General features: G+C 62.6%; 55 protein-coding genes (2 of these 55 running past the window's edge). 29 read left to right on the top strand and 26 right to left on the bottom strand.

Annotated features, from left to right (window positions below):
- The 11 genes from tssB to PSELUDRAFT_RS19195 all read left to right on the top strand — a co-directional run.
- A protein-coding gene (gene tssB, locus PSELUDRAFT_RS02625; protein WP_088965376.1) for a type VI secretion system contractile sheath small subunit crosses the window boundary here: on the top strand, positions 1-62 show its 3' portion. Its footprint begins 451 nt before the window's first position; only the last 62 of its 513 coding nucleotides appear in the window; its start codon lies beyond the left edge, outside the window; it ends in the stop codon at positions 60-62.
- 3 nt (positions 63-65) lie between these two features.
- Entirely contained in the window at positions 66-1,550 is a 1,485-nt protein-coding gene (tssC, locus tag PSELUDRAFT_RS02630) for a type VI secretion system contractile sheath large subunit (RefSeq protein WP_088965377.1), read from the top strand.
- A 95-nt stretch (positions 1,551-1,645) separates the two neighbouring features.
- Positions 1,646-2,143, top strand: a complete 498-nt coding sequence (locus PSELUDRAFT_RS02635; protein WP_088965378.1) for a type VI secretion system tube protein Hcp — start codon at positions 1,646-1,648, stop codon at positions 2,141-2,143.
- 61 nt (positions 2,144-2,204) lie between these two features.
- Positions 2,205-2,690, top strand: coding sequence for an OmpA family protein (locus PSELUDRAFT_RS02640; RefSeq protein ID WP_088965379.1), 486 nt, complete (start codon positions 2,205-2,207; stop codon positions 2,688-2,690).
- 12 nt (positions 2,691-2,702) lie between these two features.
- Entirely contained in the window at positions 2,703-5,510 is a 2,808-nt protein-coding gene (locus PSELUDRAFT_RS02645; RefSeq protein ID WP_088965380.1) for a type VI secretion system Vgr family protein, read from the top strand.
- A 2-nt stretch (positions 5,511-5,512) separates the two neighbouring features.
- On the top strand, positions 5,513-6,550 hold the full coding sequence (locus PSELUDRAFT_RS02650; RefSeq protein ID WP_197693927.1) for a hypothetical protein: 1,038 nt from the start codon (positions 5,513-5,515) through the stop codon (positions 6,548-6,550).
- A 4-nt stretch (positions 6,551-6,554) separates the two neighbouring features.
- Positions 6,555-7,460: a hypothetical protein gene (locus PSELUDRAFT_RS02655; RefSeq protein ID WP_088965381.1), complete on the top strand. Its 906-nt coding sequence runs from the start codon at positions 6,555-6,557 to the stop codon at positions 7,458-7,460.
- Between the two features lie 303 nt (positions 7,461-7,763).
- Entirely contained in the window at positions 7,764-8,681 is a 918-nt protein-coding gene (locus PSELUDRAFT_RS19185) for a hypothetical protein (protein WP_157724996.1), read from the top strand.
- A gap of 102 nt (positions 8,682-8,783) precedes the next feature.
- Entirely contained in the window at positions 8,784-9,797 is a 1,014-nt protein-coding gene (locus PSELUDRAFT_RS02665) for a hypothetical protein (RefSeq protein ID WP_088965383.1), read from the top strand.
- A gap of 594 nt (positions 9,798-10,391) precedes the next feature.
- On the top strand, positions 10,392-10,817 hold the full coding sequence (locus PSELUDRAFT_RS19190; protein ID WP_157724997.1) for a hypothetical protein: 426 nt from the start codon (positions 10,392-10,394) through the stop codon (positions 10,815-10,817).
- Between the two features lie 353 nt (positions 10,818-11,170).
- A complete protein-coding gene (locus tag PSELUDRAFT_RS19195) occupies positions 11,171-11,683 on the top strand; it encodes a hypothetical protein (RefSeq protein WP_157724998.1) in 513 nt (170 codons plus the stop codon).
- A 516-nt stretch (positions 11,684-12,199) separates the two neighbouring features.
- On the opposite strand, the gene PSELUDRAFT_RS02670 is transcribed toward PSELUDRAFT_RS19195, so the two are convergent.
- Complete coding sequence (locus PSELUDRAFT_RS02670; RefSeq protein ID WP_088965384.1) at positions 12,200-13,066, bottom strand: helix-turn-helix domain-containing protein; 867 nt, start codon at positions 13,064-13,066, stop codon at positions 12,200-12,202.
- Positions 13,067-13,208: 142 nt separating this feature from the next.
- Here PSELUDRAFT_RS02670 and pobA point away from each other — a divergent pair, with 142 nt between their 5' ends.
- Positions 13,209-14,399, top strand: coding sequence for a 4-hydroxybenzoate 3-monooxygenase (gene pobA / locus PSELUDRAFT_RS02675; protein WP_231895292.1), 1,191 nt, complete (start codon positions 13,209-13,211; stop codon positions 14,397-14,399).
- A 197-nt stretch (positions 14,400-14,596) separates the two neighbouring features.
- On the opposite strand, the gene PSELUDRAFT_RS02680 is transcribed toward pobA, so the two are convergent.
- Both PSELUDRAFT_RS02680 and PSELUDRAFT_RS02685 read right to left on the bottom strand, forming a co-directional pair.
- A complete protein-coding gene (locus PSELUDRAFT_RS02680) occupies positions 14,597-15,436 on the bottom strand; it encodes a class III extradiol dioxygenase family protein (RefSeq protein ID WP_088965385.1) in 840 nt (279 codons plus the stop codon).
- A 2-nt stretch (positions 15,437-15,438) separates the two neighbouring features.
- Positions 15,439-15,783 carry a protocatechuate 4,5-dioxygenase subunit alpha gene (locus PSELUDRAFT_RS02685; RefSeq protein WP_197693928.1) on the bottom strand — a complete coding sequence of 115 codons (345 nt, stop codon included), beginning with the start codon at positions 15,781-15,783 and terminating at the stop codon, positions 15,439-15,441.
- A gap of 86 nt (positions 15,784-15,869) precedes the next feature.
- Here PSELUDRAFT_RS02685 and PSELUDRAFT_RS02690 point away from each other — a divergent pair, with 86 nt between their 5' ends.
- Complete coding sequence (locus PSELUDRAFT_RS02690; protein ID WP_088965386.1) at positions 15,870-16,787, top strand: LysR family transcriptional regulator; 918 nt, start codon at positions 15,870-15,872, stop codon at positions 16,785-16,787.
- 292 nt (positions 16,788-17,079) lie between these two features.
- On the opposite strand, the gene PSELUDRAFT_RS02695 is transcribed toward PSELUDRAFT_RS02690, so the two are convergent.
- From PSELUDRAFT_RS02695 to PSELUDRAFT_RS02740, 10 genes are all read right to left on the bottom strand, one after another.
- Positions 17,080-18,081 carry an aldo/keto reductase gene (locus PSELUDRAFT_RS02695; protein WP_088965387.1) on the bottom strand — a complete coding sequence of 334 codons (1,002 nt, stop codon included), beginning with the start codon at positions 18,079-18,081 and terminating at the stop codon, positions 17,080-17,082.
- An 11-nt stretch (positions 18,082-18,092) separates the two neighbouring features.
- Complete coding sequence (locus tag PSELUDRAFT_RS02700) at positions 18,093-19,055, bottom strand: Gfo/Idh/MocA family oxidoreductase (protein ID WP_088965388.1); 963 nt, start codon at positions 19,053-19,055, stop codon at positions 18,093-18,095.
- A gap of 30 nt (positions 19,056-19,085) precedes the next feature.
- Positions 19,086-19,955, bottom strand: coding sequence for a class III extradiol dioxygenase subunit beta (locus PSELUDRAFT_RS02705; protein ID WP_088965389.1), 870 nt, complete (start codon positions 19,953-19,955; stop codon positions 19,086-19,088).
- Complete coding sequence (gene ligA, locus PSELUDRAFT_RS02710; RefSeq protein ID WP_088965390.1) at positions 19,955-20,407, bottom strand: protocatechuate 4,5-dioxygenase subunit alpha; 453 nt, start codon at positions 20,405-20,407, stop codon at positions 19,955-19,957. Before ligA ends, PSELUDRAFT_RS02705 begins: the two co-directional genes overlap by 1 nt.
- A 3-nt stretch (positions 20,408-20,410) precedes the next feature.
- A complete protein-coding gene (locus PSELUDRAFT_RS02715) occupies positions 20,411-21,331 on the bottom strand; it encodes an amidohydrolase family protein (RefSeq protein ID WP_187695796.1) in 921 nt (306 codons plus the stop codon).
- A gap of 58 nt (positions 21,332-21,389) precedes the next feature.
- Entirely contained in the window at positions 21,390-22,085 is a 696-nt protein-coding gene (gene ligK / locus PSELUDRAFT_RS02720; RefSeq protein WP_088965391.1) for a 4-carboxy-4-hydroxy-2-oxoadipate aldolase/oxaloacetate decarboxylase, read from the bottom strand.
- 10 nt (positions 22,086-22,095) lie between these two features.
- On the bottom strand, positions 22,096-23,121 hold the full coding sequence (locus PSELUDRAFT_RS02725) for an amidohydrolase family protein (RefSeq protein ID WP_088965392.1): 1,026 nt from the start codon (positions 23,119-23,121) through the stop codon (positions 22,096-22,098).
- Between the two features lie 90 nt (positions 23,122-23,211).
- On the bottom strand, positions 23,212-24,564 hold the full coding sequence (locus PSELUDRAFT_RS02730) for an aromatic acid/H+ symport family MFS transporter (RefSeq protein WP_088965393.1): 1,353 nt from the start codon (positions 24,562-24,564) through the stop codon (positions 23,212-23,214).
- A 158-nt stretch (positions 24,565-24,722) separates the two neighbouring features.
- Positions 24,723-25,829 carry a 4-oxalomesaconate tautomerase gene (locus PSELUDRAFT_RS02735; protein ID WP_088965394.1) on the bottom strand — a complete coding sequence of 369 codons (1,107 nt, stop codon included), beginning with the start codon at positions 25,827-25,829 and terminating at the stop codon, positions 24,723-24,725.
- A gap of 88 nt (positions 25,830-25,917) precedes the next feature.
- A complete protein-coding gene (locus PSELUDRAFT_RS02740) occupies positions 25,918-26,826 on the bottom strand; it encodes a LysR substrate-binding domain-containing protein (protein ID WP_088965395.1) in 909 nt (302 codons plus the stop codon).
- Between the two features lie 302 nt (positions 26,827-27,128).
- Here PSELUDRAFT_RS02740 and PSELUDRAFT_RS02745 point away from each other — a divergent pair, with 302 nt between their 5' ends.
- The 3 genes from PSELUDRAFT_RS02745 to PSELUDRAFT_RS02755 all read left to right on the top strand — a co-directional run bounded on the left by PSELUDRAFT_RS02745 (position 27,129) and on the right by PSELUDRAFT_RS02755 (position 30,615).
- On the top strand, positions 27,129-29,015 hold the full coding sequence (locus tag PSELUDRAFT_RS02745) for a bifunctional sugar phosphate isomerase/epimerase/4-hydroxyphenylpyruvate dioxygenase family protein (RefSeq protein ID WP_088965396.1): 1,887 nt from the start codon (positions 27,129-27,131) through the stop codon (positions 29,013-29,015).
- A gap of 210 nt (positions 29,016-29,225) precedes the next feature.
- Complete coding sequence (gene aroQ, locus PSELUDRAFT_RS02750; RefSeq protein WP_088965397.1) at positions 29,226-29,672, top strand: type II 3-dehydroquinate dehydratase; 447 nt, start codon at positions 29,226-29,228, stop codon at positions 29,670-29,672.
- A gap of 55 nt (positions 29,673-29,727) precedes the next feature.
- On the top strand, positions 29,728-30,615 hold the full coding sequence (locus PSELUDRAFT_RS02755) for a shikimate dehydrogenase (RefSeq protein ID WP_088965398.1): 888 nt from the start codon (positions 29,728-29,730) through the stop codon (positions 30,613-30,615).
- Positions 30,616-30,676: 61 nt separating this feature from the next.
- Here the strand turns inward: PSELUDRAFT_RS02755 and PSELUDRAFT_RS02760 are convergent, their stop codons facing one another.
- The 8 genes from PSELUDRAFT_RS02760 to PSELUDRAFT_RS02795 all read right to left on the bottom strand — a co-directional run bounded on the left by PSELUDRAFT_RS02760 (position 30,677) and on the right by PSELUDRAFT_RS02795 (position 39,493).
- Positions 30,677-31,333, bottom strand: coding sequence for a TetR family transcriptional regulator (locus tag PSELUDRAFT_RS02760; RefSeq protein ID WP_088965399.1), 657 nt, complete (start codon positions 31,331-31,333; stop codon positions 30,677-30,679).
- 144 nt (positions 31,334-31,477) lie between these two features.
- Entirely contained in the window at positions 31,478-32,815 is a 1,338-nt protein-coding gene (locus PSELUDRAFT_RS02765) for an MFS transporter (protein WP_179947566.1), read from the bottom strand.
- Between the two features lie 128 nt (positions 32,816-32,943).
- Positions 32,944-33,888 (bottom strand): AEC family transporter, encoded by a 945-nt coding sequence (locus tag PSELUDRAFT_RS02770; protein WP_088965400.1) that lies wholly within the window; start codon positions 33,886-33,888, stop codon positions 32,944-32,946.
- A gap of 183 nt (positions 33,889-34,071) precedes the next feature.
- A complete protein-coding gene (locus tag PSELUDRAFT_RS02775) occupies positions 34,072-34,977 on the bottom strand; it encodes an aldose 1-epimerase (RefSeq protein WP_088965401.1) in 906 nt (301 codons plus the stop codon).
- A 1-nt stretch (position 34,978) separates the two neighbouring features.
- Positions 34,979-35,857 (bottom strand): SMP-30/gluconolactonase/LRE family protein, encoded by an 879-nt coding sequence (locus PSELUDRAFT_RS02780; RefSeq protein WP_088965402.1) that lies wholly within the window; start codon positions 35,855-35,857, stop codon positions 34,979-34,981.
- Positions 35,857-36,621 (bottom strand): SDR family NAD(P)-dependent oxidoreductase, encoded by a 765-nt coding sequence (locus PSELUDRAFT_RS02785; RefSeq protein ID WP_088965403.1) that lies wholly within the window; start codon positions 36,619-36,621, stop codon positions 35,857-35,859. The genes PSELUDRAFT_RS02780 and PSELUDRAFT_RS02785 overlap by 1 nt, the downstream gene beginning before the upstream one ends.
- Before the next feature lie 75 nt (positions 36,622-36,696).
- A complete protein-coding gene (locus PSELUDRAFT_RS02790; protein WP_088965404.1) occupies positions 36,697-38,418 on the bottom strand; it encodes an IlvD/Edd family dehydratase in 1,722 nt (573 codons plus the stop codon).
- Between the two features lie 115 nt (positions 38,419-38,533).
- The gene (locus PSELUDRAFT_RS02795) at positions 38,534-39,493 is read right to left on the bottom strand and encodes a LysR family transcriptional regulator (RefSeq protein WP_088965405.1); all 960 of its coding nucleotides are present in this window, start codon (positions 39,491-39,493) and stop codon (positions 38,534-38,536) included.
- A 112-nt stretch (positions 39,494-39,605) separates the two neighbouring features.
- Here PSELUDRAFT_RS02795 and araD1 point away from each other — a divergent pair, with 112 nt between their 5' ends.
- The 12 genes from araD1 to PSELUDRAFT_RS19205 all read left to right on the top strand — a co-directional run bounded on the left by araD1 (position 39,606) and on the right by PSELUDRAFT_RS19205 (position 51,598).
- Positions 39,606-40,610 (top strand): AraD1 family protein, encoded by a 1,005-nt coding sequence (araD1, locus tag PSELUDRAFT_RS02800; RefSeq protein WP_088965406.1) that lies wholly within the window; start codon positions 39,606-39,608, stop codon positions 40,608-40,610.
- Positions 40,607-42,046, top strand: a complete 1,440-nt coding sequence (locus PSELUDRAFT_RS02805) for an aldehyde dehydrogenase family protein (protein ID WP_088965407.1) — start codon at positions 40,607-40,609, stop codon at positions 42,044-42,046. Before araD1 ends, PSELUDRAFT_RS02805 begins: the two co-directional genes overlap by 4 nt.
- A gap of 128 nt (positions 42,047-42,174) precedes the next feature.
- Positions 42,175-43,230: a multiple monosaccharide ABC transporter substrate-binding protein gene (gene chvE / locus PSELUDRAFT_RS02810; protein ID WP_088965408.1), complete on the top strand. Its 1,056-nt coding sequence runs from the start codon at positions 42,175-42,177 to the stop codon at positions 43,228-43,230.
- Between the two features lie 147 nt (positions 43,231-43,377).
- On the top strand, positions 43,378-44,910 hold the full coding sequence (gene mmsA, locus PSELUDRAFT_RS02815; protein ID WP_088965409.1) for a multiple monosaccharide ABC transporter ATP-binding protein: 1,533 nt from the start codon (positions 43,378-43,380) through the stop codon (positions 44,908-44,910).
- Positions 44,907-46,103, top strand: coding sequence for a multiple monosaccharide ABC transporter permease (gene mmsB, locus PSELUDRAFT_RS02820; protein ID WP_088965410.1), 1,197 nt, complete (start codon positions 44,907-44,909; stop codon positions 46,101-46,103). Before mmsA ends, mmsB begins: the two co-directional genes overlap by 4 nt.
- A 60-nt stretch (positions 46,104-46,163) precedes the next feature.
- A complete protein-coding gene (locus PSELUDRAFT_RS02825) occupies positions 46,164-47,147 on the top strand; it encodes a 2-dehydro-3-deoxygalactonokinase (RefSeq protein WP_157724999.1) in 984 nt (327 codons plus the stop codon).
- A gap of 2 nt (positions 47,148-47,149) precedes the next feature.
- Positions 47,150-47,836 carry a 2-dehydro-3-deoxy-6-phosphogalactonate aldolase gene (locus PSELUDRAFT_RS02830; protein ID WP_179947567.1) on the top strand — a complete coding sequence of 229 codons (687 nt, stop codon included), beginning with the start codon at positions 47,150-47,152 and terminating at the stop codon, positions 47,834-47,836.
- A 365-nt stretch (positions 47,837-48,201) separates the two neighbouring features.
- On the top strand, positions 48,202-49,542 hold the full coding sequence (locus PSELUDRAFT_RS02835; RefSeq protein WP_088965412.1) for an integrase family protein: 1,341 nt from the start codon (positions 48,202-48,204) through the stop codon (positions 49,540-49,542).
- 216 nt (positions 49,543-49,758) lie between these two features.
- The gene (locus tag PSELUDRAFT_RS20065) at positions 49,759-49,992 is read left to right on the top strand and encodes a colicin E3/pyocin S6 family cytotoxin (RefSeq protein WP_088968368.1); all 234 of its coding nucleotides are present in this window, start codon (positions 49,759-49,761) and stop codon (positions 49,990-49,992) included.
- Complete coding sequence (locus PSELUDRAFT_RS19200; RefSeq protein ID WP_157725000.1) at positions 49,985-50,299, top strand: hypothetical protein; 315 nt, start codon at positions 49,985-49,987, stop codon at positions 50,297-50,299. The genes PSELUDRAFT_RS20065 and PSELUDRAFT_RS19200 overlap by 8 nt, the downstream gene beginning before the upstream one ends.
- Positions 50,290-51,291, top strand: coding sequence for an ImmA/IrrE family metallo-endopeptidase (locus tag PSELUDRAFT_RS02845; protein ID WP_157725001.1), 1,002 nt, complete (start codon positions 50,290-50,292; stop codon positions 51,289-51,291). Before PSELUDRAFT_RS19200 ends, PSELUDRAFT_RS02845 begins: the two co-directional genes overlap by 10 nt.
- Before the next feature lie 97 nt (positions 51,292-51,388).
- Positions 51,389-51,598, top strand: coding sequence for a hypothetical protein (locus PSELUDRAFT_RS19205; protein WP_157725002.1), 210 nt, complete (start codon positions 51,389-51,391; stop codon positions 51,596-51,598).
- Positions 51,599-51,701: 103 nt separating this feature from the next.
- On the opposite strand, the gene PSELUDRAFT_RS02850 is transcribed toward PSELUDRAFT_RS19205, so the two are convergent.
- The 3 genes from PSELUDRAFT_RS02850 to PSELUDRAFT_RS02860 all read right to left on the bottom strand — a co-directional run bounded on the left by PSELUDRAFT_RS02850 (position 51,702) and on the right by PSELUDRAFT_RS02860 (position 53,861).
- Positions 51,702-52,010: an H-NS family nucleoid-associated regulatory protein gene (locus PSELUDRAFT_RS02850; protein ID WP_088965414.1), complete on the bottom strand. Its 309-nt coding sequence runs from the start codon at positions 52,008-52,010 to the stop codon at positions 51,702-51,704.
- A gap of 178 nt (positions 52,011-52,188) precedes the next feature.
- The gene (locus tag PSELUDRAFT_RS02855; RefSeq protein WP_157725003.1) at positions 52,189-53,100 is read right to left on the bottom strand and encodes a GTPase family protein; all 912 of its coding nucleotides are present in this window, start codon (positions 53,098-53,100) and stop codon (positions 52,189-52,191) included.
- A 116-nt stretch (positions 53,101-53,216) separates the two neighbouring features.
- Complete coding sequence (locus PSELUDRAFT_RS02860; RefSeq protein ID WP_157725004.1) at positions 53,217-53,861, bottom strand: hypothetical protein; 645 nt, start codon at positions 53,859-53,861, stop codon at positions 53,217-53,219.
- A 158-nt stretch (positions 53,862-54,019) separates the two neighbouring features.
- Here PSELUDRAFT_RS02860 and PSELUDRAFT_RS02865 point away from each other — a divergent pair, with 158 nt between their 5' ends.
- The gene (locus tag PSELUDRAFT_RS02865) at positions 54,020-54,364 is read left to right on the top strand and encodes a helix-turn-helix domain-containing protein (RefSeq protein WP_088968369.1); all 345 of its coding nucleotides are present in this window, start codon (positions 54,020-54,022) and stop codon (positions 54,362-54,364) included.
- Positions 54,365-54,530: 166 nt separating this feature from the next.
- On the opposite strand, the gene PSELUDRAFT_RS02870 is transcribed toward PSELUDRAFT_RS02865, so the two are convergent.
- Together PSELUDRAFT_RS02870 and PSELUDRAFT_RS02875 are read right to left on the bottom strand one after the other, a co-directional pair.
- Positions 54,531-55,424, bottom strand: a complete 894-nt coding sequence (locus tag PSELUDRAFT_RS02870; protein ID WP_088965417.1) for a hypothetical protein — start codon at positions 55,422-55,424, stop codon at positions 54,531-54,533.
- Positions 55,421-56,005, bottom strand: the 3' portion of a protein-coding gene (locus PSELUDRAFT_RS02875) for a YqaJ viral recombinase family protein (protein ID WP_088965418.1). Its footprint extends 399 nt past the window's final position; the window shows 585 of its 984 coding nt (coding positions 400-984); the start codon falls outside the window, past its right edge; its stop codon occupies positions 55,421-55,423. Before PSELUDRAFT_RS02875 ends, PSELUDRAFT_RS02870 begins: the two co-directional genes overlap by 4 nt.

Genomic DNA, 56,005 nt, shown 5'->3' on the forward strand with positions numbered 1-56,005 from the left:
GCGACACCGAGAAGCTGCGCCAGATCAGCCAGTCCGCCAACAGCGAAAAAACCGGGGAGTAAACCATGAGCAGCACACAACAACTGCAAGCTGCGGCCAACCCTGCGGCGCTGGACGCCGGCAGCCTGCTGGACAGCATCATCGAGCAGAGCCGCATCGCCACCAACGACAGCGAAAAAGGCCACACCCGCGACCTGATCGGCGAGCTGGTGGCCCAGGTGCTGGAAGGCAGCGTAACGGTATCGCGCGACCTGTCCGCCAGCATCGACGCCCGCATCGCCGAGCTGGATGCCCTGCTGTCCGCCCAGCTCAACGAAGTGATGCATCACGCCGAGTTCCAGAAACTGGAAGCCTCCTGGCGCGGCCTGAAATACCTGGTGGCCGAGTCGGAAACCAGCACCATGCTGAAGATCAAGGTGCTCAACGCCAGCAAGAAGGACCTGGTCAAGGACTTCAAGGCCTCGCCGGAATTCGACCAGAGCGCCCTGTTCAAGAAGATCTATGAGGAAGAATACGGCACCTTCGGCGGTGCCCCGTACGCCGCACTGGTGGGTGACTACGAATTCACCCGCCATCCGGAAGACTTCTACCTGCTGGACGAACTGTCCCACGTTGCCGCTTCGGCGCATGCCCCGCTGATCACCGCGGCCGGCGCCGGCCTGTTCGGCCTGGAAAGCTTCACCGACATCGGTAAGCCACGCGACCTGGCCAAGATCTTCGACACCGTCGAATACGCCAAGTGGAAGTCGTTCCGCGAATCGGAAGACTCCCGCTACGTGGGCATGGTGCTGCCGCACGTGCTGGGCCGCTTGCCCTACGGCCGCGACAACGTGCCGGTGGAAGCCTTCGACTTCGAGGAAAACGTCGATGGCAGCCACCACGGCAAGTACCTGTGGACCAATGCCGCCTACGCCTACGCTGCCCGCCTCACCGAAGCCTTCTCCCAATTCGGCTGGCTGGCCGCCATCCGTGGCGTGGAAGGCGGCGGCCTGGTGGAAGGCCTGCCGGCTCACACCTTCAAGACTGACGACGGTGAAGTGGCACTGAAGTGCCCTACCGAAGTGGCCATCACCGACCGCACCGAGAAACTGCTGTCCGACCTGGGCCTGATCTCGCTGGTGCACTGCAAGAACACCGACTACGCCGCCTTCTTCAGCGGCCAGTCGGTGCAGAAGGCCAAGACCTACAACACCGATGCGGCCAACGCCAACGCGCGCCTGTCCACCCAGCTGCCCTACATCTTCGCGGTATCCCGCATTGCGCATTACATGAAATCCATCATGCGCGACAAGATCGGCAGCTTTGCCTCGCGCCAGAACGTGCAGGACTTCCTTAACACCTGGCTGGCGCAATACGTCCTGCTGGATGACTCCGCCAGCCAGGAAGCCAAAGCCAAGTACCCGCTGCGCGAAGCCCGCGTGGACGTGGTGGAAGTGCCGGGCAAGCCTGGCGTCTACCGCGCCGCAGCCTTCCTGCGCCCGCACTTCCAGCTGGACGAACTCACCATTTCCCTGCGTTTGGTTGCCGAGCTGCCGCAGCCGGCAGGCTAAGCCTTTCGCCCGCCGCGGCGGCACTCCATGCCGCTGCGACCCGGGCATGTGTTGAGGAAGCCCCGCTTCCTTTTTGAAATCCTAAGGAGAACCTCATGGCATTTGACGCCTTTCTGAAAATCGACGGCATTCCTGGCGAAAGCACCGATGACCAGCACAAGGACTGGATCGAGATCCAATCCTTTTCCCACCTGATCGAACAGCCGGCCCAGGCTACCGCCAGCTCCGCCGGCGGCGCCACCGCCGAACGTGTCAACCACGGCGTGTACGAAATCGCCCACTTCCTGGACAAGGCCAGCCCGAAGATCTACGAAGCGTGCTGCACCGGCAAGCACATCAAGGATGTCACCATCGAGCTGTGCCGCGCCGGCGGTGACAAGGTGAAGTACATGGAAATCAAGATGGAACAAGTCCTGATCTCCAAGGTTGAGCCGAGCGGCTCCGCCAACGACGCCGGCTTCCCGGCAGAGAAGGTGAGCTTCAGCTACGGCAAGATCAAGTGGACCTACACCCAGCAGAAACGTGCCGACGGCGCCGGTGGCGGTAACGTCAGCGCCGGTTGGGACCTGACTGCCAACAAAGTAATCGCCTAAGCCGTATTGACGGCCGGCGCCGTGGCCCAGCCACGGTGCCGGCCTTGTAAGGAGTACCCCCATGCTCTACCAATTGACTGCCCTGGCTGCCTGCAGCGTGCTGCTGACTGGCTGTGCCAACGTCCAGAAACCTGTCACCCCGCCCGTCGATCCCGCCGTTGTACAGGCACAGGAAAGCAAGGCCATCGTCGTGAAAGTGGCCACCGGTGTGGAACAGGCCACCGCCAAAGTGGTGGAAACCACCGGCAACAAGAGCGTTGTCAGCGACCCCACCCTGGTGCCGTTCGACAAGATGAGCGCCAAGCTCACCCCGAGTACCGAACAACAAGTGCGCGCCCTGGCCCCTGCGCTGGTCATCGCCAAACAGATCACCGTCACCGGCTACTGCGACCGCCGCGAAGTGGGTAACGCCCCCGCCGCCGCCAAGGCCCGTGCCGAAACCGTCAAGAAACTGCTGGTGGAAAACGGCATTGCGGCCAACCGCATCGTCACCAAGATCGATACCCAGCAGCGGCTGCATGCCGTCCGCGTCACCTTCAACGGCTAAGCCTCGCTCACCATGAATCTCCCCGACCTGCTCGCCAGCTTCGCGTCCGCTTTCAACCAGGACCAGCGCCTGCTCACCCTGCAACTGGGCGACGGCAAACGCTGGGGCCAGGCGCTGCTGCCGCTGAGCCTCAGCGGCGAGGAGGCGCTGGCCGGCGACTACCGCTTCCGCGTCGAGTGCCTGTCGCCGAATGACGGTATCGAACTGAAGACGCTGCTGGGTTCGCCGGTGCGGCTCGGCATTGCCGGTGCCGACGGCAGCGAGAGCCTCCGCTGTGGCGTGGTCAGCGCAGCCGAGGCGCTGGGTAGCGATGGCGGCTTCGCCAGGTACGCGCTGACCGTCGAGCCGCCGTTCGCGCTGCTGCGCCTGCGGCAGACCTCGCGGGTGTTTCAGGACTTGTCGGTGGAGGCCATCGTGCGGCAGATCTTTGCCGAGCACGCGGCGGCCAACCCGGGGTTCGCCGCCGGCCAGGCGCTGGATTTCGTGCTGGCCGCCGCGCTGCCGGCGCGCAGCTACTGCCTGCAGTATCGCGAATCCGATCACGACTTCATCTGCCGCCTGCTATGCGAGGAAGGCCTGAGCTGGCGCTACGAGCATCTGGATGGCGACACGCCGCAGGTCAAGCTGGTGGCCTTCGACGACCCGTACAGCCTGCCTGCGGCCAACCTTAGCCGGGTGCGCTTCCACCGCAGCGATGCGACAGAAGAAGAGGACGGCCTCACCCGCTGGGACGGCGCGCGGCAGATCGTGCCCGGCAGCGTGGCGCTGGCGACGTTCGACTACCAGCCGGTGGCCACCGGCCACAGCGGTGACGAATCGGCGCTGGATCAGGGCCTGGACGGCAGCCGGCTGCAGTCCAGCCTCAGCCATTACGACGCCCCCGGCGCCTACTACGCCAGCGACGCCGAGCAGCTCAGCCACTACGCGCGGCTGCGGCAGCAGGCGCACGATGCGCAGGCCAAGACTTTCAGTGGCAGCGGCGCGGTGCGCGGCCTCGGCGCCGGGCAGTGGTTCCGCCTCGATGGGCACCCGGCACACGATGGCGATGGTGCCGAGCAGCGCGAATTCGTGCTCACCCGCCAGCGCCTTACCGTGCGCAACAACCTGCCGGCCGAGCTGGCGCGCAGCCTGCCAGCCGCCTTGCGGCCAACGTTGGCCGCAAGCGGCGATGACAGCGACGCGCCGTTCCGCAGCGAGTTCGACGCCCAGCGCCGCGGCCTGCCGCTCACCCCGGCCTACGCCGGCTCCGCCCACGCCAAACCCAGCGCCCGCGGTGCGCAGACCGCCACCGTAGTCGGCCCCGCCAATGAGGAAGTGCACACCGACGCGCAGGGCCGCATCAAGGTGCAGTTCCACTGGCAGCGGCCAGACGAGCATCCGGAAATCGGCGCCAACCTCGACGACCGTTCCAGCTGCTGGCTGCGCGTCGCCATGCCCTCCGCCGGCGCCGCTTGGGGCCACCAGTTCATTCCGCGCATCGGCCAGGAAGTGCTGGTCGATTTCATCGAAGGCGATATCGACCGGCCGGTGATCACCGGCGTGCTGTACAACGGCAGCCACCCACCACCGGCGTTCAGCGGTGCCGGCAACCTGCCGGGCAACAAGACGCTGTCCGGCATCAAATCCAAGGAACATCAAGGCGGCCAGTACAACGAGCTACTGTTCGACGACAGCCCGGGCGAGGTGCGGGCCAAGTTGTCCTCCGAACACGGCCAGACCCAGCTCAACCAGGGCTACCTCACCCATCCCCGGGCTGACGGCAAGGCCACCCCACGCGGCGAGGGCTTCGAACTGCGCACCGACCGCCACGGGGCGATCCGCGCCGGGCACGGCCTGCTGCTCAGCACCGAAGCGCAAGCCGGTGCCGGCGGCAAACAACTGGCGCGCGACGGCGCCCAGCAGCAACTCGACGCCGCGCTCAGCCTGGCGCAATCCCTCGCCGACACCGCCACGGCGCAGCTGGCCGATACGCAGGAAACCGGGCCGGAGGAAATCAAGCCCGACAACAGCAAAGGGGCGAAGAAAACCGACGGCCACCTGCAACACCACGCCGCCGCCTTGAAGGCCTGGGAGGCCGGCAGCAACACCGATAAAGACGGCAAGACCGCCACCAAAGGCGAGGGATTGGCTCAAGCCGGCCAGCAGCCGCTAATGATCCTCAGCGCACCGGCCGGCCTCGCCGCGACGACTGACAACGCCCTGACGTTGGCCGCAGGCAGCAATATCGACCAGGTGGCGCAGCGCGACCTCAACCAGACCTCGGGTCGGCGCTGGCTGCACAACGTCGGCCAGCACATCAGCCTGTTCGTGGCCGGGGTGAAGGACGCGGTGAGCCTCAAGCTGATTGCGGCCAAGGGCAAGGTGCAGCTGCAGGCGCAAAGCGACGCGATGGAGCTGACGGCGGATAAGGACCTCACCATCACCTCCTGCAAGGGCAAGGTGGTAATCAGCGCCAAACAGGACATCCTGCTCACCAGCGGCGGCGGCTACATCAAGCTGTCCGGCGGCAACATCGACATCCACTGCCCCGCCACGGTGAGCGTGAAGGGGGCGGAGCATGGGTTGAGTGGGCCGGCGAGCATTGGGGTGAACATGAAGGGCTTTCCTAGCGCTGAGCGATACGACGAAAAATTTCAGGTAGTAGGCCCTGATGGAAAGCCATTAAAAGGGTTGGTATTGGCGGTCAATGATGGCCAACAACAGTTGCTGCACCGGATCAAGCCAGATGGCAGCAATCAGCGTATTCACACCGCGTCCCCTACTGCTTTGAATGCCGAATTGGCCTGGTATGAAATCCTTCCTCCGGAAGAGGAACAATAAGTATGGCCACAAGCAACCTGAAAAACTCTAGCACGACCAATACCCAAGAAGGATCAGTCTGTCGACTTGATGCGAAGTGCGACACTATGTGGTCACTAGCACAGCAATTTGCCTACACACGACTATCTGAAACGCCAAATTTTATAGAAAGGCAATTTTTAAAGCCAGGAGTAAAACTATTGCCTGGACGATCCATCTTCAAAGACTACGCACAACGCGCCCGTGCCATTTCTGCCACCTATGCACGCTTCTATCTTGAACTTGAGGAGCATGGCTTACCAAAGAAAAAAGGGCGTTATTACTGGATGGCACTCGGCGCTTTCGCGAGTAAGACGGTTGCCTGCACTCTGGATCTGATTCGTGTCGATGCAGGAAAATATCTACCAGTTGTTCATCCGGATTTTGACGATGGCTATGTACGCGATGGGCTGGGCAAGGGCAATTTCTGGCTGTTCCAGGACATTGCCCCCACCCACTGGTATCACAACTACAGCCCTGACACATTCGAGCAATGCCTGGATACGCGCGGAGAGAATGGTTGCCATCAAGCGGTTATCGACAACCTGAAACGGCTACCGTGGGCAGATACAGCTTTGCCCACGCTGAAATATCTGCCGATTTCTGGCTTCATCAAGAGTGCGTTTGCCACGATCAAGGATATTGAGACTGCAGAAACACCTGCTGATCGCGCAAAGGCACAGCTTTCCCATTTGATCGCTATCGCAAAACATGAGCAGGGGGTGATCCTGCAGCCATTGATGTATGACGACCCCAAATTTGCCAAGTGGGTACAGCGCCAGCGTGGCTGGCTGAGCTGGGCGTCTCCCAATCTGGAACTGGTGTTTACCCATGCTTGCGAGACGGATGACCCCAAACTCAAGTCGGTGGCGCCGAAGGATACCATTTTGGAAAATTTTGATAGCCGAATGATTTGGATCACCAGTGCTGCCAATGACTTTCATCGGTTAATGCAAACGCAAACGAGCACTATGGAAAAAGAACTAAAAATCATGGCAGGCTGGTATGTCAGCAAGGATTAAACGCATGCTCAAGTGGTTCATCATGTTGGCGGGCATTACCGTCATCGCAATCGTTTTTCTTACATTCAGTAATAAGGATGCCAAGGCTATGGCTCAGGACAATGCTTTCCCATCGCAGGTCAAAGTTGCATTTGGACAGTCCGGAGCCAGTCTGGAACAGCAGTATGGAGACTTGACCAGTGCCAACAAGAAAAATTTCGGATTGAATTTTTACTATATCAATGCAGACAGCCGTGGCAAAACCATGCGGGCCATTATCAAAACTGGCACATTGGAAACAGTGATCCCACAGGCCACGCTGATTAATGCAGCAGAAGATAGGGACAGGAAGGTTGGCATAAACAATTTATTAATCACAGCCAAAGTAAAAGAAGGCGGCATGCAACCCCACCCCATTGCCCATCAGTACGTCCTGAACTTGATCCAGAGTCTGCGTAAAACCGGGTGGCGATACTATATTTCCGAGACAAAACCACGCCTAAAAGGAAAGGCTGCTCTCGACTATTTCACACAGAACAATATCGACCCAGATTACCCGCTGTCGTTTGAGCAATGGATGGCATTACCAGCACCATTGACGTGGGAGTTTTATGCCGATCATACCTACCTCACCCTGCAAGTGGACCGCGATGTCAACCATCTGGACCCAGCCAAACCCGGAGCCTACTTCATCAGTCTAACCTTTACCCCCCGCGAAGAAACCGAGCGGCTGGGAGTGGACGAGAAAGATCGCGACCACTGGCGGGACACCTGGGTGAAACGCAATCTGGCCTTTCGCGCCTTACGCAATATCAAGGAAGCCAAACTGCGCGCACAAGGTGTTCCGATTGATACCGACTACAAAGACCCACCGTTACCGCCGCCGCCTGCTGGACAGCAGAACCCGGTGATTCCGGATGCGTTGAAGTAAGCAGTGAAGTTAGCAGCGTACAGACACAGCATCTGCTGTACGACGACTCCATGCTTACAAAGTCAGTGCAACACCAGCATAGCTGAATGGCTGGTTTTCACCTGATTTGGAACTGATGTTTACCCATGCCAGCCAGCTAGACAGATGACCCAGAAATTAAATCGGCAGCACCGGCAAGGGCAGTATTGGAAAACTATAAAAGCCGAATGGACTGGATCATTCAGGCTGCCAAACAATTTCATAATCTGATGCAAACACGAACTGAATTCATGGAGTCAGAACTGAAAATCATGGCAGGTTGGTATGTCAGCAAAGATTAAGATCAAGTGGCTCGTTCTTGCGGCAAGCCTTACTGCGACAGCAATCGCCCTCCTCTCCCTCAACAAGGATGCTACGGCCATGAGCCAGACACCCGTTTTTCCACCAAAAATAGAAATTGCGCTTGGGCAATCTGGCGAAAACTTTGAAAAACAATATGGCGCCTTGGTTAAAGCCAATAGAAAAAATGTCGGCCTGAATTTTTTAACCATTGACGCCAACCGCCATGGCACCAGCGTGACTGTCGTTGTTAAAACAGGCTCGTTGATAACATCTATTCCCAGCGCGATGAGCATCATGGCAACAGAAGATCGAGATCGAAAGGTTGGTTTCACCAATTTATCAATCAGTTCAGAAGTTAATCGTGATGATTTCGTCCCCCACCCCATCGCCCATCAATACGTACTGAGCTTGATACAAAACCTACGTAAGACTGGGTGGCGCTACTATATTTCCGAAACAAAACCACGACTAAAAGGGAAGGCGGCTCTCGAATATTTCAAACAGGACAATATCGACCCAGATTACCCACTGTCGTTTGAACAATGGATGGCATTACCAGCACCATTGACGTGGGAGTTTTATGCCGATCATACCTACCTCACCCTGCAAGTGGACCGCGATGTCAACCATCTGGACCCAGCCAAACCCGGAGCCTACTTCATCAGTCTAACCTTTACCCCCCGCGAAGAAACCGAGCGGCTGGGAGTGGACGAGAAAGATCGCGACCACTGGCGGGACACCTGGGTGAAACGCAATCTGGCATTTCGCGCCTTACGCAATATCAAGGAAGCCAAACTGCGCGCACAAGGTGTCCCGATTGATACCGACTACAAAGACCCACCGTTACCGCCGCCGCCTGCTGGACAGCAGAACCCGGTGATTCCGGATGCGTTGAAGTAAGCGGGGGGATTCAGCCGCGTACAAATGTACACATCTGTTGTACGACGACTTGGACTGCCCCGGCTCCTGTAAGCATTGCCTGCCCTGTGATTTGGATAAGCAATGAGAGACATCAACCGTGAAGCGTGGTTTCTGAACTACGTCACCTCCATTCCCTACTACGAAGCTTGCGCTCAGGCGACCGAAGACTTTGCGGACCTGTTCAACCGCCTGTTGACCAAGCACGACGGCCACGGCATTGGCAATCTGGATGGTTGGGTATCACGCTATCTGAACCATGCTGAAGAAATCCGTCGTCGCATCGAGTTTGTGCGCTATGGCGACTACATGCCGATGTATGGCCAGCTGTCAGATACCAACCGCAACTTCAGAGGCTTGGCAGAACAAAACATATACGGTTGGCGTACTCCTGCAGAAGACCGTGCGTGGAATATGACTCTTGAGCACATGTCCCGCCTGTGCGGCGTGGGCGCGCAGGCATTGGGCAATGTCTATTGGCGGGGGAAGTTGTGGGGGGATAACCAAACCAATTGTGCAGGGAGGAATGAGAGTTTTTCCAAAGGTGCCTCTGATGCGCTGGACTTCTGGCAGGCTCACGGCTTGATCCCAGTCCCAGAGCAATATCCAAAATATGAGGTTGACTACTCACTCAGCTGCAAAACGGGCGAGATCTGCCCGCGCAATGGCGTGTGGGTGCCTCAGCAAGTGCTGAACGAAGGACTGGAGCATCTGCATCTTGAGTTTGTTCAGCAAGGGCGGCTAATGCACCCACTATTCCGCTTTCATCTGGAGAAATATTTACCAGAATACGCGCGTGTTTTTGCTGAAATGGACGGTGTGCCTGTAAGTGAAAAGGATTATGTGGAAGACGCTGTCAGTGTTCCCGAAGAAGCCGTTTGGCACCCATTGGTATTGGTAAGTGATCCTATTAGCAAACCGATGCAGCGTGGCCGCATTGTGGCCAAGCAGCCTTGCCCACGCACAGGCTATTGGTGGACTCTGGCGCGGGAGGATAGTCGTCGACGCTTCTCCCAAGGCGAGGTGATGCCAGATTTTGCGGGCTCTCGTTATGGAGCGACAATCTGGTACTGGGATGAGGATCAAAAAGATCAGTGAAGTGCAAAGACACAGCCTTGACTCTGACCAATGTGTATTTATTGCACATTGCCTCTGTGGACTGCCCCGGCCCCTGCAGTCGTAAAGAAACAGAAAATGGAAAACACTGGCAAAGTAAAAAACAACAACATTACCACACCTTAAAAACCAACAATATCGCACCCTAAAATCACATGAAGACCACCAAAAAGAACGTTAAAAAGTTATTGCCTTAGCATTTGCCATTTCGCCATTAATATTTCTATTATATTGGCTTGGGGTTTGGCCCTTCATTAGAACAGTCAAAATCATAAAAACTTCTTCAACTCACTAAGGGCTAATTGTCGAGTTTACTCCTTCTTGGGAAGTTAAAGCGCCAGCATTTTTTGCAGTTTCGACTCCGATAAAGGGCGCCATTACACGGAATCAAACGAAACCGTTGGATATGGTGGACCTGACACGGTCCAATCAAATGGAAAACTATGACTGTTGAGGTGATTTTTGGAAAAAACGAATGGCGAGACATGTCAGCCAAGGAGTTCGATTATTGGCTAGCAAAAAACACAAAAATTTATTGTTGGTTATATCAATTTAATTTTTTCTCTATAGCGCCTGATGAATTTTCATTTTCCATTACGAAATAATTCCAAAATATCAAACAAAACAACAATAGCCATTATTGTTATTGCATTGCTAATAATATATTGGCAAAACTACCCAACAAGAGTAATTGACGTAACCGTTATAAATAACAAACAAGTCATTTTATTCAAAAAAACATGTAAATTTGAATCCATATACCTAACAACAGAAAACGGCAAAGACATCTCCGAAGCAATATTTTCCAAAATTCCTGGAGAAGGTGTGATTTTCAGAAAAAACACATATATAAAATTTGAAAAATTACTAAATTACAACCCAGAAGACAACAAGACATACGAACTCTCATCAATAACTGAGTGCGGTGAATACCCTATATATCGCAAATTTTTAAAATTCAAAAAATCTGGCAATGAATTTGAAATAATTAAATTTAACTAAAAGCCATACCAAAGAAATTAATACTGACAGTTAAAACAATCCACCATTGCAATGGTAAAGATTAGCCACAACCAGAAAAAAGCATCAACAATGATCTAGGGTCGACTCGTATGTGGACTAAGTCGGTAACTATCCACTAACAGCCCGACAGGCATTTCGAAACTGACCACGAACTGAAGAAACCATTAACTATGCTCCAACTCCACCAGCACAATGCTTTCTACTAGAACGTTACACCTAGCTGGAATACATCGGCACGCTACCCGGCACGTGGCCCGAGGTCATCCGTCGAACAGAGCAGGTGTTCGGCGACCATGTGTGCATGGGTTCGCCGATTTTTGAAGGGGTAGTGTATGGCCTGGATTTTGGGTATCTTGGCTGTGCTGGTGGTTCTATTGCTGACTTTACATCGTAGCGGTGAGAAGCTTCTACAGCAGGAACAAGACACACTTCAAGCAGAACGATATTTTATGGACCGTCCCATCGCGCAAGCCATAAGTGCCCTGGGGACACGTTATAAAAAGCAGCTCACGGCTTGGGACCGTACTTTTTACTCTTGGGGATATGGCCGCAGCAGGGTAACGCTAATTGTTAACAAGCAGAATATCGTTTGTGATTACGTGCCTGCACACTTGCCGGAGGATGCACCAATTTGGATACCGCAACATCAACCGGAACTACTTCTTGGGAAAACTATCGATGAGGTAGTTAAGCTTATTGGCAATTTTGACCTAGATGGCCACTGGGATTTTGGCCTGTTTCAATATGAATGGCACCTTGATGATGGCCGCAAAGTATCACTGTGGTTTCGCCATAGCCGCTGTGAAGAAGTGAAAATTCATGCCCCAGGTGAGCGCACTTGGTAGTGGGGCATAAGGGTATCAGATGAAGAAAATAGCCACCATCTTTGCACTACTCATTATGCTGGCTGTCGCAATAAACAACATACCACAGAAAGAACTAGCTTCTGTGGAAAAATCAACAATAAATTAATTATATTATTCAAAGAAAATTGTAAATATAGTGCAATGTCACTAAATGACATAAATAATAAATATATCTCTGAAGTGGTTTTTTCAGGAAACCCAGGCAATGGCCCCATACTCAAGAAAAACACCTACCTTGATATTTCAAAAGTATTTTGATACAAACTTCAAGAAAACACAGAGTATCAATTAGCCCTATCAACGGACTGTTTGGGCAATCAACAAATACCTGTTTATAGAATAAAATTTAACACCTGAGAATTGACACGAATAATAAACAGCCCCCAAATATCAGGACTACGGACAGAGATAAGACTGTTAGGTGATGCCCTGCCCCAGGTATTTGGAAAGAGTCAGGATCATCCCCTGCGCTACCACTCAACTACGTAACACACCTCACCCCTTGCGCAGCCGGCTCGGGGTCTGCCCGGTCAGGCGCTTGAAGAAGCGGATGAAGTAGGCCGGCTCGGAAAAGCCCAGCTGGTCGGCGATCTGGTTCACGTTCAGCGCGGTGTACACCAGCAGCCGCTTGGCTTCCAGCAGCAGGCGCTGGTGGATCAGCTGCAGCGCGGTCTGCCCGGCCTGCTGGCGGCAGATGCCGTTGAGGTAGGCGGTGGATACCCCCAGCTGGTGCGCGTAGCTGCTTACCGGCCAGTGCTGGTGATAGTGCCTCTCCACCAGCGCCACGAAGCGCTGCAGGTGCTGGCTGCCGCGCGGCAGGCGGTCCTGCTGGCCCTCGCCCTGCGGCAGCTGGCGGCCAAGCCACACCAGCAGCGCGCACACCAGCGAGCGCAGCAGCACGTCGCGCCCCTGTGCCGGGTTGGCGTATTCCTCGGCAATGGCGGCAAACAGCGTATCGAGATATTGCCCGCCGTGCGCCACCGCATAGCAGCGGGCCTGCTGCAGCACTGCGCCGCAGCTGCCCAGTTCGTCCTGCAACCTGCCCACCAGCGGCGCCGCCAGGGTCAGCACATAGCCTTCGATCTGCTGCTGAAAACGAAAGCCGTGTACGCACATCGGCGGCACCAGCTGGATGGACGGCTGCTCCACCCGCGTGTGCTGCCCTTCCACATACAGATCAGCCGGGCCGCGGCGCACGTACAGCAGCTGCCACAGGTCGCTGTGGCGGTGGCGATCGATCTCCCAGCCGTACAGCTGGCTGCGGCTGGAAATGGTTTCGCAATGCAGCAGATCCACCGTTGGCCAGTCGCTGCCCTCGCCATACAGCTTGAATACCGGCACGCCGCTCAACACGCTGCGCATCGCCACCTCGTTTGTTTATAAAAGTCCTGTTTTTGTACGCGATATTGCCTGTTTTGTCTTCAGTTACTCACGAAAAATACAGTCACGTCGCGAAATGTAACTCGCTGCGTCACGACAAAACAGATCACACACAGGAGTCACCATGAACATGCGAACCAAGGTCGCCATCATTGGCGCCGGGCCGTCCGGCCTGCTGCTGGGCCAGCTGCTGCACAAGGCCGGTATCGACAACATCATCCTGGAGCGCCAGAGCCCGGATTACGTGCTGGGCCGCATCCGCGCCGGCGTGCTGGAACAGGGCATGGTGAACATGCTGCGCGAGGCCGGCGTGGCCGAACGCATGGAGCGCGAGGGCCTGGTGCACGAAGGCATCGAGCTGATCTACAACGGCCATCGCGACCGCATCGACCTCAAGGCGCTCACCGGCGGCGACACAGTGTTGGTGTACGGCCAGACCGAAGTAACCCGCGACCTGATGGAAGCGCGCGCCGCCAGCGGCGCCACCACCCTCTACCAGGCCAGCAATGTGCAGCCGCACGATCTCAAGGGCGAACAGCCGTACATCACCTTCGAACACAACGGCGAAAGCGTGCGCCTGGACTGCGACTACATTGCCGGCTGCGACGGCTTTCACGGCGTATCGCGCCAGAGCATTCCGGCCGAGGTGCTGACCCACTACGAGCGCGTGTACCCGTTCGGCTGGCTGGGCCTGCTGTCCGACACCCCGCCGGTGCACCACGAGCTGATCTACGCCCAGCACGAGCGCGGTTTCGTGCTGTGCAGCCAGCGCTCGGCAAGCCGCAGCCGCTACTACCTGCAGGTGCCGCTGGCCGACAAGGTGGAAGACTGGTCCGACGAGCGTTTCTGGAACGAGCTGAAAACCCGCCTGCCGCAGGAAGTGGCCGACAAGCTGGTGACCGGTCCGTCGCTGGAAAAGAGCATCGCGCCGCTGCGCAGCTACGTGGTAGAGCCGATGCAGTACGGCAAGCTGTTCCTGGTGGGCGACGCCGCCCACATCGTGCCACCCACCGGCGCCAAGGGCCTGAACCTGGCAGCCTCCGACGTGTGCTACCTGTACCGCATCCTGCTGAAGGTATACCGCGAGGGCCGCACCGACCTGCTGGCGAAGTATTCCGAGCTGGCGCTGCGCCGCATCTGGAAGGCCGAACGCTTCTCCTGGTTCATGACCACCCTGCTGCACGATTTCCCGCAGGCCGACGCCTTCGACCAGCGCATGCAGCGCAGCGATTACGACTACTACACCGGCTCACCGTCCGGCCGGAAGACCATTGCCGAGAACTACGTCGGCCTGCCGTTTGACGAGGTGGAGTAGGCCTTACTCCTTCCGTTGCCTCACGCCCACTCGCAAAACAACGCGGTAAACGTAGGGCTTCGCTGCGCTCAATCCAAGCTACGCGGCTGCGTTCATGTAGGGCGGAAGCCCGCCAGGGCGTTCCGCCGGCTTGCGGCCAACCTTGCACGGCGGAACGCCCCGGCTTTGCCGGGGCTTCCGCCCTACTACGGCAAAACTCAGCGGTTATCGAACAGCATCAACCCCGCCGCGGTGTTGGAGATCGGGATGTGATAGTTGCGATGCAGTTCGCGCACCTCGCCGGTGAGCGCGCCGCGTGTGGCCAGCCACATCAGCAGCTCCACCCCCTGGGTGCCGGTGAACTCCACCAGCTGTTCCACGCTGTACTGCGTCGCCCAATGCGGGTTGGCCGCCAGGCTGTCCATGAAGCGCAGGTCGAAATCCTTGTTGATGAAGCCGGCGCGTTCGCCATCCAGCTGGTGCGACAGGCCGCCGGTGCCGATGATCACCACCTTCAAATCATCCGGCCAGCCGGCAATGGCGCGGCCGATGGCTTCGCCCAGCTTGTAGCAGCGCCGCGCCGACGGCAGCGGGTACTGCACGGTGTTGATGCACACCGGCACGGTGCGAATCGGCGGGCTGTCGTGCTGCGGCCACAGCAGCTTCATCGGCAGCGAGAAGGCGTGGTCCACCAGCATCTCCTGGCAGCTGGTGATATCGAACTCGTCGGCCACCAGGCTGTTGATCATCTGCCAGGACAGCGCGGCGTCGCCGGCGAACGGTGGCAGGGTGGGAATGCCCCAGCCTTCGTCGGCATTACAGTACTGCGCCGCCGCACCCACGGCGAAGGTGGGCATCTTGTCGAGGAAGAAATTCAGCCCGTGGTCGTTGTAGACCACCACCGCCACGTCCGGCTGCACCTCGGCCAGCCACTGCTGCACCGGGGCAAAACCGTCGAAGAAGGGTTTCCAGTAACCGTCCTGCTGCAGATTCTGGGCGATGGCACGGCCGATGGCCGGTACGTGCGAAGTGGTAATGCCGCCTACGATCTTTGCCATGATTATTTCCCTGCCTCCAGCAACATCTGTTTGAACGCTTCCTTGCTCATGCCGGTCTGCGCGGCACCCAGGTCCTGCACGTCCAGCCCGAGGATGCCGGCGAACTTGGCCAGGTAGTAGACATTGCCGCCGGCCGCCAGCAAGCCCAGTACATCGCGCTCGCGGATGACGCGGGTCTGCTGCTCGTTCAGGCCGTACTGGCGGCAGTAGCCGGCCTCGTCGGCGACAAACGCCTGACGGTTGGCCGCATCGTTGAATGAAAAGCACATCTTGTTCAGGGCATAGCCCTTCATCGCCATGTCCCCGTCGAACAGTCGGGTGCCCGGCACGTTGAAGCTTTGCGTCACGGTGTTTCTCCTTGTTGTCGCTTACTGTGATGGTTAGTATCCGCAAAGCAATAACCCGGATAAACACAGGGGCTTTGATAGCACACATGAGCGATTTCGATTATTCGCACCTCGACGGCAAGCTGCTGCAGCTGCTGCTGGCCATCCTCGACGCGCAATCGATTACCGGTGCCGCGCAGCGGCTGGGGGTGACGCAATCGGCGGTGTCGCACCTGCTGGGCAAACTGAGGCAGATCACCGGCGACCCGCTATTCGTGAAGTGCGGCCGCGGCATCGTGCCCACCGCCCGGGCCGAGGCGCTGGCGCTGCACGCGCGGCTGCTGCTGGATGACATGCGCCGCTTCGCCGCCGGCGACGAGTTCCACCCGGCCACGCTGCACACCACCTTCTGCATTGCGGCCAACGATTTCCAGCGCGATCTGCTATTGCCGCCGCTGCTGCAGCGCCTGCGCAGCCAGGCACCGGGCGTGCGGCTGCGGGTGATGCCGTCCGACGTGCCGCGCGCCGAGATGCTGCGCGAGGGCGAGTGCCAGCTGGTGATCTCGCCTCGCCCGCCGGACGCCAGCGATATCCTGCACAAGCGGCTGTTCGAGGATGACTACCGGGTGTTCTACGATGCGACGGTGCGCGAGGCCCCGCTGCGGCTGGCGGACTACCAGGTGGCCGAGCACGTCAGCGTGCTGTACAGCCCGCGCCGCCCGCTGGACGTGGACCAGCAGCTGGCGGCGCGCGGGGTGGAACGCCGCTTTGCGGTGACAGTGCCCTCGTTTGCCGGCATCCCGGCCTTTCTGCGCGGCAGCAACATACTGGCCACCCTGCCCGGCCTGCTGGCGCGCAGCCTGATGCAGGGCTTTGCGCACTGCCCACTGCCGGCCAGGGTTGGCCGCATGCCGATGTACATGATCTGGCACCTGAAACATCGCCACGACCCGGCGCACAGCTGGCTGCGCCGCGAGCTGGAACAGGTAGTGGCCGAGGTGCTGGCGGGTGACGAACGGGCGTAAAAGGCCCGCCGATCAGTACGTAGGGCGGGTTGAAGCAGCGGTTCATACCCGCGCGTACCGTCAACAACGCGCGGGTATGGCCTGCGGCCAACCCGCCCTACAGCAGGGCCAACACCTGCTGTTTCTCGCAGGCCGGGCAAAGGCCATCGGCCGTGCCCACCGGCAGAATGCCGCTGCTGGGCACGCTGCGCTTTGCCCACCCTACAAGTTACAAGCACCGCGGCTAGCCGGCGGCGAACAGGCATGAAAAAGCCCGCCAGCGGCGGGCAAACCAGAGCGGAACCGCCGTCGATCAGGCGGCAAATTCCTCGGTATCGATCTCGGCCTGGGTGGCGGCGTTGTAGCGCGTACCGGCCACCGCGCCGGCGGCGAACAGCGTGGCCAGCCGCTGCAGCGTATCCACGCCCGGCTGCAGGCTGGCGGCGGCCATATCCTCGCGCAGGTGGGCAACACGGGTGGTGCCGGGAATCGGAATGACGTGCTCACCGCGCGTCAGCAGCCAGGCCAGCGCCAGCTGCGCCGGGGTGCAGCCGGCATCGGCGGCAATGCGGCGATACTCGGCCAGCAGCGCAAGGTTGGCCGCATGGTTGTCGGCGCTGAAGCGCGGCATGGCGCGGCGGATGTCCTTGCCGTCCAGTGCCGCCAGCGTGGCCAGGTCCGGCAGGCCGTCGGCGAGGAAGCCGCGCCCCAGCGGGCTGAAGGCAACGAAGGCCACACCCAGTTCGCGGCAGGCCTGCAGCACGGCGATTTCCGCATTGCGCGTCCACAGCGAATACTCGGTCTGCAGCGCGGCAATCGGGTGCACCGCATGCGCGCGGCGCAGGGTGTCGGCGGATACCTCGGAGAGGCCGATGCTGCGGATCTTGCCCTCGCGCACCAGCTCGGCCAGCGCGCCCACGCTGTCTTCCACCGGCACCTGCTTGTCCCAGCGGTGCAGGTAGTACAGGTCGATGGCCTCGGTGCGCAGCCGGCGCAGCGCTTCTTCGCAGGTGCGCTTGAGCGTGGCCGGGCGGCCGTCGATCACCCGTTTGCCATCAACACCGCTCATGCCGCACTTGCTGGCCAGGGTGATGCGGCTGCGGTGCGGCGCCAGCACGCGGCCCACCAGTTCCTCGTTGGCGCCAAAGCCGTACAGCGCCGCGGTATCGAACAGGGTGACGCCGGCGTCCAGCGCCGCCAGCAACAGCGCTTCGGCCTGTTCCGGCGCCGGCGGCGTGCCGTAGGCGTGGCTGAGGTTCATGCAGCCGAGGCCAATGGCCGAGACGGTGAACGGGCCGAGTTGTCGCTGTTGCATGGGTTTGTTCCTTAGAGATTGGTGTTCAGCTGCTGCTCCAGCTTGGCCAGCACCTGGTAGCACGGCAGCACCGAGGCGACCGAGGCATTCGGTTGGCGGCCTTCGCGGATGGCGGCGAAGAACTCGCGATCCTGCAGCTCGATGCCATTCATCGATACAGCCACCTGCGACACGTCGATCTTCTCTTCCTTGCCGTTCACCAGGTCGTCGTAGCGGGCGATATAGGTGGCGGTGTCGCCAATGTAGCGGAAGAAGGTGCCCAGCGGGCCGTCGTTGTTGAACGACAGGCTCAGGGTGCAGATGGCGCCGTTGGCCGCCTTCAGCTGGATCGACATATCCATGGCGATGCCCAGCTCCGGGTGGATCGGCCCCTGGATGGCATTGGCCTGCACGATGGGGCTGCCGGCCTGGTAGGCGAACAGGTCCACAGTGTGGGCGGCGTGGTGCCACAGCAGGTGGTCGGTCCAGCTGCGGGCCTGGCCCAGCGCGTTCATATTGCTGCGGCGGAAGAAATAGGTCTGCACATCCATCTGCTGGATGTTGAATTCGCCGGCCTGCACTTTCTGGTGCACGTACTGGTGGCTGGGGTTGAAGCGGCGGGTATGGCCCACCATGGCCACCAGCCCGGTCTGCTGCTGCAGCGCTACCACCGCCTCGGCATCGGCCAGGCTGTCGGCCAGCGGAATCTCCACCTGCACGTGCTTGCCGGCCTGCAGGCACTGCATCGCCTGGGCGGCGTGCACCTGGGTGGGGGTGCACAGGATCACCGCGTCCACCTCCGGCAGCGCCAGCGATTCGGCCAGATCAGTGGCCACGTGCGGAATGCCGTACTTGTCGGCCACTTCTTTGGTGGCGTCAAAGCGGCGGCCAACCAGCGATACCACTTCCACACCGGCAATGTTCTTGATGGCATCCAGATGCTTGATGCCGAAGGCGCCGGCACCAGCCAGCGCAACCTTGATGGTTTTGCTCATGAATCGTCTCCTGCTGCGCGAGGCCTGGCCTCAGCGCGGGTTTTCCAGAATCAAATGGCCTACGGCGGTGTTGGACGCCGGCACGTGGTAGAAGCGCTGCTTCAGCAGCGGCGCCGGGCCGCCGGCGACATCCGCCATTGCCCCGCGCGCGATCAGCCACATCACCAGCTCGATGCCCTCGGAGCCGGCCTCGCGCACGTAGTCGATGTGCGGCAGCTGCGCCAGCGCGGCCGGGTCGGCGATCAGCTGGTCGAGGAAGGCGTTGTCCCACTCGCGGTTGATCAGCCCGGCGCGCGGGCCCTGCAGCTGGTGGCTCATGCCGCCGGTACCCCAGATCTGCACGTTCAGATCGCGGTCGTAGGACTCCACCGCGCGGCGGATGGCCTGCCCCAGCTGGAAGCAGCGGCGGCCGGACGGCACCGGGTACTGCACCACGTTCACCGCGAACGGAATCACCGCGCACGGCCAGGCGCCCTGCTGCGGGTCCTGCTCGCCGAACATCAGCGACAGCGGCACGGTCAGGCCGTGGTCCACGTCCATCCTGTTGACGATGGTGAGGTCGAAATCGTCCTGGATCACGCTTTGCGCTATGTGTGCGGCCAACTCCGGGTGGCCCTGCACCACCGGTACCGGGCGCGGGCCCCAGCCTTCATCGGCCGGCCGGAATTCGGCGGCGGTGCCGATGGCGAAAGTGGGAATGAAATCCAGGCTGAAGGCGGTGGCGTGGTCGTTGTAGACCAGGAAGATCACGTCCGGCTTCTGCTCCTTGATCCACTGTTTGCCGTAGTCGTAGCCGGCGAACAGCGGCTGCCAGTACGGCTCCTGCGACTTGCCCAGGTCCAGCGCGGCGCCGATGGCCGGCACGTGCGAGGTGTAAACGGATGCGGTAATGCGTGCCATCAGTGCTTGTCTCCAGTTTTGGCCTGCCCGGCCTTGCCTTGCGGCTGGTGCTGCGGCTGCGCGTCGCCGTCCTCGCCCAGGTAGCGGTTGCCCTCGGCGGAGCGGCCGCCGGCCAGCATCATGTCGCGGTACTCTTCCTCGCTCATGCCGGTCATGCTGCCGGCCATCTGCTGGAAGCTCCTGCCGTCGGTGGCGCCGATCTTGGCCAGGAAGTAGATATTGCCGCCCAGCGCGATGCAGCGGTTCAGGTCGCGCGCCAGCACAGCCAGCTTCTGCTCCTCGCTCATCGGCCATTCATCCAGGTAGGCGCGTTCGTCGGCCTTGAAGCGGGTGCGGTTGTCCGCCGTCATCAGCGACATGCAGAACTGGTTCAGCCAGTAGCCCAGCCGCGACTGGTCGGCATCGAAAATCACGGTGCCGGGGATGTCCTTGTACGGTTTATGCAGCGACATTGCTCAGTCTTTCACTTGTTCCGGCCAGTACAGGCGCAGCGGGTTGTCCACCAGCAGCTTTTGCTGCAGCGCCGGCGTTGGCGCGATGTGCGGGATGAAGTCCACCAGCAGGCCGTCGTCCGGCATGTGGTCCTTCAGGTTGGGGTGCGGCCAGTCGGTGCCCCACAGCACGCGATCCGGAAACTCCTCCACCACGCGGCGCGCAAACGGCACCACGTCGCGATAGGCGGCACGTTCGCCATCCAGCGCCCTGGGGCCGCTGAGCGACAGCCGCTCCGGGCAGCTTACCTTGCTCCACACATTGGGGTTGTCGCGCATGAACTTGAGGAACAGCGCGAACTCCGGGCCGTCCACCGGCTTGCTCACATCCGGGCGGCCCATGTGGTCCACCACCACGGTGGTGGGCAGGCCGCTGAAGAAGTCCCACAGCTCCGGCAGGTCCACTGCTTCAAAGTAGATCACCACGTGCCAGCCCAGCCTGGCAATGCGCCCGGCAATCTCCATCAGCTCGTCTTTGGGGGTGAAATCCACCAGCCGCTTGACGAAGTTGAAGCGCACGCCGCGCACGCCGTCGGCGTGCATTGCCTGCAGTTGTTCATCGCTGATGTCGCGGCGCACGGTGGCCACGCCACGCGCCTTGCCGTCGGAATACCGCAGCGCATCCAGCAGCGCGCGGTTGTCGGCGCCGTGGCAGGTGGCCTGCACGATCACGTTGCGCTCAAAGCCCAGCTGGTCGCGCAGTGCGAACAGCTGGTGCTTGCTGGCATCGCACGGGGTGTACTTGCGCTCCGGCGCGTAGGGGAATTCCTCGCCGGGGCCGAACACGTGGCAGTGGGCATCCACCGCGCCGGCCGGCAGTGTGAAGCCGGGTTTGCTCGGGCCCTGATACCAGTCCAGCCAGCCCGGGGTTTTCTGAAATTGCATGATGCGATCCTTCATCTTGTAGTTGGCTGCATGCGGCCAACCTTCTACGGCAGGCGGCTCAGTCGATGTAACGCAGGCCGGCTTTTTCCAGCGGCTCGCGCATCTGGTACATGTCCAGGCCCAGCACGCCCGCCGCCAGCTTGGCGCGCTTCTCGCCCTCGAAGCTCTCGCGCTTCTCTGCCGCATCGGCCACCTGCTGCGCCAGTGCCGCCGGCACCACCACCACGCCGTCCACATCGGCAATCACCACGTCGCCCGGGTTCACCAGTGCGCCGGCGCAGATCACCGGAATGTTCACCGAGCCCAGCGTGGCCTTGATGGTGCCCTTGGCGTTGATGGCGCGGCTGAACACCGGAAAGCCCATCTGCTCCAGCTCGGCCACGTCGCGTACGCCACCATCGATGATCAGCCCTTTCGCCCCGCGCGCCTGGAAGCTGGTGGCCAGCAGGTCGCCAAAGAAGCCGTCCTCGTTGTCGGTGGTGCAGGCCGCCACCGCCACGTCGCCCGGCTGCAGCTGCTCGGCGGCCACGTGCATCATCCAGTTGTCGCCCGGCTGCAGCAGCACGGTAACGGCGGTGCCGCAGATGCGCGCGCCGTGGTACACCGGGCGCATGTACGGCTTCATCAGGCCGACGCGGCCCATGGCTTCGTGAATGGTGGCCACGCCGAAACAGGACAGCTTGGCAACGGCTTTCGGGTCGGCACGCTCGATATGGCGTTTGACCACGCCCAGTTGGTTCATTGGCAGGTTCATCTCGTTCTCCTTACTTGCCCTGGGCCTTCAGGGCGGCATCCAGCCGCGGGTACACCCGGCGGGCGTTGCCTTCGTAAATCAGGTGGCGCTCGTCGGCGGTGAGGCTGGCCGCCTCGATGTAGCGCTTGGTGTCGTCGTAGTAGTGGCCGGTTTCCGGGTCGATACCGCGCACCGCGCCTATCATCTCGGAGGCAAACAGCACGTTTTCCACCGGAATCACGCGGGTAAGCAGATCGATGCCCGGCTGGTGGTAGACGCAGGTGTCGAAGAAGATGTTGTTCAGCAGGTGGTCCTTGAGCAGCGGCTTTTTCAGCTCCTGCGCCAGGCCGCGGAAACGGCCCCAGTGGTAGGGCACCGCGCCGCCGCCGTGCGGAATCACGAACTTCAGCGTGGGGAAGTCGCGGAACAGGTCCGAGGTCAGGCACTGCATGAAGGCGGTGGTGTCGGCGTTCAGGTAGTGCGCGCCGGTGGTGTGGAACGCGCAGTTGCAGCTGGTGGAGACATGAACCATCGCCGGGATGTCGTACTCCACCATCTTTTCGTAGATCGGGTACCAGTGGCGGTCGGACAGCGGCGGGCTGGTCCAGTGGCCGCCGGACGGGTCCGGGTTGAGGTTGATGCCGACAAAGCCGTAATCCTTGACGCACTTTTCCAGCTCCGGGATGCAGCTGGCCGGGTCCACGCCCGGGCTTTGCGGCAGCATGGCGGCGCCGATGAAATTGTCCGGGAACAGCTGCGCCACGCGATGGCACAGCTCGTTGCAGATTGCCGCCCAGGTGGCCGAGGTCTGGAAATCACCGATATGGTGGGCCATGAAGCTGGCGCGCGGGCTGAAGATGGTCAGGTCGGCACCGCGTTCCTTCATCAGCCGCAGCTGGTTGCTTTCGATGCTGTCGATCAGCTCGTCGTCGCTGATTTTCAGCTCGGACACCCTGGGGCCGAGCGCCGGGGTGGCCAGGTTGTCCACCTGGCGCTTGCGCCAGTCTTCCAGCGCCTTGGGCGCGGTGGTGTAGTGGCCGTGGATATCGATGATCATGATTCACTCCTGAAACAGGCGGGACCGGTTCGGTCGGTTACAGCGGGCGGCGCGTGGACGGCCCCGCAAAGGCAATTCGTTGTGGTCGGCTCAGTGCCCCAGTGACACGGCGCCGGACGGTTTGTCAGCAGCCGGGTGTGCGCGCTGCTTGATGAACAGCGCCACGGCGGCAATCAGGCCGGGAATGGCCAGCACCAGGAATACCTGGTCGAAGCCCAGGTGGCGGCGGGTCAGTTCGGCCACCAGGAAGGAGCCGGCAATGCCGCCGAAGCGGCCGATGCCCAGCATCCACGACACGCCGGTGGCGCGGCCCTGGGTGGGGTAGAAGGCGGCAGCCAGTGCCGGCAGCGAGGACTGCGCGGTGTTCATCACCGTGCCGGCCACGAACACCACCGCCATCAGCAGGCCGACATTGCCCACCGCCTGGCCGATGGCGTAGATGGCCAGCGCGGTGAGCACGAAGCCGATGGCGATGATGCGGTCGGCGTTGAAGCGGTCCATCAGCCAGCCGCAGAACACGGCGCCGATGCCACCCAGCGGGAACAGCGCGGCAATCTGCATCGCCACTTTCGGGTCGATGCCGCCTTCCTTGAACAGCACCGGCATCCAGTTGATGACGCCGTAGAAAATCACCAGGCCCATGAAGTAGGCCAGCCACAGCATCAGCGAGCCGGTGCGATAGGCCGGCGACAGCACTACGCCCAGGCCCTGCTTGCCGGCCACTTCCTGGCGGGTTTCGCTCTGGTGGAAGGCCGGAATGTCACGGGCGGAAGCATGGATGCGCGCCAGTGCGGCGGCGATGCGCTCGCGCGGCTGCCCCCTGGCCACCAGGTAGCGCACCGATTCCGGCAGCACCAGCAGCAGCAATACCGTCAGCAGCAGCGGCACCACGCCGCCCAGCTGGAACACGCTGCGCCAGCCCCATTGCGGAATCATCCATGCAGCCAGAAAGCCGCCCAGCGCCGCGCCCAGCGGAAAGCCGCAGAACATGGCATTGGTCAGCAGCGCGCGGCGCGGCCCCGGGCAGAACTCGCTCATCAGCGTTACCGCGTTGGGCATGGCGGCGCCCAGGCCCACGCCGGTGATGAAGCGCAGCACGGTGAGCTGCGGCAGGTCGGCAGCCTGCGACGACAGCAGGGTGAACAGGCCCAGCACGCCAACCGAGCCCAGCAGCACCTTCTTGCGGCCGAAGCGGTCGGCCAGCGGGCCGGCGGACAACGCGCCTGCGGCCAGGCCGAACAGCGCCGCGCTGAGCACCGGGCCCAGCACCGGCTTGGCGATGCCCCACTCCTTCAGCAGCGAAGGCGCCACGTAGCCGATGGCGGCGGTATCGAAACCATCCAGCAGCACGATGCAGAAACACAGCGCGAACACGCACCACTGGAACGGGGAAAACGGGTGCCGGTCGATGAACGCCTGCACGTCTACGGACTGCTGTGACATGAATCTCTCCAACGTTGTTGTGTTGTCGGTGGTAACGGCGCTCTGTGGCACCTGGGGTCAAGCCTGCTGCCCTGCCCTTGCGGGCTGCGCGGGTCGCTGTCGCTCTCTGTTTTTCGCAGCGGCGCCGCGCGGGCGGTGTGTGTGTTCGGGGGTACTGGCTACTTGCGGCCATCCCATACCGCGGCCGGCACCATCACCTCGCCGCGCATGATCAGCCGCGCGGTGCGCAGCAAGGCGGCGCGGGTCACGTTCTGCGGGTTGGCCGCATCGGTTTCCAGCTCCACGGAAAACTCGCCGCTGGGGTGCTCCACCGACACCACCTGGCGCTGGCCACCGGCCATGCTGGCGATGCCGTCGGTAATGGCGCCTTGCAGCACGCAGGCGGTGCCCACGGTGACCGCCGCCAGCACGCCGATGGCGTCGTGGCATACGTGCGGAATGAAGCTGCGGGTAGTCAGGCTGGCGTCGGGCGCGCGCGGCGGCGCGATCAGCGTCATCTTGGGGTAGGTCTTCCTGCTCACATCGCCCAGGCCCATCAGCTCGCCGCACACCAGGCGCAGCGCTTCCAGCCGGGCCTTCAGCTCATCGTCGGCATTCAGCTCGGCCACGGTTTCGTAGCCGCTGCGGCCAAGGTCGGCAGCGCGCAGCATCACCAGCGGCATGCCGTTGTCGATGCAGGTGACGTCGATCTGGCCGATGCCGTCCACGCTCACCGTGTCGCGCACCTGGCCGGTGGGCAGCAGGCCGGCGCACACCGAGCCGGCTGTATCCAGAAAATTGATGGTGATGGGGGCGGCGCTGCCCGGCACGCCGTCGATGCGGGCGTCACCGTCGTAGCGCACATGGCCGCCGGGGGTTTCCACGGTGATGTCGCAGGCCATGCCGGTGTTCAGCGTCAGCACGCGGAAGGTGCTGGTATCGCCCTGCGGCTGCACCATGCCGGTTTCCAGCGCGAACGGCACCACCGCGGCCAGCATGTTGCCGCAGTTGGGGGTGGTGTCCACGGTGTCCTTGTCCGGCGTTACCTGCGCAAACAGGAAGGTGAGGTCGATGCCCGGCTCGCGGCCCAGGTCAACGATACCCACCTTACTGGTGAGCGGGTTGGCGCCACCCAGGCCGTCGATCTGGCGACGGTCGGGCGAGCCCATCACGGCCAGCAGCACGCGGTTGCGCACTGCTTCGTCGGCCGGCAGATCGGCTGCCTTGAAGAACGGCCCGCGCGACGTGCCGCCGCGCATGAACAGGGTAGGGATAGGTGTCTGCATGGCTGCAGTATCTGCCTGCCCGCCATGCTGAAAAATATGGATAGCTAACTAGTAGATATACCGGTTTGCTATAGCTTGATACTGCCGGTCAAGCCGGCAGCAGTGGCCCGCCAACAATGGCCGGCACCATTTCGCGCAGCAGTTCCTGCATGGCCTGCTGGGTGAGTGTGCTGGGGCGGTGCGAGCTTACCGCCAGTGCCAGCCGGCTTTGCAGGCCCGGCTCGCCGATCTGCCGCAGCCGCAGCTTGTCGGCCTTGTCGCTGCTGGATACCGCCAGCCGCGACAGCACGGCGCTGCCGGCACCGTCGGCCACCAGTTCCAGGATGGCCGGCACGCTGTCGATCTCCAGCGCCACGGTTGGCCGCAAGCCGCGTGCCCCCAGTTCCGACTCCACCAGCATGCGGATGGCGTGCGGCTGCGAGGGAATCACCAGCGGCCGTGCGGCCAACTCTGCCAGCGACAACGGCCCGCTGGCATCGTCGCCGGCCAGCTCCACCAGATACAGCGCCTCGTCGCACAGCGGCACGATATCGATATCCGCCGACGGCACCGGGTTGTACAGCAGCGCCACGTCCAGCCGGCCGTTGCGCAGCGCCTCCAGCATATTGGCCGACAGCCCCTCGCGTATCGCCAGCGAGGCCTCCGGCAGCCGGCTGCGAAAGGCGCGCGACAGCGGCACCGACAGCACGCGCGACAGGCTGGGCGGCAGCCCCAGCGCTACCTTGCCGGCCAATGCGCCGCGCACGCGGCCCAGCTCCTCGCGGGTGCGCTCCACCTGGTGCAGCACGCCGCGGCCGTGCTCCAGCAGCAGCTTGCCGGCCTCGGTGAGCGTGACGCCGCGGCCGTTGCGCAGCAGCAGCGTCTGGCGCAGCTCCACCTCCAGCTGGCGGATCTGGCGGCTGAGCGCCGGCTGGGCAATGTCCAGCACGATGGCGGCGCGGGTAAAACTGCCCAGCTCCGCCACCTTGATAAAGTATTCAATCTGCTTGAGATCCATGCCTTCCCCTACCCCACTTGAGCGCCGACAGTAGCACGCCGGGCCTGATCTTGCGGCCGCGGCCGCCGCTTGGCAAACCGCGCTGCCGGCAGCCTCCGGTGTGGCCTGCACGCATTTGCACCACAGCCGCGCGCCATTTTGTGCCAACAAAAACCGCTGGCACGCCAAAAACGCCAACACGGATTTCGATAATTTAATTTTATTGCAATCCCACGCTGCCTGCGGTGACAGCCGCGCTGTCGCACTAGAATTATGTACCAGTTGGTACATAATAAAGCGGCAACCACCACCCAGGGGCAGACATGCGACACTCGATTGCTACCGTATCACTCAGCGGCACCCTGCCGGAAAAGCTGGAGGCCATCGCCGCCGCCGGTTTCGACGGCGTGGAAATCTTCGAAAACGACCTGCTGTACTTTGATGGCACCCCGGCCACGGTGCGGCAGATGTGCGCCGACCTGGGGCTGGAGATCATGCTGTTCCAGCCGTTCCGCGATTTCGAGGGCGGCCCACGCGAGCGGCTGGCACGCAACCTGGACCGCGCCGAGCGCAAGTTCGAGCTGATGGGCCAGCTGGGCACCGACCGCATCCTGGTATGCAGCAGCGTGGCGCCGGACACCAGCCGCGACGACGCGCTGATCGCCGACGACCTGTTCCGCCTGGCCGAGCGCGCCGCGCAACACGGCATCACCGTAGGTTACGAAGCGCTGGCCTGGGGCCGCCACGTCAACTCCTACCGCCATGCCTGGCAGCTGGTGAACACGGTGGATCACGCCAACCTGGGCATCATCCTCGACAGCTTCCACACCCTGTCGATACGCGACGACCTTTCCCAGCTGGCGCAGATTCCCGGCGACAAGATCGTGTTCCTGCAGCTGGCCGACGCGCCAATCCTCAACATGGACGTGCTGGAGTGGAGCCGCCACTTCCGCAACTTCCCCGGCCAGGGCGATTTCGACCTGGGCGCCTTCCTCGCCCCCATCCTGCAGGCCGGCTACCGCGGCCCGCTGTCGCTGGAGGTGTTCAACGACGGCTTCCGCGCCGCCCCCACCCGGCTGACCGCTGCCGACGGCCTGCGCGGGCTGCGCTACCTGGAGGAAACCACGCTGGCCACCCTGGCCGCGCGCCAGCAGCCGTTGCCCGACGTGCCGCTGTTCGCCCCGCCGCCGCCCGCCCGCTACCAGGGCGTGGAGTTCCTGGAGTTCGCGGTGGATGACGAATCGGCCAGCCGACTGGGCCGCGCGCTGGAGCGCTTCGGTTTCGAGTGCACCGGCCAGCACAAGAGCAAGGCGGTGAGCCTGTACCAGCAGGGCGACATCAACCTGATCCTGAACGCCGAGCCGGACTCCTTCGCCCACGCCTTCTACGTGTCGCACGGCCCCTCGCTGTGCGCCGCCGCCTTTGCCACCGACCATGCGGCCAACGCCCTGGCGCGCGCCAAGCAGTACGGCGGCAAGCCGTTCGACAGCCGCGTCGGCCCCAACGAACGCCACATCCCGGCGGTGCGCACCCCGGACGGCAGCCTGCAGTACCTGGTGGACAAGCGCGAGGCGCCGATCTACCAGAGCGACTTCAGCATGCGCGCGCCCACCCGCCCCGCGCTGCTGCAACGCATCGACCACTTCGCCATCGGCCTGCCGGCGGAAACACTGGACAACTGGATCCTGCATTACCGCGCGCTGTTCGGCTTTGTCACCGAGCACGAGCAGACGGTGCCGGACCCGTACGGCCTGATGAAGAGCCGCGTGGTGCGCAGCGCCGACAGCAGCATCCGCATCCCGCTCAACATCTCGGAAAACCGCAACACCGCGATTGCGCGCTCGGTGTCCACCTACAAGGGCTCCGGCCTGCAGCACGTGGCGTTCTCCACCGCCGACATCTTCGCCGCCGTCAGCCAGGCGCGCGCCGGCGGCGTGCCGCTGCTGGACATCCAGGACAACTACTACGACGACCTGCTGGCGCGCTTCAACCTGGACGACGATTTTGTCGAGCGGCTGCGCAGCCACAACGTGCTGTACGACCGCGATGCGCAGGGCGGCGAGTTCCTGCACGTGTACAGCGCGCCGTTCGAGGAGCGCTTCTTCTTCGAGATCGTGCAGCGCCTCGGTGGCTACGACCAGTATGGCGCCGCAAACGCCCCGGTAAGGTTGGCCGCACAGGCGCAGCGCCGCCAGCGCCAGGCCGGCTGAGCCGGCTGGCTCACCACCGCGCGTCGCAATAATGTAACGCACGGTACAAAAATTATGAATTCAGCCCGCCGCCACATTGACGTGGCGGCGGCAATGCGCCAGATTACAAACGTACCACGTGGTACATAATTCAAAAAGCGACATCACAACAGGAGCACAGCATGACCCGATACGCACGCACACGGCCGGCCCGCCGCACGGTGGCATGACATGGCTACCGACATCCTGGTGCTGAACGGCCCCAACCTCAACCTGCTGGGCAAACGCCAGCCGGAAATCTACGGCCACGCCACCCTGTCCGACGTGGAGCGCGGCTGCACAAGCGTGGCGCGCGAATACGGGCTGAGCATCAGCTTCTGCCAGAGCAATGCCGAGCACCAGCTCATCGACTGGATACACGCCGCGCGCGAGCAGCACCGCGCCATCGTGATCAACCCTGGCGGCTACAGCCATACCTCGATTGCGCTGATGGACGCGCTGGCCGCCTTCGAAGGCCCGGTGATCGAAGTGCACATCAGCAACATCCACCGCCGCGAAAGCTTCCGCCAGCTGTCCTATGTATCGAAAGTGGCCAGTGGCGTGATCTGCGGCCTGGGCATCCACGGCTACAACCTGGCGGTGCATCACCTGGCCGCCCAACTGGGCCGCCAGGCCTGACCCCACACCCCGGGGTTGGCCGCAAGCGGCCGGCGCCAGCTTAACGAGGCAAGACATGAACAACAGCATTTCCGGCACCACTACCGGCAACAGCGACAAGGTGCTGATCGGCCTGATCGGCGCGGACATCCAGCGCTCCAAATCCCCGTTCCTGCACGAGCAGGAGGCGAGCGCCGCCGGCCTGCGCCTGCAGTACCAGCTGCTGGACCTCACCCGGCTGGGCAAGAGCGTGGACGACCTGCCCACCCTGCTGGCGGCGGCCGAGAGCTGCGGCTTTGCCGGCGTCAACATCACCCACCCGTGCAAGCAGGCGGTGATCCCCTTCCTGGACGAGCTGTCGCCGGATGCGCGCCAGATCGGCGCGGTGAACACCGTGGTGTTCCGCAATGGCAAACGCTACGGCTACAACACCGACTGCAGCGGCTTTGCCGAGCCGTTCCGCCGCAACTTCACCGGCCGTGATCTGCGCCAGGTGGTGCTGCTGGGCGCCGGCGGCGCCGGCTCCGCGGTGGCGCAGGCGCTGCTGGGCTGCGGCGTACAGACGCTGCTGATCGTGGATCAGGACCCGGCGCGCGCGCAGGCGCTGGCCGACAAGCTGCAGGGCTTCTTCCCGGAACGGCGCGTGCGCGGCGAAAGCGATGTGGCACGGGCAATGGCAGAGGCCAGCGGCCTGGTGCACGCCACCCCTACCGGCATGGACGGCCACCCCGGCCTGCCGCTGCCGGCCGAACTGATCCACGGCGGGCTGTGGGTAGCCGAAGTGGTGTATTTCCCGCTGGAAACAGCGTTACTGAAACTCGCGCGCGAGCGCGGTTGCCGCGTACTGGACGGCGGCGGCATGGCCGTATGGCAGGCAGTAGGCGCGTTTGAACTGTTCACCGGGCGGGCGCCGGACAGCGCCCGCATGGAGCAGCACTTTCGCGACATGATTGCCCGCGGCTGACAGTCGTCCGACTCTCAACGTTGCTTTTGCGCCCTGCCGGCTCCCCCGGCAGGGCCTTTTTTTATGCCTGCGGCCGCAGATAGGCCTGCACCATCTCCACCAGCATGCGCCGCTGCCCGTCGCGCGCCGCCTCGCTGACCATATCGCGCCCGAACAGGGTTTCAAAGGTGTAGCGGTTGGCCACGCGGAAGAAGCAGAACGAGCTGATCAGCATGTGCAGGTCCACCGCATCCACCTCCTGGCGGAAGATACCCTCCGCCTTGCCGCGCTGCAGTACCGCGTCGATCTCGGCGATCACGCTGCGGTTGAGGCTGCGGATCTGCTCCGACTTGCGCAGGTGCCGCGCCTGGTGGATGTTCTCGATGCTCACCAGGCGGATGAAGTCGGTATGGCTGGCGTGGTAGTCGAAGGTGAACTCGGCCAGCCGCACCATGGCCGCCGCCGGCGCCAGATGCTGCAGCGCCAGCCCGGTTTCGATATCGCGGATCTCGCCGTAGCAGCGCTCCAGCGCCGCGATGTACAGCTCCTCCTTGGTCTGGAAGTGGTACACCACCATGCGTTTGGTGGTGCCGGCGCGCTCGGCAATGGCATCCAGCGTGGAACCGCTGAGCCCGGTCTGGGCGAATTCGGTGATGGCGGCGTCCAGAATGCGCTTCTTCAGGCCTTCCGGATCGTTCTTGCGGCGCGGCGCTTTCTTGTCGGCGTCCTTGGTGGTCATGGCGTATCGGTAAAGGGAGGGCAGCCGACAGCATATACCAAGCCGCCGGCTGGCTGGCAGCGGCGGCAGGGTGAAGCCGGCCGGAAACGAAACAAGGTTGGCCGCAGACAAGCTGCGGCCAACCTTGCGCGCGGGAGGCGAGACTCAGTCCGCCAGCGTTTCCACCTGCCTCGGCGCCATGAAGTACAGCCAGGTCAGCGCCACGAAATAGCAGCACGGAATCAGCGTGAACAGCAGTGCGTAGTTGTTGTGGGTAACGGTCAGCACATAGCCCACGATCTGGGTCATGAACATGCCGCCGATGGCGCCGATCATGCTGCCAAAGCCGAACACGCTGCTCACCACTTCCTTCGGCGAGAAGTCCATTACCAGGCTCCAGATATTGGCGGTCCACGCCTGGTGCGCCCCCACCGCCAGCGAAATCGCCGCCACTGCCAGCCACAGGCTGCTGGCGCCAGCGGCCAGCACGATGCTGATGATGCACAGCGCGCACAGCAGCATGGCTGCCAGGCGTGCCGGTATCGGCGCCATGCCGCGTGCGATCAGCCACGATGACAGCACGCCGCCGCCCACGCTGCCCACGTCGGCGGTGAGGTAGATCACGATCAGCGGAATGCCCATCTGGCTGACGCTGATGCCCAGGTGGTACTGCTGGTTGAGGAAGGGCGGCAGCCAGTACAGGTAGAACCAGAACACCGGTGCGGTCATGGTGAAGGCCAGTGCATAGGCCCAGGTGCCGCGCAGGCGCAGGATGCGGCGGTATGGCACCCGTGCCGGCGGCAGCTCCACGCCAGCCTGGATATAGGCCAGCTCGCTTGCGCTCACGCTCGGGTGGCGCGCCGGGTCCTGGTAGTGGCGCAGCCAGAACGCCAGCCACACCAGGCCGAAGCTGCCGATGACCACGAACACCATCTGCCAGCCCCACAGCATCAGGATCAGCGGCAGCAGCACCGGGGTGAGTAGCGCCCCGACATTGGTGCCGGCGTTGAACAGCCCGGTGGCCATCGCGCGCTCGCCGGCCGGGAACCACAACCGCGAGGTCTTGACGCAGGCCGGGTAGTTGGCCGCCTCGGCCAGGCCCAGCAGGAAACGGCAGATCATGAAGCCGGCCGCCGAGGCCGCCAGGCCGTGTGCGGCGGCGGCCAGGCTCCACAGCAGCACCGCCAGCGCCAGTGCATGGCGCACGCCGATGCGGTCGATGAAGCGGCCCTGCGCAGCAAAGCCGATGGCGTAGCCCAGCTGGAACCAGAAGTTGATATTGGCGTAGTCCTGCGCCGTCCAGTTCATGGCCTTGGCCAGCACCGGCTGCAGCACGCCCAGCGCGGCGCGGTCGATGTAGTTGATGGTGGTGGCGAAGAACACCAGCGCCAGCATCCACCAGCGGGTGTGGCCGATGGCCATGGCCTGCCGCCAGCGCTGCGACAGGGATGGCCGGGTAACGGCGCCGGTAGCGACCGGGCCGTCGTACTGTGGGGTATGCATCTTGAGTTGTCTCCTGCGAGGTTGTGTTGATGCCCTGGCGGGCAACTCTCGTCATTGCTTTTGTTGGCCGCATGCGCGGCCTGCCGTCTGTGCGGCGGGTGGCCCGGGTCTGCGCCCGGTGCCAGTTTTTAATGTAAGGGGTAACGCTGCAGCAGCCAGATTGCCAGGCTGATGCTGAAAAAAGAACTGCTGGTCGCCAGCAGCAGGGTGGCGGCGCAAAAGCCCTGCATATCGTGCCGCTGCCCGAAAATCGGAAAGATGCTCAGCATCGGCATCGCCGCGATCAACACCCCGGCCATGGCCAGCTGCGGGTTGCCGGCGGCGAACGGCAGCAGCGCCAGCGCCACCAGCAGCGGATGCAGCAGCAGCTTGCCGGCCGCCACCACGCTGACATCGCGCCACAGGCTGCGCAGCGGCAACCCCACCAGCGAACCGCCGATCAGGAACAGCGCCACCGGCGCCGAGGCGCTGCCCAGCATCGCCACCGGCCTGGCCAGCAATGGCGGCAGCGGCCAGCCCAGCAGCGCCAGCAGGCTGCCGCAGGCGATGGCCAGCACGATGGGGTTGCTGCGCAGCCCCAGCAACGCACGGCCGAACGGCCGCCAGAAACCGCCGCTGCGGCTACCGTCGGACTCCGACAGTGCCATGCCCAGCGGCAGCATCAGCAGGTTTTCCACCACCATGCACAAGGCCAGTGCCAGCGCCGCCACCGGCCCCAGCAGCTGGTGCACGATGGGGTAGCCGACAAAGGCGCTGTTGGAGCAGGACATGCCCAGCCCGTACAGCGCGGCGCGCGGCAAGGGCTGGCGGCGCCGCCGCATCGCCCACAGCGTGCCCAGCAGCAGCATGCTCAGCGAGGCGCCGGCATAGGCCAGCAGGTAGCCGCCGTTGAGCATCTCCGCCGGTGCCCGGCTGGACAGCGAATGCAGGATCAGCGCCGGCAATGCAAAGCGCACCACCAGCGTGCCCAGCGCCGGCAGCTGCGCCTGCGGGAACCACTGCCCGCGCACCGAGGCATAACCCAATGCGATCAGCAGGAATACCGGGGCGATGGCGGACAGGATGGCCAGCATGCTGATGCAGCGCCGCTCAGGCGGCGGCCTTGGCGCCGCAGGGTGCGGCCGGGGTGGCGGGCGGCTGCTGGCTATCGTGACAGCGCAGGCAGCGGCGAGGGATTGCGGTGTTCATGGCAGCAGTATCGACTGGCCGGCAAGTGTGCAAAATATGGATGGCCCACTAATAGATATATCAGTTTGCTATGGCTTGTCGCCGGCGTGCAGGGTTGGCCGCAGCCGCATCGCCATGCTCAGCGTCTGCCCCGGCGCCAGCCAGTGGCCGCCGGTCTGGCTGGCCGGGTAGGCAGCCAGATTGGGGAAGTCCGGCAGCTGGGTGCAGGGCTCCAGGCAGAAGAAATCCTGCCCCGGCGGGGTGTAGAGAGTGAGCAGATCGGCCGGCCCGCTGGCCTGTAGCTGCAATTGCAGGCCGGCGTGGTAGATGCGCAGCGTGCCGCCCCAGCCATACGCGGTGTTGTCCAGCGGCCAGTCGTCCGGGTGCAGGCCGGTGGCCAGCGCGCCCACCAGCGGCGTCGCCGCATCCGGGAACAGCGGCAGGATGTCAGCATCCGCCTGCCACAGGCCGGCGATATGCGTCTGCAGCCGGGTGTCGGCATGGCGTGGAAAGTAGGGATGCAGGCCGATGCCATAGGGCAGCGTCTGCGCCGCCTCGTTGCGCAGCGACAGCGTGTGCGTCAGGCCGTCGGCATCCAGCACGATGTGCTGGCTTGCAGTAAAGCAGTACGGCTCGGCGCCCTGCTCCATCCGCAGTTGCAGCGTGGCATGCGCCGGCCCGTACGCCAGCAGTTGCCAAGGGCGGCGCCAGCCTGTGCCGTGCAGAAAATGATCGCCCCGCCAGGCCGGCGGCAGGCTGAGCTGCCCGCCATCCGGCAGGTGGAAACGGCCGTCACGCAGCCGGCCGCACAAGGGCAGCATCGGGAAGCAGGCCATGCCTGCCACCGTACCCTGTTCAATGTCAGCGTCGCTGGCTGGGCGCAGCAGGTGCAGCCGCTCGGCGCCGGTCTGCAGATAGCAGCGGGCGATGCTGCCGCCGGCTTGCGGCAGCAGCTCGGCATGCAGTGGCCCGTGCCGCAGCGTCAGCAGCGCCATGTCAGCCGGCAAACGCGTACGGTGCCAGGCCGCGCACGCCTTGCGGGTCGATCTCGAACACGCTGCCGGCCAGCGGCTGTGCGGCCAACGTTGCCTCGCTCAGGCCATCGCGGGCGGTGCTTACCGCCAGCCGCTCCAGCCGTTCGCCAAAGAACGCCACATTGGTCACCAGCGACACCGGTAGCCGGATGCGGCGCAACAGGCTGCCGTCCGGCGCGAAGCGCGACACGCAGCCGCCCTCCCAGTGCGCCACCCACAGGCAGCCTTCGGCATCCACCGTCATGCCGTCCGGGTAGCCTTCCTGCGGCGAAAACACCTTCCACACCTCGCGCGGCCCCGGCGTGCCGTCTTCCGCCATGGGGTAGCGGTAGATGGTGCGCAGGAAGGAATCGGTGTGGTACATCAGCTGCCCGTCGGGCGAGAAGCACGGCCCGTTGCAGATGTGGTAGCCGCTGTCTACCACCTGCCAGCTCAGGTCTGGCCGCAGCCGGTACAGCCGGCCATGGGCACCGGCCGGGTCGCTGTCGCTCATCGAGCCGGCGAAGATGCTGCCGTCGCACCAGGCCTTGGCATCGTTCAGCCGCATGCCGGGCTGGCGCGGGTGCGGGTTGGCGATCGGCTGCACGCTCGGCTCCGGCGCCAGCTGCAGCAGGGCGAAGCCGTCGCGCATGCCGGCCACCCAGCCGCCCCGGCTGCGCGGTATCACCCAGCCCGCCAGATCCGGCAGCTGCCACTGGCGGTACAGGCTGCCATCCGCCTGCAGCGCGTACACCGTGTGCTGGCGGATGTCGACGAAGTACAGCCGCGCTTCTGCCGCCGACCAGTACAGCCCCTCGCCCAGCACCGCACGGGCGTCGAACAGCAGGCGTGCCTCGCTCATCAGGTCCACCCGGCGTCCACCACGAATTCCTGCGCGGTGATCATGCGGCTGTCGTCCGCCGCCAGGAACAGCGTCATGCGCGCGATGTCGTCGCCGTGCAGGCGGCCGGCCAGGCACTGGTTGGCGTCTATCATCTGCTCGCCGGCAGCATCCACCCACAGCCGCAGCTGTTTCTCGGTCATCACCCAGCCGGGGGTAAGCGTGTTGACGCGCACGCCCTGCTTGCCCAGATCACGCGCCAGCGCACGGGTCATGCCGATGGTGGCGGCCTTGCAGGTTTCGTACACCGGGTAGCCGGCACCCTTGATCTTCCAGCTGATGGAGCTGAGGTTGACGATGGCGCCGCCACCGCCGGCCACCATGTCGGCGGCGGCCTGCTGCGCGGCAAAGAAGCCGGCGCGCAGGTTGATGGCCACCATCTGGTCGAAGTAGTCCGGGCTGACCGTGGCCAGCTGGTGGCGGTCATCGTTGGCCGCATTGTTGATCAGGATGTCCACCCGCCCCAGCGCTTCGCGGGCGGCGACAAAGGCGCCGGCGATATCCTCCACCCGGCTCATGTCGCAGGGCAGGAACAGCGGCGTGGGGCCCAGCGCGGCGGCGGCCTGCTGCACCTGCTGGGCCGCCTCGCGGTTGCGGCCGGTAAAGGCCACCCGCGCGCCCTGCGCCGCGAAGGCGGTAACGATGTCGGCACCGATGCCGGAACTGCCGCCGGTGATGAAGACCACCTTGCCGGCCAGGCTGGGATAGTGTGCGTACTGGCTCATGTCTCTCTCTTTGTATGTGCTGTCCGGCCGCTGTTGTGCGCGGCCTGTTGTGCTTGCGGCCAACCCTTGGCCCCGCTAGTGCGATTCGCGCGGCACCGCGGCGCCGCTGCTGCCCACCAGGAAATCCAGGTCGGCGCCCAGGTGCGCCTGCTGCACGTGCTTGACGTACAGATGGTACCAGCCGCGCGACGGCTGCTCCGGCGCCACCCACTGCTCGCGGCGGCGCGCCAGCTCGGTGTCGCTGACATGCAGGTGCAGGCGGCGCCCCGGCACGTCCAGTTCGATCAGGTCGCCGTTCTGCACCAGCGCCAGCGGGCCGCCGATGGCCGCCTCCGGCGAGGTGTGCAGCACCACGGTACCGTAGGCGGTGCCGCTCATGCGTGCGTCGGAGATGCGCACCATGTCGGTGATGCCCTTCTGCAGCACCTTGGGCGGCAGCTGCATATTGCCCACCTCGGCCATGCCGGGGTAGCCCCGCGGGCCGCAGTTCTTCAACACCAGCACGCAGTGCTCGTCCACGTCCAGATCCGGGTCGTCGATGCGGGCGTGGTAGTCGTCGATATCCTCGAACACCACCGCGCGGCCGGTGTGGCTCATCAGTGCCGGCGTAGCGGCGGACGGCTTGATCACCGCGCCGTCCGGCGCCAGGTTGCCTTTCAGCACCGCGATGCCGGCATCCGGCTTGAACGGCTCGGCGCGCGGGCGGATCACCTCGCGGTTGTAGCACGGCGCGGCGGCGGAGTTCTCCACGATGCTCTTGCCGTTGGCGCTGACGGTGTTGGCGTGCAGCACGCCGGAGATTTCGCGTATCACCGCCGGCAGGCCGCCGGCGTAGTAGAAGTCTTCCATCAGGAACTGGCCGGACGGCTGCAGGTTGACCAGGCAGTCCATCTCGCGGCCCAGGCGATCCCAGTCGTCCAGCGTCAGCGGCACGCCGATGCGGCCGGCCAGCGCCAGCAGGTGGATCACCGCATTGGTGCTGCCGCCTATCGCCGCGTTGACGCGGATGGCGTTCTCGAACGCTTCGCGGGTGAGGATCTTGGACATGGTGAGGTCTTCCTTCACCATCTCCACGATGCGGCGGCCGGTCAGCTGCGCCAGGCGGTTGCGGCGCGAATCCACCGCCGGAATGGCGGCATTCTCCGGCAGCGACATGCCCAGCGCTTCCACCATGCTGGCCATGGTCGAGGCGGTGCCCATGGTCATGCAGCTGCCCTTGGAGCGGTGCATGCAGGATTCGGAGGCCACGAACTCCTCCATGCTCATCTGCCCGCCGCGCACCATTTCCGACATCATCCACACCCCGGTGCCGGAGCCCACATCCTTGCCGCGGAACTTGCCGTTGAGCATCGGCCCGCCGGACAGGCCGATGGTGGGCAGGTCACAGCTGGCAGCGCCCATCAGCAGCGAGGGCGTGGTCTTGTCGCAACCCATCAGCAGCACCACGCCGTCTATCGGGTTGCCGCGAATGGACTCTTCCACATCCATGCTGGCCAGGTTGCGGAACAGCATGGCGGTTGGCCGCAGCTGGGTTTCGCCCAGCGACATCACCGGGAACTCCAGCGGAAAGCCGCCGGCCTCGTACACGCCGCGTTTGACGAACTCGGCCAGCTCGCGGAAGTGGCCGTTGCATGGCGTCAGCTCGGACCAGGTATTGCAGATGCCGATCACCGGCCGGCCATCGAACAGATCGTCCGGGTAACCCTGGTTCTTCACCCAGCTGCGGTGCATGAAGCCGTCGCGGTCCTGTTTGCCGAACCAGCCCTGGCTGCGTAGTGTCTTCTTGGCATTGCTCATGATGTGTTCCCGTGGCTACTGCACTGTGGCGTGCGTGATGGAAACATCCTAGCAACACATATCGATGCCAAACCAATGAAAAAATCGGCAAAACCGATATCGAAAAAAACATCAATCAGACAGTAAAGCTGCTGCCGTACAGCTCGTTGGCCACCTCGCGCAGCGTGCGCATCATCAGCACCGCGCCGGGCGACAGCTGCTGGTCGCGCAGGGTGATGAAGCCGAATTCGTCCATCTTGCACGGGAAGTTGATCGGCAGGACGCGCAGCATGCCGTAGCGGCTGTAGTGCTCCGCCACCCGGGTGGCGATGGCGCTCAGCATGTCGGTGGACTCCAGCAGCGTGGTGGTCACCAGCTGTGACACGGTTTCCACCACATTGCTGGGCGGGTCGATGTTCTGCTGGCGAAAACCCATGTCGATGCGGTGGCGCAGCACGCTGCCGGCCGGGGTAAGAATCCAGCCGGCGGAGAACACGTCGCGCAGCCCCAGCCCCGCCACGTTCAGCAAAGGGTGGCCGGGCCGGCACACGATGCTGATCGGCTCCTCGGCTATCGCCTCGTACACCAGGCTGCTCTTGTCCTGCTGCTGCAGGATGCGACCTATCATGATGTCCAGCTTCCCCGCCATCAGCCGCGGCTGCAGCATGTCGCTGGTATCGATGGTGACGTTGATGTCCAGCAGCGGGTACTGCTGCTTGATGCGGGCAATGGCCCGCGGCACCAGCTGCGTGCCCGGGTCGGTAATCGCCCCGATGCGCACCTGCCCCACCTGGCCGGCCTTCAGCGCGTGAATCTCCTCGTGCGCCTGGTTGAGGCTGGACAGCACCATGCGCGCGTGGCGGATCATGATCTCGCCGTACCAGGTTGGCCGCATGCCGCGCGGCAGGCGCTCGAACAGCGGCACCTCCAGCATGTCCTCCAGCTCCTTGAGCAGCTTGGACACCGCCGGCTGCGTCATCATCAGCGCCTCCGCGGTGCGGTGGATATTGCGCTCCTCGTCCAGCGCCACCAGCAGCAACAGCTGCCGCGTCTTCAGCCGCGAACGGATGAACCAGTTGCCGTAATTGCCTGCCATGCCCGCTCTCCAATCGATACAAAAATCAGTATCAATAATGGCATTTTTTTCATTAGTTGAGCATCACTTCTGGCGATAGTATGGATTCAACACCCAGCCAGGAGTCCGCTTCATGTTGTTGATCCAGTATCTCGACACCGATGGCCAGCCTGCCGTCGGCCTGCTGTCCGCCGACGGCGAGCAGTACCGGCCGCTTATCGGCCTGACCTCCACCTATGCGCTGGCCCAGGCCGCCATCGCCAGCGGCCGCGACCTGGCCGGTTGCCTGCAGGACTACCCGCAGGGCGAGCCCGCCCCCTATGCCGCGCTGCTGGAGCGTGGCGCGCTGCTGCCGCCGCTCATCCACCCGGACCCGGCGCACTGCTACGTTACCGGCACCGGCCTCACCCACCTGGGCAGCGCCGCCACCCGCGACCAGATGCACCAGAAGCTGAACCGGCAGGAGCATGCCGAGCTGACCGACAGCATGAAGATCTTCCAGCTGGGGCTGGAAGGCGGCCGCCACCAGGCTGGCCAGCCCGGCGTGCAGCCGGAATGGTTCTACAAGGGCGACGGCGGCATCGTGGCCGCGCCGGGCCAGCCGCTGCCGGCGCCGGATTTCGCGCTGGACTACGGCGAGGAGCCGGAGCTGGTGGGGCTGTACATCATCGACCCGCACGGCCGGCCCTGCCGGCTGGGCTTCGCGGTGGGCAACGAGTTTTCCGACCACGTCACCGAGCGGCAGAATTACCTGTACCTGGCACATTCCAAACTGCGCCCCTGTGCGTTGGGGCCGGCGCTGCGCATCGGCGAGCTGCCGGCGGCGCTCACCGGCGAGAGCCGCATCGAGCGCGACGGCGCCATCGTGTGGCAGAAACCGTTCCTGACCGGCGAGGCCAATATGTGCCACAGCCTGGCCAACCTGGAATACCACCACTTCAAGTACCGCCAGTTCCTGCGCCCGGGCGATGTGCACCTGCACTTCTTCGGCACCGCCACCCTGAGCTTTGCCGATGGCATCGAGGTGCAGCAGGGCGACGAGTTCGTGATCCACATTCCGGAGTTCGGCCCGGCGCTGCGCAACCCGGTGGCCCGCACTGCGCCGGCCTTCGCCATAGAGGGAGTGCGTGCACTATGAAACTGCCGGTATTCCGCAACTACATCAACGGCCGCTGGGTGAACGGCTCCACCACCGGGCTGGACGAGAATCCGTCCGAGCTGGACAGCCCGGTGGGCGAATACGCCCGCGGCAGCGCCGCCGACACCGTCGAGGCCATCGAGGCCGCCAGCGCCGCCTTTGCCGACTGGTCGCTGAGCAGCATCCAGCGCCGCGCCGACATCCTGCAGACGGTGGGCAACGAGCTGCTGGCGCGCCAGGACGAGATCGGCCTGCTGCTGGCACGCGAGGAAGGCAAGACCCTGCCGGAGGCGGTGGCCGAGGTTGGCCGCGCCGGGCAGATCTTCCGCTTCTATGCCGGCGAGGCGCTGCGCATCGGCGGCGAGCAGCTGGCCTCGGTACGCCCCGGCGTCAGCGTGGAAGTGAGCCGCGAGCCGGTGGGCGTGGTGGGCATCATCACGCCGTGGAACTTCCCCATCGCCATACCGGCGTGGAAGATCGCGCCGGCGCTGGCCTACGGCAACACCGTGGTGTTCAAGCCCGCCGAGCTGGTGCCGGGCTGCGCCTGGGTGCTGGCCGACATCCTGCACCGCGCCGGCATCCCGGCCGGGGTGTTCAATATGGTGATGGGCAGCGGCCGCCTGGTGGGCCAGAACCTGGTGCAGCACCCGGAGGTCGCCGCCATCAGCTTCACCGGCTCCGCCGGCGTGGGCCGGCAGATTCTGGACAGCGCCAGCAAGCGCGGCGCCAAGGTACAGCTGGAAATGGGCGGCAAGAACCCGCTCGTGGTGCTGAACGATGCCGACCTGGATATCGCCGTGCAGGCCGCGGTCAACGGTTCCTACTTCTCCACCGGCCAGCGCTGCACCGCCTCCAGCCGGCTGATCATCGAACAGGGCGTGTACGAGCCGTTCCTGGCCCGCCTGCAACAGCGACTGGCCGCCCTGCGCGTGGACAACGCCACCCAGCCAGGCTGCGACATCGGCCCGGTGGTGGATGAAAAGCAGCTGGCCACCAACCTGGACTACCTGCGCATTGCCGAGGCCGAAGGCGCGCGGCGGCTGTTCGGCGGCGAACTGGTGAGCCGCGCCAGCCGCGGCCACTACCTGCAGCCGGCGCTGCTCACCGGCACGCCGCAGATGCGCATCGCCCGCGAGGAAGTGTTCGGCCCGGTGGCGGTGGCCATGCCGGCGGAGTCGTTCGAGCACGCGCTGCAGCTGGCCAACGACACCGAGTTCGGCCTGTGCGCCGGCATCTGCACCCACTCGCTGCGCCACGCCAGCGAATTCAAGCGCCGCAGCAGAAGCGGCATGGTGATGGTGAACCTGCCCACCGCCGGCGTGGATTACCACGTGCCGTTCGGCGGCCGGCGCGCCTCCAGCTACGGCTCGCGCGAGCAGGGCCACCACGCCATCGAGTTCTACACCACGGTCAAGACCGCCTACACGGCGCCCTGAGCGTAAACAATTGTTTTAATTCCGATCTGCTGCCGGATAATGCCGCAGAACCCATCGTGTCACCCACCACTGGCCGCCCGAGCCAGGCAGTGACCGGTCATATACAGAGAGACAAAGAGGAGATGGTCATGAAACAACACACACTGGCGATTCTGCTTGGCCTGGCCGGCCTGTTGCCGCTGGCCGCCCACGCCGCCGACAAGGGGATGGTTGCCATTTCGATGCCGACCAAGTCGTCCGCGCGCTGGATCGCCGACGGCAGCAATATGGTCAAGTACCTGCAGTCCAAGGGCTACAAGACTGACCTGCAGTACGCCGAGGATGACATCCCCAACCAGCTGGCGCAGATCGAGAACATGATCACCAAGGGGCCGAAGGTGCTGGTGATTGCCGCCATCGACGGCACCACGCTGTCCGATGCGCTCTCCAAGGCCGCCAGCAAGGGCATCAAGGTGATTGCCTATGACCGCCTGATCAAGGGCTCCAAGAACGTGGATTACTACGCCACCTTCGACAACTTCCAGGTGGGGGTGATCCAGGGTGGCTACATCGAGAAGGCGCTGCACCTGAAGGAAGGCAAGGGCCCGTACAACATCGAGCTGTTCGGCGGCTCGCCGGACGACAACAACGCCTTCTTCTTCTACAACGGCGCCATGTCGGTGCTGAAGCCCTATATCGACAAGGGCAAGCTGGTGGTGCGCAGCAAGCAGCTGGGCATGGACAAGGTGTCCACCCTGCGCTGGGACGGCGCGGTGGCGCAGGCGCGCATGGACAACCTGCTCAGCGCCAACTACAGCAGCGCCAAGGTGGACGCGGTGCTGTCGCCGTATGACGGCCTGAGCATCGGCATCATCTCCTCGCTCAAGGGCGTGGGCTACGGCACGCCCAAGCTGCCGATGCCGGTGGTGACCGGCCAGGACGCCGAGCTGCCGTCGGTGAAATCCATTCTGGCGCACGAGCAGTCGCAGACCGTGTTCAAGGACACCCGCGAGCTGGCCAAGGTCACCAGCGACATGATCGACGCCATGCTGGCGGGCAAGCCGGTACCGGTGAACGACACCAAAACCTACAACAACGGCGTGAAAGTGGTGCCGTCCTATCTGCTCAAGCCGCTCAGCGTGGATATCGGCAACTGGAAACAGGTGCTGGTGGATACCGGCTACTACACCAAGGGCATGTTCTAACTGATCCGGCCTCGCCGGCGGGGCCACCCGCCGGTGCCGGCGCGGCATGAGGGCCCAAGGTTGGCCGCATGCACGCCGGCGCGGATTCGACGGTACCGCCCTGCCCGCCGCACTCCGGCAGCCAGGGCTACACGACGGGACGAAGCAGTGGAAACAATTCTGGAAATGCGCAGCATCACCAAGGAATTCCCCGGGGTGGTGGCGCTGAACCAAGTCAATCTCTCGGTGAGGGCGGGCGAAATCCACGCCATCGTCGGCGAGAACGGCGCCGGCAAGTCCACGCTGATGAAGGTGCTCAGCGGCGTCTACCCGCACCACAGCTACAGCGGCGAGATCGCCTTTGCCGGCCAGGTGCAGGCGTTTCGCGACATCCGCGATTCGGAGCGGCTGGGCATCATCATCATCCACCAGGAGCTGGCGCTGGTGCCGCAGCTGTCGATTGCGGAAAACATCTTCCTGGGCAACGAGCCTGGCCGCCACGGCGTCATCGACTGGCACCAGGTGTATGCGCGCACCACCGCGCTCTTGCAGAAGGTGGGGCTGAAAGAGGCGCCCACCACCCGCATCAGCGAACTGGGCGTGGGCAAGCAGCAGCTGGTGGAGATCGCCAAGGCGCTGTCCAAGAACGTGCGGCTGCTGATCCTGGACGAGCCCACCGCCAGCCTGAACGAAACCGACAGCGATGCGCTGCTGGAGCTGCTGCTGGAGCTGCAGCGCGAGGGCATCACCTCGATCCTGATCTCGCACAAGCTGAACGAAATCGCCAAGGTGGCCGACCGCATCACGGTGATACGCGACGGCATGGCCATCGAAACCATGGACTGCGCCGACGCGCCGATACCGGAAAACCGCGTGATCCAGCGCATGGTTGGCCGCGAGATGTCGGACCGCTACCCGCGCCGCCAGCCGCAGATCGGCGGCACGGTGTTCGAGGTGCGCAACTGGCGCGCCAGCCACCCGCAGCACCCGGACCGGCAGCTGCTGAAGGACATCAACCTGCACGTGCGCCGCGGCGAGATCGTGGGCATTGCCGGGCTGATGGGCGCCGGCCGCACCGAGCTGGCGATGAGCATCTTCGGCCGCAGCTACGGCAAGCGCATCCAGGGCGATGTCTACCTGCACGGCCAGGCGGTGGATGTCAGCACCATCCGCAAGGCGATACGCCACGGCATCGCCTACGTCACCGAGGACCGCAAGGGCCTGGGGCTGGTGCTGCACGACGATATCGCCCGCAACATCAGCCTGCCCAATCTGTCGCGGGTGGCGCGCGGCGGGGTGATAGACCAGGCGCGCGAGGTGACCGTGGCGCGCGACTTCCGCGAGAAGCTGCGCATCCGCTGTTCCGGCGTGACGCAGCAGGTGGTGAACCTGTCCGGCGGCAACCAGCAGAAGGTGGTGCTGAGCAAGTGGCTGTTCTCGCAGCCCGAGGTGCTGATCCTGGACGAACCCACCCGCGGCGTGGACGTGGGCGCCAAGTACGAGATCTACACCATCATCAGCCAGCTGGCCGCCGAGGGTAAGTGCGTGCTGATGATCTCGTCGGAAATGCCGGAACTGCTGGGCATGTGCGACCGCATCTACGTGATGAACGAAGGCAGCATGGTGGCGGAGTTCCCCGCCGCCGAAGCTTCACAGGAAAAGATCATGAGCGCGATCGTACGCGCCGGGAGCGAGAAATGAACGACCACACCGTGACCCTGCCGCCAGCGGCGGCGGGCAAGAAATACAGCGGCTTCCTGCGCCGCAACTTCCGCGAATACGCGATGTTCCTGTCGCTGTTCGTGATCATGCTGTTCTTCCAACTCAAGACCGACGGCACGCTGCTGATGCCGCTCAACCTCACCAACCTGGTGCTGCAGAACAGCTACATCGTGATCATGGCGCTGGCCATGCTGCTGGTGATCGTGGCCGGCCACATCGACCTGTCGGTGGGCTCGGTGGCGGGCTTCATCGGCGCGCTGGCGGCGGTGCTGATGGTGCAGCACGAGGTGCCGGTGTTCGTGGCCACCGGCGTCTGCCTGCTGGCCGGCGCCGTCATCGGCGCGGTGCAGGGCTATTTCGTGGCCTATCACCGCATCCCGTCCTTCATCGTCACCCTGGCCGGCATGCTGGTGTTCAAGGGCCTGGCGCTGACGCTGCTGGACGGCCAGTCCATCGGCCCCTTCCCGCTGATCTTCCAGAAGCTCAGCTCCGGCTTCATCCCGGAAGCCTTCGACGATGACAGCCTGCGCCTGAGCTCGCTGCTGCTGGGCTGTGCCGCCTCGGTGGCGCTGCTGCTGCTGGCGGTGAAACAGCGCGCCGCCCACCTGCGCCACGGCATGGAGGAAGAGCCAGGCCATTTCTTCTGGGCCAAACAGCTGCTGATCGCCGCCATCATCGTGTTCTTCAGCTACAAGCTGGCCGCCTACAAGGGCCTGCCCAATGTGCTGATCATCATGTGCCTGCTGGTGGCGCTGTACCAGTTCGTGACCATGCGCACCACCGTTGGCCGCCGCATCTACGCGCTGGGCGGCAACGAGAAGGCCACCCGGCTGTCCGGCATCAACACCCAGCGGCTGACCTTCTACACCTTCATCAACATGGGCGTGCTGGCGGCGCTGGCCGGGCTGGTGTTCGCCGCACGGCTGAACACCGCCACGCCGAAAGCCGGCCTGGGCTTCGAGCTGGACGTGATCGCCGCCTGCTTCATCGGCGGGGCCTCCGCCTCCGGCGGCGTCGGCAAGGTGATGGGCGCGGTGATCGGCGCCTTCATCATGGGGGTGATGAACAACGGCATGTCCATCCTCGGCATCGGCATCGATTACCAGCAGGTGATCAAGGGCCTGGTGCTGCTGGCCGCGGTATGGGTGGACGTTTACTACAAGAACAAATAAGGCGCCGGGCGGCCGCGCCGAACGGTGCGGCCAACCCCGCCACTGCGCGAGACCGCCATCATGTCCCACCCCCTACCCGTAACCACCCCGGCGCTGATCGGCCTGGACTGGGGCTCCACCCAGGTGCGTGCCTTCCTGTTCGGCCAGGATGGCCGGCTGCTGGACAGCATGCAGGCACCGCTGGGCGTCAGCCGTCACCCCGGCGCTGCCGGCGTGGCGGCGGTGCAAGCCTGGTTGGCCGCATGGCTGCAAGCCCACCCTGCCGTGCCGGTGCTGGCCTGCGGCATGGCCGGCAGCCAGCAGGGCTGGCAGGCTGTGCCCTATCTGCCCACCCCGCTGCCGCTGGCGGCGTTGGGTAGCCACCTTACCCGGCTGGATGCCCGGCTGAACACCTGGCACCGCACGGTGTGCATCGTGCCCGGCGTCAGCCACCATGGTGCCGGCGACGGCTTCCGCGACGTGATGCGCGGCGAGGAAACCCAGCTGGCCGGCCTGGCCACCGCCTACCCGGAGCTGGTGGCGCCAGAACTCATCCTCACCCCCGGCACCCACAACAAATGGCTGCGCCTGCAGGGCGGGCAGTTGCAATCGCTGTCCACCTGCATGACCGGCGAGCTGTACGCGCTGCTGCGCGAACACAGCCTGCTGGCGCCGCTGCTGGCGGATGGCGACTTCGATGCCGACAGCTTCCTCGCCGGGGTGGATGCCGCCCGCGAACGGGGCGACTGGCTGCACCAGCTGTTCGGCGTGCGCGCCCGCGGCGTGCAGCAGCAACTGGCGCCCGCCGCGCTGAACGACTGGCTATCCGGCCTGCTGATCGGCTACGAAATCCACGGTGCGCTGGCCGCCGGCGGCAGCGTGGCGCGCTGCGGGCTGATCGGCAGCCCGGCGCTGACCCGCCGCTACGCCACCGCCCTGCGCCACCTGGGCATCGTCGCCGTCAGCCTGGACGGCGAGCGCGCCGCCAGCGCCGGCCTGTGGCGCATCGCCAGCCAGGCCGGCCTGTGCCGGCCGCTTGCGGCCAACCTTAGCCTGGAGTCCTGAATATGCAGCAGCAAACCTTCTCGCCCCCCCTGCACGGAAACCCGGGCCCGGATCTGGACAGCGCCATGGCGCAGCTACCGCTGGTCGCCATCCTGCGCGGAGTGCGCCCGGACGAAGTGCTGGCCATTGCCGGCGCCTTGTACGACGCCGGCTGGCGCATGCTGGAGGTGCCGCTGAACTCGCCGGCGCCGCTGGAAAGCATCGCCCTGTTGGCCCGCCACTTTGGCGAACGCATGCTGGTGGGCGCCGGCACCGTGCTCAGCGCGCAGCAGGTGCGCGAGGTGGCAGCCGCCGGCGGGCGGCTGATCGTGTCGCCCAATCTGGAACGGGAGGTGGTCACCACCAGCAAAGCGCTGGGGCTGTACGCTTTGCCCGGCGTGCAGACCGCCAGCGAATGCTTTACCGCGCTGCAGGCCGGCGCCGACGGCCTGAAGCTGTTCCCCGGCGAAGCTGTCACCCCGGCCATCATCAAGGCGCTGCGCGCGGTGCTGCCGCCCGCCACCCGGCTGCTGCCGGTGGGCGGCATCACCCCGGACAATATGGCCGCCTTCAGCGCCGCCGGCGCCAGCGGCTTCGGCATCGGCAGCGCGCTGTTCAAGCCCGGCATGAGCGCCGCGGCGGTCGGCCAGCAGGCGCAGCGTTTTGCTGCCAGCCTGCGCGGCCAACAACCGGCCCACGCCAGCCAGTAGCCCGGTTACCGGCCATGAAAAAACCCCGCCACCAGCATCGTGCCGGTAGCGGGGTTTTATATACGTTACCGCCCGGTGCATCACCGGGCCAACAATGCAAAAAGCCAATCCGAAGATTGGCTTTTTGCTTGAAACTTGGTTGCGGGGGCAGGATTCGAACCTACGACCTTCGGGTTATGAGTCCGAACAAGTGCAAAATCCCTTTGCGTTGACCAACGGGAAGACACACCCTGAAACCATTGAAAAATAAGGATATCAAGTTTTTTCACTGGTAGAAAGACACCGCTCAGGATTGACCAAACCGGCATAAAGCTGGTTACATAGCGGTTACATGAACTATGTAACCTGCAGATTGCGAACCCCTCATGGCCAAGGTCAACTTCACCGCTTCACGCATCAATGAGTTCAAGTGTCCCGATGACAAGCAGCAAGTGTTCATGTGGGATGCCCGTTCTCCAGGACTGGGATTACGAGCCACGGCCAACGGTGCCAAGTCGTACATCTTCCAGGGGAAGATCCATGGCCGAAGCGTGCGTGTAACCATCGGGGATACCCGCAGTTGGGGTATTGACCAAGCCCAGGAAGAAGCTCGCCGCTTGCAACGCATGATTGATGATGGCACCGACCCGCGTCAGCATCGGGTTGAACAGGCTGCGGCAGAGGAGATGCGCCGGCTCGAACTACGCCGCCAGGACATCACCGTGGGTGAAGTGTGGGAAACCTATCTGATCACGCGAAGAAGCAAGTGGTCTGAACGACATTACCTTGATCACCTGCAACTTGCCGAACCCGGAGGCCGGGAAGCACAAAAGGGGAAACGTGCCATCACTGCCGGTCCCCTTGCACCACTGATGACCTGGAAGCTGCCGGAACTGACGGTAGGTAAGGTCAGCACCTGGTTGGACACTGAAATCCAGAATCGGCCAGCCCGCGCCCGACTAGCCTTCTCTGCCCTGCGCGCCTTCATTAACTGGTGCGAAACACAGCAGGAATTTGCCGGCATGGCCTCGGCAGACATTTGCGACAGCCGAGCCTTACGTGAGCTGATCCCTCAAGCCCAAACGAAGGAAGACTGCCTGCAGCGGGAACAGCTCCCGGCTTGGTTTGCTGCGGTGCGCAGTCTACCCAATCTGACACTGTCGGTTTACCTTCAGGCTCTACTGATCACCGGTGCGCGACGTGAAGAAATGGCGGGATTGCGCTGGGAAGATGTGGACTTCAAATGGCGCAGCCTATCGATTGCCGACAAGGTAGAAGAATTTGGTCGTACGATTCCCCTCCCCCCCTATCTCGCAAGCCAGCTCCTCCGCTTGAAGGAACTCAACGAAACACCGCCCTCTCGTCGAATACAGGAAAAACTGCGAGCACAGGGCAAATCCTGGGAACCCTCTCCCTGGGTATTCGCCAGCAAGACCTCGGCAGATGGCAAGATCGCTGAACCTCGGCTGGCACACAATCAAGCCATCGCAACAGCAGGTATCCCCCACCTGACACTACATGGATTGCGCCGCTCATTTGGCACCTTGGCAGAATGGATTGAATGCCCGGCAGGGGTGGTGGCACAGATCATGGGCCACAAGCCAAGCGCGATAGCAGAGAAGCACTACCGCCGTCGGCCGATCGACTTGCTGCGCATGTGGCATGACCAGATTGAGGCATGGATGCTAGAGCAGGCTCATATAACGCCCGAGCAGCCGACGAAATAATGACTCGGTTCTCGGTCTACCAGGCCCCATATGTCCATGTGTTAACATGACAGACACTTGTCAGCTCAGGTCATTCGGTTCCTGCTGAAGCGGCCCCAAAGCACGTAGCCGCGCCTCCGCATCGGCCATTCGCCACCGCACCTCCCAAGGCATGGTCGGCAGGTGCCTTTGTTGTTAATCAACGCGATTGCCAAGCCTTACAACGGAACCCTCACTGTGCCGCCTATTCCCATTCCGCATCCGTCTATCCTTGACGGATGCACACACCTTGGCGCCTTTAATGGCGAACGCCGCTGGCGATCTACTGATGGCGACCGCCTCTATACGTGGGACTCGCTCCACGGAGAGGTCGAGGTCTACAATAAACGTGGGCGCCACTTGGGTGCCGCTGATCCCGTAACAGGCGAACTGATCAAAGAAGCCGTTCGTGGAAGGAAGATTGATGTCTAATTTTATTGAGCTCTGTCTGCAAGGCGACCGCTTGCCTGAAGAGATTGATGACTATGTAGACGCTTGGCACGATGGAGAATCCACCGCCCCGCTGCATGTATTTCTCGGCATGACACGGTCCGAATATAATTTATGGATGATGGAACCCTCCACCCTGCCTTTCATCCTGGATGCACATCGTACAGGTCAAAACGCAGTGGAGCTCATCGAACAATTCAATGCTCTGCCGATGGCTGCACGTGCCGAGTCCTCGAAGAAAGCACTTGCCCTCGCACACTGGCTGAAGGAAGAAGGTCTGTGGCAGTAGTTTCAACCGCCCCCAGCAAATTTGCGCAGCGACTCATCGAGCGCGACTCTCTCAGCCCACCCATTGATGTCCGTTCACTACTCGAACGTTATGCAGAAGTGATAGATGCCTCTATCCCGATCTCGGGCATTGACGGGGTCTGTCTTGATCTCAAGGTCCCAGGCAAACCAACACGCGTCATCATTAACTCAGAGAACCCCCCCCTCAGGAGACGCTTCACTGAAGCTCATGAGCTCGGTCACGTGATCATTCCATGGCACAGGGGAACGATTGTTGACCACCTTAACCCTGACCGTATTGAAGAGAAAGACGAATACTGGACCTTTGAGGAAGAGGCCAACCAGTTTGCTGCAGAACTCCTCATGCCATCAGCGTGGCTAGACCGCTTGCTTGCATCCACATCTGACCTTAGCGTTTGTCACGCACACATTTGTCATGAATGCCAAGTGTCCGCGCACGCTGCATATATCAGAATGAGCGCGCTTCTCCCACCACACATTGTCTTCATTGCCGAGAAAGGCGGTAAGGTTGAGTTTTCTGGACGTACCCTGGGTACGCTAGCTAGCACGCCACCTTGGGGAGATACGTTTGACGCTAATGCCTACCGCTATGCGACGCATCACTATGTAACATCCCAAGGAGCCAGACGGTTGCATTGGTGGCAACTTCCAGACAGGGTAGAAGCCACTGCTATAAGCCCTCGCCCGTGGCGAGACATTTTGGATACCATCGTCGCAGATATCGGCATACCTGACGATGATCGCAAGACATTCAAAATGTCAGTGAATGGCATTCTATCCGCTGCCAATGGCGCAATGAAGCGAAGAAGCATGCATACTAAGGATGCAGTGATAGCCGCCTGTCTGCAGCGTTTTAGTGACCGGAGTGATTTGACTGCGTTTGTGGATCACCCAGACTTTATGGACTTTGTGATAAAACGAGCCGAAGAGCTTACTGCAGACTCCGGTGCGACAGGCCACTCACTCCAGTGAGACTTGGCCATTTCTGACCTTATATTCTGAAAGTAACCGGCCTCTGTAGCAGGGGGCTACCTACAACGTTAGGCATCATTGCCGGAGTTATTCATTCATGTCACCACCACTGCCGGATCAGACGACACAAACTATAGCTGTTCTTGCTACTTGTTTCGCTCAAGCCTTGGGGGAAAGAAATCCTGAATTCATCCCTATATTTGAACAAAAGCTACAAGAGATGTATTCAACCATGAGGGACAACAGCTACTTCCCAGCTGAAACTCTGCAGGCCGTTCGATTGGTCAGCGATCTACTGAAAGCTTAACGTTGGTTTTTCCAAATCAAAGTGAATAATGAGATCAGGCAGCTTACTTCTTAAACAAAAAGCCCTGCATTTTTGCAGGGCTTTTATGTTGTTCTGAAATTTTTTAGGCCACCGCCAGCTGTTCCAGTACACCACCGTTTTCTAGGTAGGATTGCACCCATAGCGGTTTGCGGCCACGACCAGTCCAGGTCTGCGATGGATCTACCGGGTTCTGGTATTTGGCGGCCACCGGCTTACGGGCAGCGCCGGCCTTCTTCTGCAGATCATCAGCACTCAGGCCATACTGCGACATCAATGCCTGTACTTTTTGCAATACTTCGGCTTTTTCAGCAGACTGTCTACGTGCGGTTTCAGCGTCCAATTGATCACGCAGTGCGTACAGCTCCTGCAGAGACAGTGATTGCAGATCCATATAACCCCCTTCATTGATTGATATTATTCACATCAGCGCTAAACATCTTCTCAGCTTAGTCAGCAATGTCATAGTTGCCAGTATATTGAGGAGAATACGACGTGATTCGTTCCCATCACTCCAGGTACCCTGCGGTTTCACCAAAAAAAAGAACACCCAGCCGGGTGTCCTGCATGCCTTACCACCACCCGAACAGGGTCGTGGCAAGGCTGCTCAATCTGCTGGACACATACTCCCAGCTATCTTTGACGATGGTTTTCACGGCCGAGGTGATGGTTTCCCACAAGCCTTGCGATGCCGCCTGCCTGGCCTGGCTGGAAACCGTTTCCGCTTTGGCTTCACGGGTGAAACTCCATTTTTTTTCGTTCGGCAGAATGGTCACGACTTTTTCCACCAGATCGACCAGGCCATAACCTTCCTCTGCGGCAATAGCACATACCTGGCTGGCCGGTAACTTGAACAGGCGTTGTACCTGTTCTACCTTGGCCTGGATGTTGACGCTCTGGTACGGACCAGGCCGGTTGTTTCGCCAATCCCATTCCCGGCATGGTTCCACCTTGTCTACCTGGCTGACCACGAAGAGCACTGGCAGCGTGCTATCCCAGATCAGTGGTAGCACCACCTGCTGGTAGAAGTGCTCATCGATGCTGAGCGCCCGGTCGTCCCCCTTGATCACCCACAGTACCAGGTCGAGCTCGGGTAACAATTGCCGGTAGAGCTGGGCATATTCCATGTCGCGCTGCTCACTTTCGCCAACACCGGGCATATCGATCAGCGACAGCCCTTTACCCTGCTGGATGGACCAGTCGATTTCCTGCGGTGACCGGGTACAGGCCTCTACCGCGCTGGTAGCGGCGACCTCCTTCCCGAACAGGGCGTTGCACAGGCTGCTCTTGCCGGCGCCTGTTTTGCCCATGACACCGATGGTTGCGTGATAGTTGACGACACTGTGAATGCGCGCCTTGAGCTGCTCCAGCTCGGCCAAGGTGAGACGGACACCACTGTGCCGTAACAAGCTGAGTAGCTCTTCCGGCAAGCGGCGAGCTTGCACCTGATCGGTGCGTGTGGAGCGGGAATGATCGGGTTCCATGAATATGCTTTCTCGTCGCATACGACGTAAAAAAGCCACCTGGCGTATCAGGTGGCGGGTAACACAAGTGGTGAGCGAGTGACGGCAAGACGGCGGTGTGGCTCAGTCGGAGGGGCTTAGTTGGCAATCCAGCCGTTATCCGACTTCACCAGTTGCAGACCATCGTGGGTGTAGTCAATCTGGATGGTGTCGCCAAAGCTCTCCAGATCTGCATTGCTATAATCCTTGGCAACATTTCGCGGCAGCCCCGGACAGGCGGCCCGTAGATCGTCAGCCAGCAGCGCGCGCGTTTCCGCAGTCTGGTGGGACAGTACGCCGTTGAAGTTGCGTACGAAGTTCTTGGCTTCCGAATAGGCCGTCATCGCTTTGGCATAAGGACCGCTGGTTTCATCTTCCTCCGGTTGGCGTTGCAACTCTCCGGAAGCCACCTTGGCATCGATCTCGGCGATACGTGCCTCCATCAGCGGCAGCTGTTGTTTCTGCTTTTCAATGAAGGCATTGAGTTGCTGGAGGCGCTGGGCACTGGATTCCAACGGTGTGATGTTGAGCGAGTACTTCACTTGCAGCGTGTAATAGCTGTCCCCGTTGGCGATGCCGTTGATTTTCTCGACATTGCTGACGTCGACCTGCGGACACTCTCCCAGCGCTACCTTGAGCGCCTGCTGGGCATCACTGGCCGAAGGGCCACTGGAACAGGCTGACAACAGCAAAGCACTGCCACACAGCACTAAGCAGCGGGCGGGAAAACGGGACTTGGTCATACCTTGACTCCTGATGGAAGGTGGACGGCACCTGCCGTAGCGACACGGCAGGCACTAAACAAATGCAAAACAACTCTAAAGGTTGAATATCAACCCCATAAGCACTTCATGTCAATTAGTTGCCACTCCACCATTTGAGTTGAAAGGTGGATGACAAGATGCAGCTCGATGAACAAACTCTGGCCAAGGTGATCGGCAAGGCCATTGCCCGTCACCGGCAGGCCAATCAGCTAACCCAGGAGCAGGTTGCCGAGAGACTGAAGATCGGCAATGAGGCGGTCTCCCGCATGGAGCGCGGCACGGTAATGCCGACGGTGGCACGACTGGTGGCGTTAGCCGACATCTTCAATTGCGAGGTGACGGAACTGTTAGCGGAAACCAGCCCGCGCAGCAGCGATCAGGCGCAATACCTGAATCGCTTGCTGTCGCCACTGGCCGAACAAGACCGGGGGTTGGTACTGGAGCTGGTGGCAAAGCTGGCCGCACGGCTGGCCAAGCCCTAATCGGAGGCACCAAAGAAACGCCCTCACTGCAGGGAGACAGTGAGGGCCAAATGATCACAATCACACGAGGAATACACAGGAGGGAAAGCATGGCTTTCACTTTCACTGTAGATAAAATTTCCGAAGCGATAGTGTTACCTGTCCATTTGGCCAGTCACCCTTCTCCCTATGCCTGACCAGCCTTGCCCAGCTGCCGCGTCAGCCGGGTGGTTCGGGTGGGTGTAGACGGTTTCGTGCTTTCACCCTCCCCCTCCGTTTCCGGATAGAACTCTTCCAGCAACTGCGGCACCTCCTCCACCGTATCCTCGAACTGACCATTGCCGAGCAGTGCTTTAGCGGCGGCTTCCAGTTGCGCGGTATCGATGCCGGCCTCCAGTGCCTGTTCGGCTTCGGCCCTGGCCTGGGCCACCACCTTGCTCAGGTCGTCACCGTCGCGCAGCGTCAGATCAACGAAGTACACCGGCGTGCGGTAGGACTGGGTGGTGGTCTTGGCCCGCAGTCGCAGCAACAGCGGCAGGTAGTGGGTCAGGCCGCCGCTGACGGCCTCGAAGTATTTGAGCCGTGCGGCCAGCGTGCGCACCGAGTTGTAGCCGGTGGTGCGGAAGATGAACGTCCCCAGCGCATCCTGCTGCCCGTCCACCTGCACGTTGAGCCGGCCATACAGTTTGCAACCGCTGCTCTGGCCAAACGGGCAACGGTCGGGACCGGGGCAGCTGACGTCTTCCAGGCTTTCCTTAGTGGCCCTGCGGGCGGTTTCGCCATTGCCGACACACAGCGGTCGTCCCGTCTGACGGTCGAAGGCGCTATATTCGGCGCGCAGATTGAGCTCACTACTGTTGAACAGCAGCCGTACCGGAATCGTCCGGATCTTGCCATTGCTGGCTTGCTCCGCCAGCGGCTGGTGCAGTGGGTGCAGCAACCAGCCTTCGCGGTTCTGTACCTGGGTGGTGAGGGTAAAGCTGTCATCCTTCTCTGGCAGCCATTTGTTGTCCTTCTGGATCAGCTTGCCAATGCTGATACGCCCGATCACGGGCGGGGTGATGGCGAGTCCCTTGATCATGCGGAATTCCTTTCAGTGTGAATGACGAAGCGGCGACTGCTGCTGACGGGTTTGCGATATTGCTGCAGCAAGCCGGGATAGTCGGCCGTCAGCCGTTCCAGATCCGGCTGCTCGCGGTCCTTGGGTTTCTTCCAACTGATACGGCCGTCGGCGAATACCGCGCCGGTGGCATCCCCGAGGACCGTCTGCAGCTGTTGCCGGGTGCAGGCTTCCTGCTGCTCCAGCGCTTCGCGTTGTTGCCGTAGCGCCAACAAGGTGTGGAACAGGCCATTGGCTTCGGTGGAATCGGACAGGTCGAGGGTGGTGCCGTTCTCACGCGGGAACAGCCAGTTCAGTGCCTGGCCGGCATCTTCGGAACCATCCGGTGGTGGCGGTTGGTCGAAACGTACCAGTGCCCAGAAGTCCCGTTCGCGGGCGATCAGGTCGGCGATCTTGTCGTCGTCGCGTTCCACTCGGTAGATGCGGAAGTCCTGCCCGCCGATCAGTACCGCTACGTCAGCCCAGGCCAGGCCGGTGACCGCAAGTTGATGTAACACCTGGCACTGGTAGGCGATGGGAATACCGTCTTCCCACTGCGCCGC

This window comes from Vogesella sp. LIG4 (assembly GCF_900090205.1).
GTDB lineage: Bacteria > Pseudomonadota > Gammaproteobacteria > Burkholderiales > Chromobacteriaceae > Vogesella.

Bases quoted from the DNA above. Each gene is read 5' to 3' on its own strand.
- PSELUDRAFT_RS02670 (WP_088965384.1), bottom strand. From the start codon at position 13,066: ATGCGCAGCGTGTTGAGCGGCGTGCCGGTATTCAAGCTGTATGGCGAG.
- PSELUDRAFT_RS02715 (WP_187695796.1), bottom strand. From the start codon at position 21,331: ATGCAATTTCAGAAAACCCCGGGCTGGCTGGACTGGTATCAGGGCCCG.
- pobA (WP_231895292.1), top strand. From the start codon at position 13,209: ATGAACATGCGAACCAAGGTCGCCATCATTGGCGCCGGGCCGTCCGGC.
- PSELUDRAFT_RS02790 (WP_088965404.1), bottom strand. From the start codon at position 38,418: ATGAGCAATGCCAAGAAGACACTACGCAGCCAGGGCTGGTTCGGCAAA.
- PSELUDRAFT_RS19205 (WP_157725002.1), top strand. From the start codon at position 51,389: ATGTCACCACCACTGCCGGATCAGACGACACAAACTATAGCTGTTCTT.
- PSELUDRAFT_RS02805 (WP_088965407.1), top strand. From the start codon at position 40,607: ATGAAACTGCCGGTATTCCGCAACTACATCAACGGCCGCTGGGTGAAC.
- PSELUDRAFT_RS19195 (WP_157724998.1), top strand. From the start codon at position 11,171: ATGGCCTGGATTTTGGGTATCTTGGCTGTGCTGGTGGTTCTATTGCTG.
- araD1 (WP_088965406.1), top strand. From the start codon at position 39,606: ATGTTGTTGATCCAGTATCTCGACACCGATGGCCAGCCTGCCGTCGGC.
- PSELUDRAFT_RS02755 (WP_088965398.1), top strand. From the start codon at position 29,728: ATGAACAACAGCATTTCCGGCACCACTACCGGCAACAGCGACAAGGTG.
- PSELUDRAFT_RS02690 (WP_088965386.1), top strand. From the start codon at position 15,870: ATGAGCGATTTCGATTATTCGCACCTCGACGGCAAGCTGCTGCAGCTG.
- PSELUDRAFT_RS02775 (WP_088965401.1), bottom strand. From the start codon at position 34,977: ATGGCGCTGCTGACGCTGCGGCACGGGCCACTGCATGCCGAGCTGCTG.
- PSELUDRAFT_RS02645 (WP_088965380.1), top strand. From the start codon at position 2,703: ATGAATCTCCCCGACCTGCTCGCCAGCTTCGCGTCCGCTTTCAACCAG.
- PSELUDRAFT_RS02650 (WP_197693927.1), top strand. From the start codon at position 5,513: ATGGCCACAAGCAACCTGAAAAACTCTAGCACGACCAATACCCAAGAA.
- PSELUDRAFT_RS02705 (WP_088965389.1), bottom strand. From the start codon at position 19,955: ATGGCACGCATTACCGCATCCGTTTACACCTCGCACGTGCCGGCCATC.
- PSELUDRAFT_RS02665 (WP_088965383.1), top strand. From the start codon at position 8,784: ATGAGAGACATCAACCGTGAAGCGTGGTTTCTGAACTACGTCACCTCC.
- PSELUDRAFT_RS02730 (WP_088965393.1), bottom strand. From the start codon at position 24,564: ATGTCACAGCAGTCCGTAGACGTGCAGGCGTTCATCGACCGGCACCCG.
- PSELUDRAFT_RS02745 (WP_088965396.1), top strand. From the start codon at position 27,129: ATGCGACACTCGATTGCTACCGTATCACTCAGCGGCACCCTGCCGGAA.
- PSELUDRAFT_RS02735 (WP_088965394.1), bottom strand. From the start codon at position 25,829: ATGCAGACACCTATCCCTACCCTGTTCATGCGCGGCGGCACGTCGCGC.
- PSELUDRAFT_RS02695 (WP_088965387.1), bottom strand. From the start codon at position 18,081: ATGCAACAGCGACAACTCGGCCCGTTCACCGTCTCGGCCATTGGCCTC.
- PSELUDRAFT_RS02760 (WP_088965399.1), bottom strand. From the start codon at position 31,333: ATGACCACCAAGGACGCCGACAAGAAAGCGCCGCGCCGCAAGAACGAT.
- aroQ (WP_088965397.1), top strand. From the start codon at position 29,226: ATGGCTACCGACATCCTGGTGCTGAACGGCCCCAACCTCAACCTGCTG.
- PSELUDRAFT_RS02825 (WP_157724999.1), top strand. From the start codon at position 46,164: ATGTCCCACCCCCTACCCGTAACCACCCCGGCGCTGATCGGCCTGGAC.
- PSELUDRAFT_RS02785 (WP_088965403.1), bottom strand. From the start codon at position 36,621: ATGAGCCAGTACGCACACTATCCCAGCCTGGCCGGCAAGGTGGTCTTC.
- PSELUDRAFT_RS02850 (WP_088965414.1), bottom strand. From the start codon at position 52,010: ATGGATCTGCAATCACTGTCTCTGCAGGAGCTGTACGCACTGCGTGAT.
- PSELUDRAFT_RS02725 (WP_088965392.1), bottom strand. From the start codon at position 23,121: ATGATCATCGATATCCACGGCCACTACACCACCGCGCCCAAGGCGCTG.
- PSELUDRAFT_RS02770 (WP_088965400.1), bottom strand. From the start codon at position 33,888: ATGCTGGCCATCCTGTCCGCCATCGCCCCGGTATTCCTGCTGATCGCA.
- PSELUDRAFT_RS02830 (WP_179947567.1), top strand. From the start codon at position 47,150: ATGCAGCAGCAAACCTTCTCGCCCCCCCTGCACGGAAACCCGGGCCCG.
- PSELUDRAFT_RS02655 (WP_088965381.1), top strand. From the start codon at position 6,555: ATGCTCAAGTGGTTCATCATGTTGGCGGGCATTACCGTCATCGCAATC.
- ligA (WP_088965390.1), bottom strand. From the start codon at position 20,407: ATGTCGCTGCATAAACCGTACAAGGACATCCCCGGCACCGTGATTTTC.
- PSELUDRAFT_RS02700 (WP_088965388.1), bottom strand. From the start codon at position 19,055: ATGAGCAAAACCATCAAGGTTGCGCTGGCTGGTGCCGGCGCCTTCGGC.
- tssC (WP_088965377.1), top strand. From the start codon at position 66: ATGAGCAGCACACAACAACTGCAAGCTGCGGCCAACCCTGCGGCGCTG.
- PSELUDRAFT_RS02680 (WP_088965385.1), bottom strand. From the start codon at position 15,436: ATGGCAAAGATCGTAGGCGGCATTACCACTTCGCACGTACCGGCCATC.
- ligK (WP_088965391.1), bottom strand. From the start codon at position 22,085: ATGAACCTGCCAATGAACCAACTGGGCGTGGTCAAACGCCATATCGAG.
- PSELUDRAFT_RS02740 (WP_088965395.1), bottom strand. From the start codon at position 26,826: ATGGATCTCAAGCAGATTGAATACTTTATCAAGGTGGCGGAGCTGGGC.
- PSELUDRAFT_RS19200 (WP_157725000.1), top strand. From the start codon at position 49,985: ATGTCTAATTTTATTGAGCTCTGTCTGCAAGGCGACCGCTTGCCTGAA.
- PSELUDRAFT_RS02865 (WP_088968369.1), top strand. From the start codon at position 54,020: ATGCAGCTCGATGAACAAACTCTGGCCAAGGTGATCGGCAAGGCCATT.
- chvE (WP_088965408.1), top strand. From the start codon at position 42,175: ATGAAACAACACACACTGGCGATTCTGCTTGGCCTGGCCGGCCTGTTG.
- PSELUDRAFT_RS02855 (WP_157725003.1), bottom strand. From the start codon at position 53,100: ATGGAACCCGATCATTCCCGCTCCACACGCACCGATCAGGTGCAAGCT.
- PSELUDRAFT_RS02835 (WP_088965412.1), top strand. From the start codon at position 48,202: ATGGCCAAGGTCAACTTCACCGCTTCACGCATCAATGAGTTCAAGTGT.
- PSELUDRAFT_RS02860 (WP_157725004.1), bottom strand. From the start codon at position 53,861: ATGACCAAGTCCCGTTTTCCCGCCCGCTGCTTAGTGCTGTGTGGCAGT.
- mmsB (WP_088965410.1), top strand. From the start codon at position 44,907: ATGAACGACCACACCGTGACCCTGCCGCCAGCGGCGGCGGGCAAGAAA.
- PSELUDRAFT_RS02795 (WP_088965405.1), bottom strand. From the start codon at position 39,493: ATGGCAGGCAATTACGGCAACTGGTTCATCCGTTCGCGGCTGAAGACG.
- PSELUDRAFT_RS19190 (WP_157724997.1), top strand. From the start codon at position 10,392: ATGAATTTTCATTTTCCATTACGAAATAATTCCAAAATATCAAACAAA.
- PSELUDRAFT_RS02870 (WP_088965417.1), bottom strand. From the start codon at position 55,424: ATGATCAAGGGACTCGCCATCACCCCGCCCGTGATCGGGCGTATCAGC.
- PSELUDRAFT_RS02635 (WP_088965378.1), top strand. From the start codon at position 1,646: ATGGCATTTGACGCCTTTCTGAAAATCGACGGCATTCCTGGCGAAAGC.
- PSELUDRAFT_RS02780 (WP_088965402.1), bottom strand. From the start codon at position 35,857: ATGAGCGAGGCACGCCTGCTGTTCGACGCCCGTGCGGTGCTGGGCGAG.
- PSELUDRAFT_RS02640 (WP_088965379.1), top strand. From the start codon at position 2,205: ATGCTCTACCAATTGACTGCCCTGGCTGCCTGCAGCGTGCTGCTGACT.
- PSELUDRAFT_RS19185 (WP_157724996.1), top strand. From the start codon at position 7,764: ATGTCAGCAAAGATTAAGATCAAGTGGCTCGTTCTTGCGGCAAGCCTT.
- PSELUDRAFT_RS02765 (WP_179947566.1), bottom strand. From the start codon at position 32,815: ATGCATACCCCACAGTACGACGGCCCGGTCGCTACCGGCGCCGTTACC.